The 56,652-nt window shown below is 43.7% G+C and carries 57 protein-coding genes (2 of these 57 running past the window's edge); 22 read left to right on the forward strand and 35 right to left on the reverse strand.

What is annotated here, in order from left to right:
- The 4 genes from B0H50_RS01935 to B0H50_RS01955 form a co-directional block, all read right to left on the reverse strand.
- Window positions 1-1,429, reverse strand: partial view of a VPS10 domain-containing protein gene (locus B0H50_RS01935; RefSeq protein WP_109587163.1) — the 5' portion only. Its footprint begins 1,094 nt before the window's first position; the window shows 1,429 of its 2,523 coding nt (coding positions 1-1,429); the start codon lies at window positions 1,427-1,429; the stop codon falls past the left edge of the window.
- A 185-nt stretch (window positions 1,430-1,614) separates the two neighbouring features.
- Entirely contained in the window at window positions 1,615-3,363 is a 1,749-nt protein-coding gene (locus B0H50_RS01945; RefSeq protein ID WP_106197599.1) for a 30S ribosomal protein S1, read from the reverse strand.
- A 32-nt stretch (window positions 3,364-3,395) separates the two neighbouring features.
- Window positions 3,396-4,067, reverse strand: a complete 672-nt coding sequence (cmk, locus tag B0H50_RS01950; protein WP_199219600.1) for a (d)CMP kinase — start codon at window positions 4,065-4,067, stop codon at window positions 3,396-3,398.
- A gap of 39 nt (window positions 4,068-4,106) precedes the next feature.
- Entirely contained in the window at window positions 4,107-4,841 is a 735-nt protein-coding gene (locus tag B0H50_RS01955; RefSeq protein WP_173314950.1) for a hypothetical protein, read from the reverse strand.
- An 85-nt stretch (window positions 4,842-4,926) separates the two neighbouring features.
- Between B0H50_RS01955 and B0H50_RS01960 the strand changes: the two genes are divergently transcribed.
- Complete coding sequence (locus tag B0H50_RS01960) at window positions 4,927-6,096, forward strand: TraB/GumN family protein (RefSeq protein ID WP_106197598.1); 1,170 nt, start codon at window positions 4,927-4,929, stop codon at window positions 6,094-6,096.
- A gap of 19 nt (window positions 6,097-6,115) precedes the next feature.
- Here B0H50_RS01960 and B0H50_RS01965 read toward each other — a convergent pair whose 3' ends face one another.
- The 8 genes from B0H50_RS01965 to B0H50_RS02000 form a co-directional block, all read right to left on the reverse strand.
- A complete protein-coding gene (locus B0H50_RS01965; RefSeq protein ID WP_106197597.1) occupies window positions 6,116-6,400 on the reverse strand; it encodes a GIY-YIG nuclease family protein in 285 nt (94 codons plus the stop codon).
- Between the two features lie 9 nt (window positions 6,401-6,409).
- Window positions 6,410-7,075 carry a DUF975 family protein gene (locus B0H50_RS01970; RefSeq protein ID WP_106197596.1) on the reverse strand — a complete coding sequence of 222 codons (666 nt, stop codon included), beginning with the start codon at window positions 7,073-7,075 and terminating at the stop codon, window positions 6,410-6,412.
- 4 nt (window positions 7,076-7,079) lie between these two features.
- Window positions 7,080-8,354, reverse strand: a complete 1,275-nt coding sequence (locus B0H50_RS01975) for a chloride channel protein (RefSeq protein WP_407717308.1) — start codon at window positions 8,352-8,354, stop codon at window positions 7,080-7,082.
- Between the two features lie 128 nt (window positions 8,355-8,482).
- The gene (locus tag B0H50_RS01980) at window positions 8,483-8,992 is read right to left on the reverse strand and encodes a low molecular weight protein-tyrosine-phosphatase (protein ID WP_106197594.1); all 510 of its coding nucleotides are present in this window, start codon (window positions 8,990-8,992) and stop codon (window positions 8,483-8,485) included.
- Window positions 8,989-9,900 carry a DNA-methyltransferase gene (locus B0H50_RS01985; RefSeq protein WP_106197662.1) on the reverse strand — a complete coding sequence of 304 codons (912 nt, stop codon included), beginning with the start codon at window positions 9,898-9,900 and terminating at the stop codon, window positions 8,989-8,991. The genes B0H50_RS01980 and B0H50_RS01985 overlap by 4 nt, the downstream gene beginning before the upstream one ends.
- A gap of 65 nt (window positions 9,901-9,965) precedes the next feature.
- A complete protein-coding gene (locus tag B0H50_RS01990) occupies window positions 9,966-10,742 on the reverse strand; it encodes an ABC transporter ATP-binding protein (RefSeq protein WP_158256416.1) in 777 nt (258 codons plus the stop codon).
- Entirely contained in the window at window positions 10,735-11,751 is a 1,017-nt protein-coding gene (locus B0H50_RS01995; protein ID WP_233244460.1) for an ABC transporter permease subunit, read from the reverse strand. The genes B0H50_RS01990 and B0H50_RS01995 overlap by 8 nt, the downstream gene beginning before the upstream one ends.
- A 17-nt stretch (window positions 11,752-11,768) precedes the next feature.
- On the reverse strand, window positions 11,769-12,785 hold the full coding sequence (locus B0H50_RS02000) for an ABC transporter permease subunit (RefSeq protein WP_109587165.1): 1,017 nt from the start codon (window positions 12,783-12,785) through the stop codon (window positions 11,769-11,771).
- Between the two features lie 571 nt (window positions 12,786-13,356).
- Between B0H50_RS02000 and recD2 the strand changes: the two genes are divergently transcribed.
- Window positions 13,357-15,585 (forward strand): SF1B family DNA helicase RecD2, encoded by a 2,229-nt coding sequence (recD2, locus tag B0H50_RS02005; protein ID WP_233244462.1) that lies wholly within the window; start codon window positions 13,357-13,359, stop codon window positions 15,583-15,585.
- Between the two features lie 27 nt (window positions 15,586-15,612).
- On the opposite strand, the gene B0H50_RS02010 is transcribed toward recD2, so the two are convergent.
- Complete coding sequence (locus tag B0H50_RS02010; RefSeq protein WP_106197591.1) at window positions 15,613-16,050, reverse strand: dUTP diphosphatase; 438 nt, start codon at window positions 16,048-16,050, stop codon at window positions 15,613-15,615.
- The gene (locus B0H50_RS02015) at window positions 16,050-17,033 is read right to left on the reverse strand and encodes a diaminopimelate dehydrogenase (protein ID WP_106197590.1); all 984 of its coding nucleotides are present in this window, start codon (window positions 17,031-17,033) and stop codon (window positions 16,050-16,052) included. The genes B0H50_RS02010 and B0H50_RS02015 overlap by 1 nt, the downstream gene beginning before the upstream one ends.
- A 143-nt stretch (window positions 17,034-17,176) precedes the next feature.
- Between B0H50_RS02015 and B0H50_RS02020 the strand changes: the two genes are divergently transcribed.
- The 7 genes from B0H50_RS02020 to B0H50_RS02050 are packed head-to-tail and all read left to right on the forward strand — an operon-like array spanning window position 17,177 to window position 25,358.
- Complete coding sequence (locus B0H50_RS02020) at window positions 17,177-18,205, forward strand: hypothetical protein (protein WP_146129110.1); 1,029 nt, start codon at window positions 17,177-17,179, stop codon at window positions 18,203-18,205.
- 37 nt (window positions 18,206-18,242) lie between these two features.
- On the forward strand, window positions 18,243-19,010 hold the full coding sequence (gene hisA, locus B0H50_RS02025; RefSeq protein ID WP_106197588.1) for a phosphoribosylformimino-5-aminoimidazole carboxamide ribotide isomerase: 768 nt from the start codon (window positions 18,243-18,245) through the stop codon (window positions 19,008-19,010).
- Window positions 18,970-20,403, forward strand: a complete 1,434-nt coding sequence (locus tag B0H50_RS02030) for a glycosyltransferase (RefSeq protein WP_106197587.1) — start codon at window positions 18,970-18,972, stop codon at window positions 20,401-20,403. The genes hisA and B0H50_RS02030 overlap by 41 nt, the downstream gene beginning before the upstream one ends.
- A gap of 58 nt (window positions 20,404-20,461) precedes the next feature.
- Window positions 20,462-21,451 (forward strand): A/G-specific adenine glycosylase, encoded by a 990-nt coding sequence (locus B0H50_RS02035; RefSeq protein ID WP_109587166.1) that lies wholly within the window; start codon window positions 20,462-20,464, stop codon window positions 21,449-21,451.
- Between the two features lie 18 nt (window positions 21,452-21,469).
- Window positions 21,470-22,954, forward strand: coding sequence for a succinate CoA transferase (locus tag B0H50_RS02040; protein ID WP_106197585.1), 1,485 nt, complete (start codon window positions 21,470-21,472; stop codon window positions 22,952-22,954).
- A gap of 59 nt (window positions 22,955-23,013) precedes the next feature.
- Window positions 23,014-24,567 (forward strand): acyl-CoA carboxylase subunit beta, encoded by a 1,554-nt coding sequence (locus tag B0H50_RS02045; protein WP_109587167.1) that lies wholly within the window; start codon window positions 23,014-23,016, stop codon window positions 24,565-24,567.
- Complete coding sequence (locus B0H50_RS02050; protein ID WP_106197583.1) at window positions 24,564-25,358, forward strand: hypothetical protein; 795 nt, start codon at window positions 24,564-24,566, stop codon at window positions 25,356-25,358. Before B0H50_RS02045 ends, B0H50_RS02050 begins: the two co-directional genes overlap by 4 nt.
- Before the next feature lie 89 nt (window positions 25,359-25,447).
- Here the strand turns inward: B0H50_RS02050 and B0H50_RS13555 are convergent, their stop codons facing one another.
- Complete coding sequence (locus tag B0H50_RS13555; RefSeq protein WP_233244463.1) at window positions 25,448-25,600, reverse strand: hypothetical protein; 153 nt, start codon at window positions 25,598-25,600, stop codon at window positions 25,448-25,450.
- Here B0H50_RS13555 and B0H50_RS13560 point away from each other — a divergent pair.
- Together B0H50_RS13560 and B0H50_RS02060 are read left to right on the forward strand one after the other, a co-directional pair.
- Complete coding sequence (locus tag B0H50_RS13560; protein ID WP_233244465.1) at window positions 25,593-25,772, forward strand: acetyl-CoA carboxylase biotin carboxyl carrier protein subunit; 180 nt, start codon at window positions 25,593-25,595, stop codon at window positions 25,770-25,772. The two genes, B0H50_RS13555 and B0H50_RS13560, sit on opposite strands and share 8 nt — an antisense overlap.
- 12 nt (window positions 25,773-25,784) lie before the next feature.
- Window positions 25,785-26,948 (forward strand): sodium ion-translocating decarboxylase subunit beta, encoded by a 1,164-nt coding sequence (locus tag B0H50_RS02060; protein WP_106197581.1) that lies wholly within the window; start codon window positions 25,785-25,787, stop codon window positions 26,946-26,948.
- A gap of 191 nt (window positions 26,949-27,139) precedes the next feature.
- On the opposite strand, the gene B0H50_RS02065 is transcribed toward B0H50_RS02060, so the two are convergent.
- From B0H50_RS02065 to B0H50_RS02080, 4 genes are all read right to left on the reverse strand, one after another.
- Window positions 27,140-28,390, reverse strand: a complete 1,251-nt coding sequence (locus B0H50_RS02065) for a carbohydrate binding domain-containing protein (RefSeq protein ID WP_106197580.1) — start codon at window positions 28,388-28,390, stop codon at window positions 27,140-27,142.
- Window positions 28,390-29,238 (reverse strand): TIGR02147 family protein, encoded by an 849-nt coding sequence (locus B0H50_RS02070; protein ID WP_106197579.1) that lies wholly within the window; start codon window positions 29,236-29,238, stop codon window positions 28,390-28,392. Before B0H50_RS02070 ends, B0H50_RS02065 begins: the two co-directional genes overlap by 1 nt.
- Before the next feature lie 80 nt (window positions 29,239-29,318).
- Entirely contained in the window at window positions 29,319-29,876 is a 558-nt protein-coding gene (locus B0H50_RS02075; protein ID WP_158256415.1) for a GNAT family N-acetyltransferase, read from the reverse strand.
- Window positions 29,866-30,282 (reverse strand): hypothetical protein, encoded by a 417-nt coding sequence (locus B0H50_RS02080; protein ID WP_106197577.1) that lies wholly within the window; start codon window positions 30,280-30,282, stop codon window positions 29,866-29,868. The genes B0H50_RS02075 and B0H50_RS02080 overlap by 11 nt, the downstream gene beginning before the upstream one ends.
- 115 nt (window positions 30,283-30,397) lie before the next feature.
- Between B0H50_RS02080 and B0H50_RS02085 the strand changes: the two genes are divergently transcribed.
- The 3 genes from B0H50_RS02085 to B0H50_RS02095 are packed head-to-tail and all read left to right on the forward strand — an operon-like array spanning window position 30,398 to window position 32,244.
- Window positions 30,398-31,099 carry an AzlC family ABC transporter permease gene (locus B0H50_RS02085; protein WP_109587169.1) on the forward strand — a complete coding sequence of 234 codons (702 nt, stop codon included), beginning with the start codon at window positions 30,398-30,400 and terminating at the stop codon, window positions 31,097-31,099.
- Between the two features lie 14 nt (window positions 31,100-31,113).
- Window positions 31,114-31,449 (forward strand): branched-chain amino acid transporter permease, encoded by a 336-nt coding sequence (locus B0H50_RS02090; protein WP_106197575.1) that lies wholly within the window; start codon window positions 31,114-31,116, stop codon window positions 31,447-31,449.
- Window positions 31,450-31,497: 48 nt separating this feature from the next.
- Window positions 31,498-32,244: an exodeoxyribonuclease III gene (locus B0H50_RS02095; protein ID WP_106197574.1), complete on the forward strand. Its 747-nt coding sequence runs from the start codon at window positions 31,498-31,500 to the stop codon at window positions 32,242-32,244.
- A gap of 107 nt (window positions 32,245-32,351) precedes the next feature.
- Here B0H50_RS02095 and B0H50_RS02100 read toward each other — a convergent pair whose 3' ends face one another.
- Window positions 32,352-34,016 carry a putative transporter gene (locus tag B0H50_RS02100; RefSeq protein ID WP_106197573.1) on the reverse strand — a complete coding sequence of 555 codons (1,665 nt, stop codon included), beginning with the start codon at window positions 34,014-34,016 and terminating at the stop codon, window positions 32,352-32,354.
- 154 nt (window positions 34,017-34,170) lie between these two features.
- On the opposite strand from B0H50_RS02100, the gene B0H50_RS02105 reads away from it, so the two are divergent.
- On the forward strand, window positions 34,171-35,088 hold the full coding sequence (locus tag B0H50_RS02105) for a LysR family transcriptional regulator (protein ID WP_106197572.1): 918 nt from the start codon (window positions 34,171-34,173) through the stop codon (window positions 35,086-35,088).
- A 41-nt stretch (window positions 35,089-35,129) separates the two neighbouring features.
- Here the strand turns inward: B0H50_RS02105 and ppk1 are convergent, their stop codons facing one another.
- Genes ppk1 through B0H50_RS02140 form a run of 7 tightly spaced genes read right to left on the reverse strand, consistent with a single transcriptional unit; the run spans window position 35,130 to window position 42,169 of the window.
- Window positions 35,130-37,163, reverse strand: coding sequence for a polyphosphate kinase 1 (gene ppk1 / locus B0H50_RS02110; RefSeq protein WP_106197571.1), 2,034 nt, complete (start codon window positions 37,161-37,163; stop codon window positions 35,130-35,132).
- A gap of 2 nt (window positions 37,164-37,165) precedes the next feature.
- Window positions 37,166-38,062 (reverse strand): Ppx/GppA phosphatase family protein, encoded by an 897-nt coding sequence (locus tag B0H50_RS02115; protein WP_158256414.1) that lies wholly within the window; start codon window positions 38,060-38,062, stop codon window positions 37,166-37,168.
- A 1-nt stretch (window position 38,063) separates the two neighbouring features.
- Window positions 38,064-38,723, reverse strand: coding sequence for a phosphate signaling complex protein PhoU (gene phoU, locus B0H50_RS02120; protein WP_106197569.1), 660 nt, complete (start codon window positions 38,721-38,723; stop codon window positions 38,064-38,066).
- Complete coding sequence (pstB, locus tag B0H50_RS02125; protein WP_106197568.1) at window positions 38,723-39,478, reverse strand: phosphate ABC transporter ATP-binding protein PstB; 756 nt, start codon at window positions 39,476-39,478, stop codon at window positions 38,723-38,725. Before pstB ends, phoU begins: the two co-directional genes overlap by 1 nt.
- A gap of 1 nt (window position 39,479) precedes the next feature.
- The gene (gene pstA, locus B0H50_RS02130; protein ID WP_106197567.1) at window positions 39,480-40,289 is read right to left on the reverse strand and encodes a phosphate ABC transporter permease PstA; all 810 of its coding nucleotides are present in this window, start codon (window positions 40,287-40,289) and stop codon (window positions 39,480-39,482) included.
- Window positions 40,286-41,119 carry a phosphate ABC transporter permease subunit PstC gene (gene pstC, locus B0H50_RS02135; protein WP_233244466.1) on the reverse strand — a complete coding sequence of 278 codons (834 nt, stop codon included), beginning with the start codon at window positions 41,117-41,119 and terminating at the stop codon, window positions 40,286-40,288. The genes pstA and pstC overlap by 4 nt, the downstream gene beginning before the upstream one ends.
- A 42-nt stretch (window positions 41,120-41,161) precedes the next feature.
- Complete coding sequence (locus tag B0H50_RS02140) at window positions 41,162-42,169, reverse strand: hypothetical protein (protein ID WP_106197565.1); 1,008 nt, start codon at window positions 42,167-42,169, stop codon at window positions 41,162-41,164.
- Between the two features lie 219 nt (window positions 42,170-42,388).
- Between B0H50_RS02140 and B0H50_RS02145 the strand changes: the two genes are divergently transcribed.
- Together B0H50_RS02145 and B0H50_RS02150 are read left to right on the forward strand one after the other, a co-directional pair.
- Complete coding sequence (locus B0H50_RS02145; RefSeq protein ID WP_109587189.1) at window positions 42,389-43,255, forward strand: substrate-binding domain-containing protein; 867 nt, start codon at window positions 42,389-42,391, stop codon at window positions 43,253-43,255.
- 97 nt (window positions 43,256-43,352) lie between these two features.
- On the forward strand, window positions 43,353-44,150 hold the full coding sequence (locus tag B0H50_RS02150; protein WP_106197564.1) for an alpha/beta fold hydrolase: 798 nt from the start codon (window positions 43,353-43,355) through the stop codon (window positions 44,148-44,150).
- Window positions 44,151-44,223: 73 nt separating this feature from the next.
- On the opposite strand, the gene B0H50_RS02155 is transcribed toward B0H50_RS02150, so the two are convergent.
- Window positions 44,224-44,745, reverse strand: coding sequence for an FISUMP domain-containing protein (locus B0H50_RS02155; RefSeq protein WP_233244467.1), 522 nt, complete (start codon window positions 44,743-44,745; stop codon window positions 44,224-44,226).
- 206 nt (window positions 44,746-44,951) lie between these two features.
- Between B0H50_RS02155 and B0H50_RS02160 the strand changes: the two genes are divergently transcribed.
- Complete coding sequence (locus B0H50_RS02160; RefSeq protein ID WP_109587170.1) at window positions 44,952-46,208, forward strand: CotH kinase family protein; 1,257 nt, start codon at window positions 44,952-44,954, stop codon at window positions 46,206-46,208.
- Window positions 46,209-46,260: 52 nt separating this feature from the next.
- Here B0H50_RS02160 and B0H50_RS02165 read toward each other — a convergent pair whose 3' ends face one another.
- A complete protein-coding gene (locus B0H50_RS02165) occupies window positions 46,261-47,010 on the reverse strand; it encodes a flavodoxin family protein (protein WP_106197561.1) in 750 nt (249 codons plus the stop codon).
- A 4-nt stretch (window positions 47,011-47,014) separates the two neighbouring features.
- Window positions 47,015-48,406 (reverse strand): DEAD/DEAH box helicase, encoded by a 1,392-nt coding sequence (locus tag B0H50_RS02170; RefSeq protein ID WP_106197560.1) that lies wholly within the window; start codon window positions 48,404-48,406, stop codon window positions 47,015-47,017.
- 54 nt (window positions 48,407-48,460) lie between these two features.
- Here B0H50_RS02170 and tsaA point away from each other — a divergent pair, with 54 nt between their 5' ends.
- The gene (tsaA, locus tag B0H50_RS02175; protein WP_106197559.1) at window positions 48,461-49,147 is read left to right on the forward strand and encodes a tRNA (N6-threonylcarbamoyladenosine(37)-N6)-methyltransferase TrmO; all 687 of its coding nucleotides are present in this window, start codon (window positions 48,461-48,463) and stop codon (window positions 49,145-49,147) included.
- A gap of 49 nt (window positions 49,148-49,196) precedes the next feature.
- Here tsaA and B0H50_RS02180 read toward each other — a convergent pair whose 3' ends face one another.
- Both B0H50_RS02180 and B0H50_RS02185 read right to left on the reverse strand, forming a co-directional pair.
- Window positions 49,197-50,702, reverse strand: a complete 1,506-nt coding sequence (locus B0H50_RS02180) for a LamG-like jellyroll fold domain-containing protein (RefSeq protein WP_106197558.1) — start codon at window positions 50,700-50,702, stop codon at window positions 49,197-49,199.
- The gene (locus B0H50_RS02185) at window positions 50,699-51,535 is read right to left on the reverse strand and encodes a TIGR02147 family protein (RefSeq protein WP_106197557.1); all 837 of its coding nucleotides are present in this window, start codon (window positions 51,533-51,535) and stop codon (window positions 50,699-50,701) included. The genes B0H50_RS02180 and B0H50_RS02185 overlap by 4 nt, the downstream gene beginning before the upstream one ends.
- Window positions 51,536-51,669: 134 nt before the next feature.
- On the opposite strand from B0H50_RS02185, the gene B0H50_RS02190 reads away from it, so the two are divergent.
- Entirely contained in the window at window positions 51,670-53,055 is a 1,386-nt protein-coding gene (locus B0H50_RS02190; RefSeq protein ID WP_106197556.1) for a TrpB-like pyridoxal phosphate-dependent enzyme, read from the forward strand.
- A 59-nt stretch (window positions 53,056-53,114) separates the two neighbouring features.
- Here B0H50_RS02190 and B0H50_RS02195 read toward each other — a convergent pair whose 3' ends face one another.
- Window positions 53,115-54,143, reverse strand: a complete 1,029-nt coding sequence (locus B0H50_RS02195) for a serine hydrolase domain-containing protein (RefSeq protein ID WP_109587171.1) — start codon at window positions 54,141-54,143, stop codon at window positions 53,115-53,117.
- 96 nt (window positions 54,144-54,239) lie between these two features.
- Here B0H50_RS02195 and B0H50_RS02200 point away from each other — a divergent pair, with 96 nt between their 5' ends.
- Together B0H50_RS02200 and B0H50_RS02205 are read left to right on the forward strand one after the other, a co-directional pair.
- On the forward strand, window positions 54,240-54,773 hold the full coding sequence (locus B0H50_RS02200; protein WP_109587172.1) for an NUDIX hydrolase: 534 nt from the start codon (window positions 54,240-54,242) through the stop codon (window positions 54,771-54,773).
- Window positions 54,774-54,786: 13 nt separating this feature from the next.
- On the forward strand, window positions 54,787-55,710 hold the full coding sequence (locus B0H50_RS02205) for a LysR family transcriptional regulator (protein ID WP_109587173.1): 924 nt from the start codon (window positions 54,787-54,789) through the stop codon (window positions 55,708-55,710).
- Window positions 55,711-55,712: 2 nt separating this feature from the next.
- Here B0H50_RS02205 and B0H50_RS02210 read toward each other — a convergent pair whose 3' ends face one another.
- Complete coding sequence (locus tag B0H50_RS02210) at window positions 55,713-56,372, reverse strand: metallophosphoesterase (protein WP_106197552.1); 660 nt, start codon at window positions 56,370-56,372, stop codon at window positions 55,713-55,715.
- Window positions 56,373-56,374: 2 nt separating this feature from the next.
- On the reverse strand, window positions 56,375-56,652 hold the final stretch of the coding sequence (locus tag B0H50_RS02215; protein WP_106197551.1) for a pseudouridine synthase. It continues 454 nt past the right edge of the window; 278 of the gene's 732 nt are visible here — the last part of the coding sequence; its start codon lies off the right edge, out of view; it ends in the stop codon at window positions 56,375-56,377.

Genomic DNA, 56,652 nt, shown 5'->3' on the forward strand with positions numbered 1-56,652 from the left:
CTGCATAGCCCATGCTTTCGGTCGTGCCAACCGTCGGAGAATGGCGAATAACCGGCGAATTGATGTCTGTGTAAACGCCGCCGTCGTAGTCGCCAATTGCAGTCACAAGCGGACCATCCGGAATGCTTACGATATCCAAAGGCACCGTTTCTTCAATTCCTCTGGATTGGAATTTCCAAAGAGGAACTTTTTTCGTGATGTCGTCGGTTTGGAAAATTCCGTTACCCGATGTGACCCAAACTTCTTTTGGATTTTGTGGGTTAAATTCCAAGGAACCTGCCCAGTGAATAGCGTTTCCTGGAATCCACAAGGTTCCGTTTTCATCGATATTTGTGCCGTCGTCGTAATGCTGCCCGTGAATCCAAGACTTACCGCCATCGGTTGAAACATAAATGCGATCGCCGTAATTGTCTTTGCCATTTGCCGCTAAATGACGCCCAGTGTATTTTCCAAGAGTTGAAACGACGAGATGCTTTTCGTCGGTAGGGTCAATTGCAATGCCGCCATAAGAACTGTTGTCTTTTTCTGAGCCATCGCTTGGAGTAATATCTGTCCAAGTGTTGCTCGCTAAATTGAGCTTGTAAACGGCACCTTTTGTAATGCTATGAGGACCTGGGCCATCAGCAAATGTAATGTACATATTGCCATTTACAATTTTTGCGCGGTGCGGCATTAAGCCTGCGGGGCCGCCTTTAATTGTATTCCAAGTTTTTCCGCCGTCTTGGCTGACTTGTAAATTATCCGCCGTTTCGGATAAGCCTAAATAAATTGTTTTCGTTGAACCGTCCGCAAGTTTCCCTTGCGATGCGTCAAAAATCACAAAGCTTACGCCGTTTACATTTGTTAACGAATTTCCCGTTGCATCGGATAACGCAACTTTGTAAAGGCTTGTCCAAGTTTTGCCGTAGTCCGTGCTTTTGTAAACGCCTTTGGTCCGCGAACCGCAAAGGATAATGTTTGGCATGTTCGGGTCAACGGCTAACTTTTCGCCGGTTTGACGTCCCATACCGTTTCCGTGCGCAAGCATTTCGACATAAGTCGTGTCCCAGTTGGCACCTTGATCGGTGGAGCGAAAAATCGCCGTGCGTCCATCGCTAAAATATCCCGTGCCCGCGAGCACATAAATGCGGGTCGGATCTGTGGGGTCAAGCGCAAACGATTCCGTTCCATATAAACCTTTATCGTTTTCGCTGATGAAATCCATCAACGGAATCCAATGCTGCGTTGAAAAATCATAGCGATAAATTCCGCCCACATCAGTGCGCGCATAAAGCAAATTTTTTGCAGTCGGATGAAAAATCACCGAGGACACAAATCCGCCGCCATCAAAGCGAACATTTCCCCATTCGTAACTTTCCACAGCAAACGCATCGGCACAAAATACGCCTAAGCCCAATGCAATCGGAACAAAAATTTTTGAAAAATGCATAAAAGACTCCTTTTTCTAGAAAAGTATATTCTGATTTTTCGAAACGCCGAGAATCCGCCAAGCGAAATTTTAAAACGCAAAAAAGTTTTGCAAAATAATTTGCAAAACGCAACATTTCATGAAAACTTTTTTTCAAAAAAATTCCCCCGTTTGCACGAGGGAATTTTTGAAATCCATTCAAAGAATTACTTGGATTCTTCTTCAGACTTCTTGGACTTTTTCACGGATTCACCGATAGTGGTTCCGTTTTCGCCCGGCTTGTGAGATTCCATCCAAGCCTTGAGTTCTGCCGATTCACGGTTCTTGAAGTAGTCCACCACAGAGAGGTAAATCTTGCGGTTGGTCTGATCAATTTCAGTGACAGCAGCCGGAACTTCGTCGCCGACCTTGAAAGCATCTGCCGGAACCTTGATGTATTCCGCAGTAAGCTTCGAAACCGGAATGAAGCCTTCGAGACCATTCGGGAGTTCCACGACAACGCCGCGGTCGAGCAAGCGAACAATCTTACCAGTCACTTCAGAGTTCACCGGATAAGTCGTTTCAACGCTATCCCACGGATCTTCGGTGAGGTGCTTCATGGAGAGAGAAATGCGACGCTTTTCTTTATCGACAGCGAGCACGACGCATTCGACCTTGTCACCCTTCTTCACCATTTCAGACGGGTGATTGATCTTCTTCGTCCAAGACATATCCGAAACGTGGATGAGGCCGTCAACGCCGTCCTTGATTTCCACGAATGCACCGAAGGATGCGAGGTTGCGGATTTCACCGACAACGCGTGCGCCCGGCGGAAGTTCCTTATCAATCTGTTCCCACGGATCTTCTTCGAGCTGCTTCAAGCCGAGAGAAATGCGTTCTTGTTCTTCTTCGACCTTGAGAACAACCGCTTCCACTTCCTGGCCAACGGCGAGGATTTTGGACGGGTGCTTCACATGCTGAGTCCAAGACATTTCGGAAACGTGAATGAGGCCTTCGATACCGTCTTCGAGTTCCACAAATGCACCGTAATCGGTGATGGAAACAACTTTACCCTTGACGACCATGCCTTCCGGATAACGGGCAGCGATGTCTTTCCAAGGATGCGGACGGAGCTGCTTCATGCCAAGAGAAATACGTTCCTTCTTGTCGTTGAAGTCGAGAACCATGACTTCCACTTCGTCGCCGAGCTTCACCACTTCAGACGGATGGCTGATGCGCTTGTAGCTCATATCGGTGATGTGGAGGAGGCCATCTACGCCGCCGAGGTCAATGAATGCACCGAAGTCGGTGATGTTCTTAACGATACCCTTGCGGACTTGACCCTTTTCGAGGTTTTCGAGAACCTTATCGCGTTGGCTGTTGCGTTGTTCTTCGAGGACGACGCGACGAGACACGACGATGTTACGACGAGCCTTGTTAACCTTGATAACCTTGAGTTCGAATTCTTGACCGATGAGGGCGTTGATATCCGGAATTTGACGGAGATCAATTTGAGAACCCGGGAGGAACGCATCGATACCGAAGAGATCGACGACCACGCCGCCCTTAATGCGCTTCGTGAGTGTGCCCTTAACGATTTCGTTGTTTTCAAATGCTTGATGAATACGTTCCCAAACGCGGACAAAGTCAGCCTTCTGCTTCGAGAGAACGAGACGGCCGTCTTCGTCTTCGAGCTTTTCAATGTAAACTTCGATTTCGGAACCAACTTCCGGAACTTCGTCGTCTTTAAATTCATTGCGGGAAATGACGCCTTCGGACTTGAAGTTCACATCGACGAGAACTTCTTGATCGTTGACCTGGCTAATCTTACCGGTGACGACCTTGCCTGCTTCGAGGCCTTCCATGCCAGCATAAGCTTCTGCACCAGCGTCAGTGTTAATTGCACCGAGTTCCTGTTCTGCAGCGAGGATTTCTTGGAGGTCTGCGTCAGTACCGAATTTGAGTTTTTGAGACATAATAATTTGGGGTTGCGGAAAAGTCATCGAGGCTACGCCACTACACCTACGCGGTCTTCGATGATCTTTACCTGTTGTTGTATTGAGAGTTGTGTAGTGTCAATTTCAAATGCATCATCCGCTTTTTTGAGCGGAGCCGTTGCGCGACACGAATCGATTCGGTCACGTTCGGCGAGATTCTTTTCGATTTCTTCTAAAGTCATCGCAATGCCTTTTTCTTGGCATTCCAAAAAGCGGCGTTGCGCGCGGACTTTGAGATCGGTCACGAGGAAGAATTTAAAATCGGCGTGCGGAAATACGACTGTTCCAATATCGCGGCCATCGAGAATGCAACTGCGTTCGCTTGCGATTTCGCGCTGCCATTCTGTCAAAGTTTTACGCACGGCGGGAATTGCGCTATAAGGGCTAACCGCTTCCGAGACTTGCTTGCCGCGGATTTCTTTTTCACGGTTAATGCCGTTTATCACAATTTGATTTTGATCATCAAAACGGATGCGAGTTGACCGAAGAAGCTGGTCAATTCCCGAAGAATTTTCGGGAGCAATTCCTTTTTCCAAAGCCGCAAATGTAATTGCGCGATACATCGCCCCGGTATCGAGATAAGTGAGACCGAGATCTTTGGCGACGATCTTTGCGGTGGTGCTTTTACCCGTTCCGCTCGGACCGTCAATCGCAACAATGATATGGGATTTTTTCGTATTCAAAGTTTTGCAAAGATAGTTTAATTCGAAGCGATTCGTTTTTTAGAAATCCGAAGTTGCTCCGTTCGAACCGTCATCCGGTCCGTAGTAACCATCTTCTTCGACTCCCGAATTTTCCGGTTCAAAAACTTGAGAGCCTTCGTCGGGGCTAGAGCTTTCATACGAAGATTCGCTGTCCGAAGTAGAATACGGATCCGAAGATTCTTCGCTCGAAGTAGAAGACGATTCGCCGTCAAATTCTTCATCAGGGCGACGCAATTCACCGGTACTTCCGTATTTGCGCTTTTCATCTTCGGTAAGCTTATTCGTGTAAACCTCGACTTCAGGTTCTTTCTGCGCTTCTTCGTCTTCGCCCGCCATAATGCGCTTACCCTTTTCGAGGGTGCGGTTAATACGATCTTGGCGCATCTGTTCCAAATTCGAACCGACATGTTTTTCGGCATCCGAGACGACATACTTTTTATTAAAGTCATCGAGAACCGGCTTAATGCCAATCAAACGTCCGCGACTATCGACCTTCCACGGCATCCGCTTCAAAGCCGAAATGCGAAGACGACTTGCCGCCAAGCGGTATTCTTCTTTCATTAAACCCGCTTCGTCGGTAATTTCGTCCGCTTCATCTGGCGTTACAAAACGCAAAGCTTCGGGCCAGTGTTCTGCTTGAGAATTCACTGTAAAACCGACCAATGCATCGTTAATCGCAGTGGGATCGTCAGGCTGCACACTGGCGCAGCCGACAAAGCATGCGAATATCAAACCCAAGACCACCTTTTTCATCTCTATATCCTCCGAGATATATTTCGTCAAAAATATAAACAAATTTTTGTTTAACAGATTTTGGAAAAATTCTATCATTACTTCTATGAGTGAAAATACAGACATTTGCCGAATTCAACGCGGAGATCAAGAATTTATTTTAGTGGGCACTGCTCACATTTCGAAGGAATCGCGGGATTTAGTCGCCCAAGCGATTGAAGAAGAACATCCCGATACCGTCTGCGTCGAATTGGACGATGGTCGTCTGAAATCGTTAGAAGATCCCGATCGTTGGAAGAAAACCGACCTCAAAAAAATTATCCGCGAACATCAACTCGGAACACTCATCGCCAATCTCGTTTTGGGCTCTTATCAAAAGCGAATGGGCCTTTCGACCGGTGTGCGTCCCGGCGCAGAACTTTACGGCGCAGTTCTTGCAGCGCGCTCTGCGTCAATTCCCGTCGTCCTCGCCGACCGCGACATCAAAGTCACTCTAAAACGGACTTGGAGTTGCACGCCTTGGTTCCGAAAATTTTCTCTCATCGCATCGCTTTTTTCGAGCCTTTTTGACAAGACCGAAGTCAGCGAAGAAGAATTGAAACGCATCCGCGAACAAGATTCATTGTCATCGATGATGCAAGAATTTGGGAAAACTTTCCCCGAAGTCAAATCGGTTTTAATTGACGAGCGCGATCAATATCTCGCCAGTCGAATTCGCAATGCTCCGGGCAAAAAAATTCTCGCCGTCGTCGGCGCAGGTCATGTCGCAGGCATCAAAAAAATTATTGAAGAAAATTTACCGCTTCCCGCCGAAGAAAAATTGTGCGAAATCAAACCGTCTTCGCCGATTTTTAAAATCCTCGGTTGGACAATTACCGCAGCGATTATCGCTTCGATTATCGGCGTCGGCATCCATTCGGGTTTGGATAAAGCGGGCGAAGTCACTCTCAACTGGTTTTTATATACAGGCGGCGGAGCAATGCTCGGAGCCATTATCGCAGGCGCACATCCGTTCGCAATTTTAACCGCACTTGTCGCCGCTCCATTTACAGGGCTTACGCCTCTCATCGGCGTTGGATTTTTCGTCGCCCTTGTGCAAGCGTATATGCGACCGCCACGCGTTTCGGAATTTGAAACCGTGACCGAAGATATTTGGAAAGTTTCTCGTTGGTGGAAAAATCGCGTCACACGAATCATTCTCTGCTTTTTACTTCCCGGCTTCCCCGCTATCATCGGCAAAATCATCGCCCTCGTGGGAATTTATAAAGCATTCTAAATTCCCTGCACGGAGTGCGCTAAATTTCTCTTTGCAAATTATCTGTTAATGAAAAATCGTCTTTGCCTTCGACGATTTTTCTTTTTTCAGCGGGGCTTTTTTGTTTGATGAGCGCTTCTAAACGCAAAGCATCGTGCTTGGTTTTAAGTTCAAAAACTTTGAGAATTTTTTCTGGAGGAAAAGCGCGTGTAAATTTTGCGCCTTTGCCCGCGCAATGCGTTTCAAAACGTTTTTGCACATCCGTTGCGTAGCCGGTATAAATTCGCCCGCCTTTGCATTCTAACATATAAACGTAATGTGGCATTTTAAAATTTTAATTTTCGGAATTTACTGATTTCGCATTTGCCGAAACTTTTTGAATTTCTTTCAGCTGCAAATAAAATTCTGCAATCGCAGTAATCATATAAGGCGCGACCCAAAGATAAGCGATTCCCAATGTGAAAAATCCCAAAAGAATCCACGGCCAAAAATGCAACATCAATTTAAATAATTCCATGCGGTGTCCCGCCATCCATTTTTGACTTTCACAAATCGCTTGAAGCGGTGAATATTCCGGATGATCCATTAAAACAAACGGCGTCATCGCATACGAAAACCATTTGATAATTCCTGGAATAATGAGAAGGCAAGTCCACAGCGTCGTAAAAATTCCCACGAGAAACGTCGTCAAAAAGACTTTGAAAAAATAAGAAAAGCCGTTGCTAAATCCAACAAAAAGTAACTTCAACAATTTTTTGCGGCTGCGGGCAATTTCATAAAAACAAGCGATAAATCCAAATTGCAAAACCGGAGTCAGGCACAGATAAATAAAAGTCAATAAAAGCTGTAAGCGAGAATTCGGCGGAGCACTTCCTTGTGGAATGCAAGCGATCATCGAAACAACCCAATACACAATACAAGCGAGCGCGCCAAAGCCCCACGCTTCTGCTAGTTTATCGCAAGCCGTTTCTTTAATTTTTCTCGGATTTAATTTTTGCATTATTTTAATTTAAAATAATTTTTCGTTGGTTATAAACGGACTGTCCGCCGTTACAAACGCGAGCCATTACACAAGCGATGAAAAATGCCGGAAGTGCATCAAAGCCAAAAACTTCGCAGCCGATTAAAATCGGAGCGAGAAGAGTTTTCGTTGCACTGCCAAAAACTGCAGCGTATCCAAGCGATGCAGCGAGCGGAATCGGAATTCCAAATGCAGCCGCAGCGACGACTCCAAAAGTTGAGCCAATGCTAAAAAGCGGAGTCACTTCGCCGCCTAAAAATCCCGCAGAAAGAGTGAGAATCGTTAGCAAAAATTTGAGAATCCAATCGTAATTTTGAATGCCCGAAGCCACGCCATTTTCTGCAAAAGCGATGTCGATTAAATTCGTGCCAAGTCCAGAATAACGCCCTTGCCAAAGCAAAAGGAAAAGTGCGCTAAGAACAATTCCCATCATCAAAATGCGGCGCATTGAATCCGGAAATTTTTTTGCAAAAAAATCTTTTGAAAGTTGCAGCACTTTGGCGAAGCAACCACCGACAATGCCAAATAAAATGCCAAGTCCCGCGATTTTTAAAATCAATGAAATGTCAAGTCCATCGTGAAAAAGCATCGCGTTTACGCTGGTTCCAAAATGCGTTTGCAATAATTCATTTAAATCGACGGAAAATTTTTCGAGCCCGAGAAGATTTGAAACTTTGCATGCGGTAAACGCTGCCGCAGCAGTCGGGAGAAGCGATTTGAAATCGAGATAACCGATGACTAAAACTTCGAGCGCAAATGCCGTCGCGGCAAAAGGAATTTGAAATAATCCCGAAAAGCCTGCGGCCATTCCTGCGACAAGTAAAATATGCGATGCACCTTCAATCGGTAATTTTCGGCTGATGAAATTTCCCACGGTTCCGCCGATTTGAACAGCAACTCCTTCGCGCCCAGCGCTTCCGCCAAAGAGATGAGTCGCCCATGTTCCAATCATCACCAAAGGAATGAGTTGCAAAGGAATTTTTGATTCCTTTCCTTGTCCAACTGCAAAAACCAAACTCATTCCGCGTGAAGAATCCTTTCCCCATTTTCGATAAGCGAAGACAATTCCCGCCCCGACAAGAGCGAGCGCCGGAATAAAATAAAGCGGATAAGTAGAACGCAAATCGCCCGCAGCCAAAAGGACGCGTCCAAAGAGCGCCATCAATGCGCCCACAAAAGCGCCGAGCAAAATCGCAATTCCTGTGAGCGCCGGAAGCGAAAACCACTTTTTAAAAAATTCGCGGACTTTTGCTTGCATCCGTTCCTTCGCCATTTTCATCATCTGCTCTTTCAATTCAGGTGGCATATTGGCGAATTGTTCTTTGAACTGATTGTACTTTCCAAAATCTTTAAAATTCATACGGCAAAATTAGAAACTCTTCCGAGTCATTTTAATGTGTAATTTTTTGTAATCGCATGAAGAAGTGCGCGGCAACCTTCTTCAACATCGTCCCATGTCGCTTGAAAATCGCCCGTGTACCAAGGATCTGCGACATCGCGATTTTCCCCCGCCCATCGCAAAAGCAAAGAAATTTTTCCTTTGCCTTCACTTTGCATTTCGCGTTCGTAAATTGTTTGCGGTAAAATCCAACGTAAATTTCGCAGATTATTTTTATCCATGACGATAATGTAATCGTAATCCGCATAATCTTTCGCAGTCATTTGCCGCGCTGTTTTTCCGCTGCAATCAATGCCGTGCAAAGCAAGCATTCTTTTGGCGGGCGGATAAACCGCATTTCCAATTTCTTCGGTACTCGTCGCCGCCGAAGCGATTTTAAAATCCTCTGCTGAAAAATTTTGCGGAAGCTTTTCTGTTTTCACCAAATTTTTCATCACAAATTCCGCCATCGGACTGCGACAAATATTGCCATGACAAACGAATAAAATGCGAATCATTTTTTCTGCGCCCTTTGCTGAAGTGCTGTCGTATTGCGTTCCCAAAATACACCGTCAGCGTAGCCTTGAATCGTCACATCCTTTTCTGCCATTTCAAGGCGTTTTTCTGTCCAGCAACAATACTGTTCATTTTGCTCGATGCCGACATAATGTCTGCCCAATTTTTTTGCCGTTACCGAAGTGGAACCCGAACCTAAAAAAGGATCCAAAATAACATCGCCGGGATTTGAACTTGCGAGAATCAATTTGGCGAGAAGCTTCTCGGGCTTTTGCGTCGGATGCGCTGTGTTTTCGGGCATTGACCAATACGGAATGGAAATATCGTCCCAAAAATTCGACGGATAAGTATTGCGAAAATTTCCGTCTTCGGTTTCTTCCCAATCTTTCGGCGCGCCATCTACTTTATACGGCGCCACGACTTTTCTTCGAATTTTTACCGCATCGACATGAAATGTATAATCCGCAGAATTGGTTGCAAACCAAATATCTTCCATTCCATTTTTCCAATTTGAAAGGGCGCCGCGACCTTTTTCACGTTGCCACGTAATGCGATTTTGAATATGAAAATGCGACTTCAAAACTTTCTCAATCGGAAGGCTCGATTTCCAATCGCAGCAAACATAAATCGTAGCGTTTTCTTTTAAAAGGGGCTTCACCCGTTGAATCCAACTTTCCGTATATTCTTCGTAGAGTTCATCCGAAGTTTTCTTGAATTGATTGCCGTGATAATTTTTCGCCAAATTATACGGCGGATCCACAATCAATAAGTCCACAAAATTTTCGGGAAGAAGCGTCAAATTTTGAAAGGTATCGCCGACAATTGTTTTATCTAGAATGTTTTCAAGTTTTGCTTTTTCAAACAAACGAACACAACGGTCCAAATAAATTTTTCCTTCTTCTACCGTCATATCAATCGTTTTATTTCTTTCGGCTTTCACAATTTTCCTCTCAATTTTTTAACGGCAAATTTCAATTACCGCGGAATGGCGGCGATGAGTTTTTGCGTATAAGCTTCTTGCGGCTGCAAAATGACATCGCGACTTTTTCCCGTTTCGACGATACGACCCAAATGCATTACGGCGACGCGTTCCGTATATTGCGCAACAAGTCCCATGTTATGCGTAATCAAAAGCACTGCCGTTTTTGATTCTTGCGCCATTCTCTTGAGCACTGCAAGAACAGCCGCTTGCACCGTTACATCTAAAGCCGTCGTCGGTTCGTCAGCGATAATGAGTTCTGGTTCTGGAATAAGCGCCATCACAATGCAAATGCGTTGCAACATGCCGCCGCTCATTTCGCACGGATAACCGTTTAAGACGCGTTCCGGATCGGCAAATCCCGCTGACTTTAAAAAACTTCGAATTTTTTCGAGCGCTTCTTTTGGGGGAATTTTCGGAATCGCTTCGAGCAGTTGACTTTTTATCGTCCGCACCGGATCGAGCGCTTGCATCGGTTCTTGAAAAATGACCGCGATTTTTTTTCCGCGAATTTGCTGCAATTCTTTTGTAGACATTTTGAGCAAATCCATTCCGTGAAATTTTGCAGAACCCGAAATGACTTTTGCAGAAGGCCGCGGCAATAGCCCGAGAAGACTCATCGAGGTGACGCTTTTTCCGCTGCCCGATTCTCCCACGAGCGCAAAAAATTCGCCCGGAAAAATTTCAAACGAAACATCAAAAGTCACTTGCTTCGGTGGCGAAACGCCGAATGCAACAGAAACATTTTCAACGGAAAGAATCGGCTCATTCATAGCGGTCTCCTGATTTCGGATCCATCGCATCGCGGATTCCTTCGCCGACAAAAGTCGTGAGCAGAAGAGTTACAAAAAGCGCAGCGACCGTGCAAATCGAAATCCACGGCGCATATAAATTATTCAAGCCTTCGCTCATGAGTTCGCCCCAACTCGGCGTAGGCGGTTCTAAACCAAAGCCCAAAAAATCAAGAGAAGTTAAACTGCCGATGCCGCCGATGAGAGTAAACGGAAAAAGAGAAATCACCGGCGTAAGCGCATTCGGTAAAATTTCGCGGAAGAAAATATGCAACCTTCCCATGCCGAGCATTTTCGCCGCTTTCACATACGCCATCGATCGCAATTTTAAATATTCTGCCCGCATATAATAACTGAGAGAAATCCAATTAAAAATCGCCATCACCGCAATTAAAAGCAAAAAACTTCGCCCATAAATAGAGCCGATTAAAATCACCACATACAAGAACGGAAGCGATGACCAAATTTCAATTCCGCGCTGCATAAAAATATCCCATTTCCCGCCGAGATATCCTTGAATGCCGCCGATAACGATGCCGAGAAATGTCCCAAGAAATGTGAGAAGCAAACTAAAACTCATGCAAATGCGAAAGCCGTGAATCAAACGTGAAAGCACATCGCGTCCGTGCGCATCGGTTCCCAAAAGATGATTTTTTCCCGGCGCAAATGGAGGCGTTCCTTCCAAAGAAAGATCTGCTTTTAACGGATCTTGTGCAATAAGAGGCATTAGCGCCCACACATTTTTTCCTGCCGTTTTTGCATCGGCAATCAACTGCGGATAATCCGGTTCCGTTTGAAATTCTCCGCCGAATTCTGTTTCGGCATAAGTCACAAATGCTGGAAAATACGTTTTTCCTTCGAAGCGTAAAATCAGCGGTTCATCGTTTACAAGCCACGGCGATGTGAGCGAAAACGCATACAAAATAACGAGCGCCCAAAACGAATAAAAGGCAAGCTTGTTCTTTTTGAACAACGCAAATTTTTTCTTCATTTCTGGTGAAATCTGCATCAGCTAAACCGAATCCGTGGATCGACAAGTGTATAAAGAATATCGCTAAAAAGGCGACCAAACATCGTGAGAATACTCGAAAGTAAAATCACTCCCATGACGACATTATAATCGCGATTCACCATCGAATTATAATAGAGAAGTCCCATGCCATCGATGTCAAAAACTTTTTCGACAAGAAGTGCGCCCGCAAAAAGAAGAGTGAAAATTTCGGAAAGTCGCGTCACAATCGGAATCAGCGCATTGCGCAATGCGTGCTGCACAAGAGCCCGCCGAAAACTCATTCCCTTCGCCATCGCCGTCCGCATATAATCGCGTCCGAGTTCTTCGAGAACGCTATTTTTCATGAGGAAAGTTAAAAACGCAAATTCGCTAATCATATAGCAAATCATCGGGAGCGTCCAATGCAAAAGAATGTCGCCGATTTTTCCCATAAAAGAAAGATCTTCAAAATCTTCGGAAACGATCCCGCCGAGCGGAAAAATATTGAAAAAAGATCCGCCTGCAAAAAAGATAATGAGAAGAATTCCCAGCGCATAACCCGGCATCACGTAGCCCGAAAAAATGGCGACCGAAGAAATTTTATCCACCGCAGAATGATTCTTCACCGCTTTCAAAAGACCGAGCGGAATGCAAACCAAATAACTTAAAAAGAATGAAGTAAAACCAAACGCTAACGAAATCGGGAATCGCGAAGAAATCACATCCCAAACGGGAAGCCCGTAAGTATAAGAAGTGCCGAGATCTAAATGAAGCACATTCCAAAGCCAATTTAAGTAACGTTCCCAAGCGGGTTTGTCAAATCCAAAATAACTTTGAATTTGCGCAATTTGTTCGGGAGAAATCGCCTTTGAAGCCGAGACGCCACCGTGCGATGCCGCAGCCGATTGCACTTTCGCAATCATTTCTTCAACAGGTCCGCCCGGGATGAGCTGCACCAGCGCAAAGCACACAATCGTAATTCCCAAAATCGTGGGAATCATTAAAAGGAGTCTGCGGATAATGTAAGCCTTCATCGCGTCAAAGTTAAAAAATTCCCTTCGCCATTTTTCGTTTTCGCATTTTGCATTTCCATTTTTAGAATCTTCGCCGTTTCATTTTTCCCGATTTCGCAAAAATTTTTTCCGAACAATTTTCCTTTTTCCGATTTTTCATCGCTTTTTTAATGAAAATTTTTGATTACAATTTTCAAAAAATGCCCAAAATTCTCATAAAAACGCCAAAATTTCGCCATTTTCTGCAGGATGCACTTTTACCCTTGACAAAAAGCAAAAAAATTACTCTCTTTGGTGAGCAAAAACTGAAGTTTAACCCTTTTTGGAGATAAGCACATGCCTTGCGGAAAGAAAAGAAAGCGTAAGAAGATTGCGACCCACAAACGTAAAAAACGTCGTCGTCGTGATCGTCAGAAGAAGAAAATTCGCTAGTATTAGCTAATTCTTTCCGAAGACATACGGAACGAAAAGGAATGCCCCAAAGCATTCCTTTTGTGTTTTAAATGCAAATGCGCAGCCATTTTCGTTCGCAGCATTTTTGTTAGCGCAATTCTCATTTTAAATTTGAATTCCACTTTACCCGAAAATTTTTGTGTTAGAATCGATCGAAGGCACTCTGAAGAACATTACATTTCGAAATCCCGAAAATGGTTTTTCGGTGTTGCGTTTTACGGTCGAAGGCGAAGTGAAACCGGTCACAGTCACGGGAAATTTTCCGGATCTTTCCGTCGGCGAATCTTTCCGTATGGAAGGCGAATGGAAAACGCATCCTAAATATGGAAAGCAATTTGCTTGCATTAAAAGCGAACCGTTTTTTCCGGAATCGGGCGCAGGACTTGTCGCTTATTTAGGCGGCGGACTTTTCAAAGGAATCGGTGAAGCGACTGCAAAACGTTTAGTCGATACTTTTGGAAACGATCTCGTTCACATTTTGGACGGCGGCGGCGACGAAATTGCGAAGAAAAAAATCAAAGGATTTTCGGGGAAAAAAGTCGCCCAATTTTTAGAAGATTGGAAGAAGCTCCGCGAAAGCCGCGAGACGATGCTTTTCCTTTACGGACACGGAATTTTTGGAAGCGTTGCGCTTCGACTTTGGCGACAATACGGGCAAAATACAATTGAAATTATTTCGCAAAATCCTTACATTCTCTGCGAAGAAGTTTGGGGAATCGGATTTGTCAAAGCCGATGAAATTGCGCGCAAAGTCGGCTTTCCCGAATGGGATGAATCGCGTTTGGAAGCGGGAATTTGTTACAGCATTTTTAAAGCGTCTTCGAGCGAAGGGCACACGTATTTGCCCCGTGAAAATTTGCTTTTAAATGCCGCGAAAGAATTACGTTTAACGATGGATTCGCAAGAAGCATTTGAAGATTTATCGTTTGCGCTCGATTCCCTTTTAAAATCTCAAAAGCTCGAAGAAGACAACGGAAAAATTGCAATTCCAAATCTCGCCCGCGCCGAAAATTTTATTGCGGAATTTATCAGCAGCCGCATTCAAAACAAAAGCAAAGACGACCCGAAAGAATTGGAAGCTTTCCTTTCGGCTTTTGAAAAAGAGCAAGGTTTTACATACGATCCCGTTCAAAAAGCGGGAATTATTCAAGCGTATCAAAGTCGCATTTTCATTATCACCGGCGGACCGGGAACTGGAAAAACGACTTTGCTCAAAGGCATTTTAGCGCTCGCCGAAGCAAACGAAGTCGATGTCACTCTTGCTGCTCCCACAGGGCGCGCAGCGAAGCGAATGCAAGAAGTCACCGGCCACGATGCGCGCACATTGCACCGTCTTCTCGAAATCAATCCCGAATCTAGGCGCTTTATGCGCGACGAAAATTTTCCACTCGAAACAGGAATCGTTATCGTCGATGAATTTAGTATGGTCGATTCTTGGCTTTGCGCGGGACTGATGAAAGCGATTTCGGAGCGAACACATTTGGTTTTAATCGGCGATAAAGATCAGCTGCCGAGCATTGGACCGGGAAATGTTTTGCGCGATTTATTGAGCATCGCAGAAATTCCAAGCATTCGATTGGAACGTATTTTTCGTCAAGCAGGCGGAAACGATATTGCCGAAAAAGCAACGCAGATTAATCAAGGTTTTAAACCGTCGCCATTAAGCGGAAATAATTTTCATTTTACTCCTTTTGATTCGCCCGAAGAAGCGCAGACGATTTTATCTGAGCTCATTTTAAAAACCATTCCGCAGACGATGAAAGCGTCGCCAAAAGATTTGCAAATTTTGGTTCCGATGCACAAAGGTCCGCTCGGCACTATTGAATTAAATTCTTTCTTGCAAAAGTTGCTAAATCATTCTCGCAAAGAATTTATTTCTCAAGGCATTCATTGGAAAAGCGGCGACCGCGTAATGCAACTGCGGAATAATTACGAGAAAAATGTTTTCAACGGCGACATCGGAAAAATTATCGCAGTCGAAAAAGAAGACAAAAAAATCACCGTCGATTTTGATGGACATTTAGTCGGTTACGAAGGCGATGAACTTTTGGAACTTTCTCTCGCGTATGCGTGCACGATTCACAAAAGTCAAGGCAGCGAATATTCTGCGGTCATTCTCGTTCTCGATTCTTCGCATTATCGGATGCTGCAACGCAATTTACTTTACACCGGAATTACGCGAGCAAAAGGACATGTTTGGATTCTTTCGCGCGGTGGAGCTTTTGACGAAGCGGTTCGCAATAATCGGATGCAGCAACGCTTTACGCGCCTTCCCGAATTTATTACAAACAAATTAAAAAGCGAAGGAATTTCCGTTTCAAAAAATCCTTCGCCTTTTGAAAAATTCTTAAAATTTTTGAATGAATAAAGCGCCGTTTTCACGACGCTTTTGATTTTACTTTTTCCCGGTACTTCCAAAGCCGCCGCGACTTTTATCTTCTAAAACCGTTTCGACAAAATGAAGTTTCGGTTGATTTTCTAGAATGCGGAATTGTGCGATGCGACTTCCTTTTTCGATTGTCACATCTTCGGTTGCATACACAGGCATTTTCCACCAGTCATCTTTACCGCAATAACTGCCGTCTACAACGCCGACAGAATTGACTTGTAAAATTTTCCAGTTTTTAAATGTTGAACTCCGCGGTGCGATATGCGCTTCGTAGCCAGCGGGAAGCTTCATCGCGACACCCAAATGGATGAGTTTAAACTCTCCTTTTTTCAGAGTGACCGTTTCCGCTGCGCTCAAATCAATCCAATCCGATTTTCCGCCGATATATTCCAAACGAGGAATCGAATCGTCTAAGTATTGAATTTGAATTGTCTCTTCAGCCATTAGAGTAATTCCTTGCGCAATTCTTCAGCCGATTTCGTAGAAAGATATGCGGGCGGCACATCCAAAACCGTTGTGCAGCCGCGAACGCCAGCGTGATACATCCGCATCATCGCACGGGCATAAGCCACAAGAACGCTCGATGTAAATGCCGGATTCGAATCCAATTTCAAACTGTATTCGATGATATTTTTGTATTCGCCGTCCCAACCGGTTTTTCCCGAACGGATGACGAAACCGCCGTGAGCCATTCCCGAATGATTTTTTGCAAATTCTTCTTCGTCGATAAAATGCACCGTCGTATCGTATTCATCAAAATAATTCGGCATCGTTTTGATTTGCTTTTCAACAGAAGCGGCATCGGCGCCCGCTTCCAAGACGACGAAAACTTCGCGCGTATGCTTTTGACGCGTTGAAAGTTCTGGATTCGATCCGCTGCGAACTGTTTCAAGCGCGCTCTCTACAGGAATCGTATATTGCTTAGCATTTTTCACGCCCGCAATGCGGCGCACTGCATCGGAGTGACCTTGCGAAACGCCTTTGCCCCAGAATGTATAAGTTTTTCCATCGGACAAAAACGATGTAGCAAAAACGCGATTGAGCGAAAACAGACCCGGATCCCAACCGACAGAAATCATCGCAATTTTTCCTGCGGCTTTTGCTGCTGCATCGACATTTGCAAAATGCTGCGGAATTTTTGCATGCGTGTCAAAGCTATCGACGACATTAAAAAGCTTCGCAAATTCCGGAGTTTGCTTCGGCAAATCGGTTGCGCTTCCACCGCAAAGAATCATCACATCGATTTTATCTTTCCAATTTGCAGCGTCTTCAATTTTTACCACCGGAACGCCTGCAGTCAAAAGTTTAACCGAAGACGGATCGCGCCGCGTAAAGACTGCGGCAAGTTCCATATCGGGAGAATTTTTTACAGCGCATTCCACGCCGCGACCTAAGTTTCCATAACCGAGAATGCCAATTTTAAGCATAGAGATTCCTCTTGATTTGTTGCGGAATAAATTTAGAAACATTCTTTTTTTCTCCAAATCTTTTTTTTGATTTTTTCTATCAAAGAATCCGCGATTTTCCTTTTTCGGTTTCATTCTCTTTTTTATTTTTCTACCTTTTCTATATGAAACTTTTTCATTTTTCATTTTTGACTTTGTTGATTTTCACGGTTTCTGCGGCAGCAGAAATTGTTCCGCCGCAAGGTTCTTCGCATTGGGCAAATCGTTCGGATTTTTTTGCAAAAAATTTGCAATCCGAAAAAGCGACAGAAGCGTGGACTTATCAATTTATTTTTGATAACGGAACGCGGGCATACGTCAATTATGCGACGATTATCATCCCGACATCGGGGAAAAAAATCGGCTGCGATATTGCAATCACCGGACTCAAAGGGAAAAATTCCAATATCGGTCGGCAATATCCGCTAGAACGTTTGAAAGAATTGAAAGATCAAAATAAAATTTCCATCAAAGACGAATATATCATGGAAGGCATTCCCGGAAAAAATCATCGGGTACTCTTCACCGCAAACAAAGATGGCTTCGGAAAATTTTTGTTGGATGTGACTTTTACAAGCGCACAAAAAGGAAAAGTTCCGGGAAACGGAAATTGGAAAATTAACGGGCAAACTTATGGCGCAGCCGTTCTCATTCCTTACGGACGCGTGAGCGGAAAAATTGCACACGACGGCGACACTCTCGAAGTCAAAGGCTACGGCTATTTAGAACACACTTGGCAAACCGGAAACGCAACCGATCTCGCAGTCCGCGCGTTTAATGTGAGCGAAGCTTCGAAAGGCGCATACGCCGGAAGAATCGCCATCGACAAAGACGGAAATCCGTTCGGCTATTTCATGCAAAAAAATGCAGAAGGCACGACGATACTTTTCCCGAAGAACATTCTTGCGGGCGAAAAAAATTACGACGGCGAAGACTTTCCAAAATCAGCGTTCAAAATCATTTGGCAAAATTCTCCGGACACTTTGACTTTGGATATGACCAAGCCCAAACAAAAATTTTCGATGCTCGAAAATTTTGACGGTTGGTTTGCGAAGAAAGCGACAAAGCTAATGCTCGGCGGCGAAATTTTCTTTTGGCGCGGACGCACAAAATCAAACGGAAACATCTTCGATTGGAATTTAACCGGAATGTAATTGCAAAAATTTTTTGCGCTTTCACAAACACAAAATTATGACAAAATTTCGTCCCTGCATCGACATTCATCAAGGCAAAGTAAAACAAATTGTCGGCGGCACGCTTTCGGATTCGGAAACTCCGCTGACGCATTTTACAAGCGAACATTCTCCGGCGTATTACGCAGAACTTTATCAAAAAGACGGACTCCGCGGCGGCCACGTCATTATGCTCGGCAAAGGCTGCGAAGCCGCTGCGAAAGAAGCGCTTGCCGCTTATCCAAATGGTCTCCAAGTCGGCGGCGGAATTAACCCGACGAATGCGCAAACTTTTTTAGACGCGGGCGCAAGTCATGTTATCGTCACCAGTTGGATTTTTGACGGCGCTATTTTGAATTTTGAAAAAGTGAAAATTCTTTCTGAAGCCGTTGGAAAAAATCATTTGGTTTTGGATTTGAGTTGTCGCAGAACTCATTCGGGTTGGAATGTGGCGACGAATCGTTGGCAAACGATTACCGATGCCGTTGTCGATGAAAATCTTTTGCAAAAACTCGCCGCTTTTTGCGATGAATTTTTGGTGCACGCAGCCGATGTCGAAGGACTTGAGCGCGGCATGGACGAAGAATTAGTTCGCTTCTTGGCCGAAAAATCTCCGATTCCCGTTACATACGCAGGCGGAGCAAAAAGCATTGACGATTTAATTCACTGCAATGCGATTTCAAATGGAAAAGTCGATTTGACAATCGGCAGTTCTTTGGATATCTTTGGCGGAACAGGTACACGTTATGCAGAATGCGTTGAATTCAACAAACGACAAAACGGTTAATTTGCAAGCGACCGATTCTCGCCCGCCGATTTTTGGAAGAATCGTCACCAGCGTTTTCCCAAAACTTTTTGCGTTTAAACATCAGCCACCCGGAAACATTCGCACCTGTATGATTCCGCCGGTTGTCTTTTGGGAAGTACTTCACAATTTGCCGAAGCTTCTCAAGCTGCGTTATTATTTAAAGAAAAAACGCCAAGCGCATTCTCCCGATGACATCGCCGTCGCCTTTTATTCGGATAATTTAGACGAAGTCAACGGGATTGCAAATAATTTGCGCCACGTCATTTCTTTTATGCGGAGTCACGGCTACAAAGCAGCTCTTGCGGGGAACGCTTTTAATACGCGTTCTCGCGGCGTCATCGAAAATGGCTACGTCATTCTTTTGCCGCGCATTTTCAGTATGGAGCAACTCGGCTACGCCAATAGCGAACTCGCCATTCCGCATATCAGTCCTATTTTGCGTTTGATCAAACGTTACCCGATTGATATTATCGAACTCGAAACGCCGAGTCCTGGCGCTTGGGCAGTTGCATTCTGCGCAAAAATTGCAGGCATTAAAGTCATCAGCCATTACCGCACCGATGTTCCCACTTACACAAAAACTTTGGTCAAAGCCAAATGGATGCATCGTTATGTGTTAATGTTAATGCAAATTTTCTACGGATTTTCGCGTCCAGTCGTAAGTCCTTGCAAAGATTACAAAGAAATTTTGCACAACGATATTAAGGTGCCATTAAAAGACATCGAAATTATTCGACGTGGAATTCCGCTCGAAAGTTACAGTCCCAATTTCCGCGGAAAAGGAACATGGGAAAAATTTTCAAACGAAAAAGGCAAAATGCGATTTGTTTGCGTCGGGCGAATTTCCAAAGAAAAAAATCTTCCGCTGCTCAAAAATTTATGGATGGAATTTCGCAAAACGCATGACGATGCAGAGCTTATGTTCGTCGGCGACGGTTGGTATTTAGACGAACTCAAAAAAGATTTTGCCTCGGCACCCGAAGTTCATTTTGCAGGAGTTCAAGGCGGAGAAACTCTCGCCGGGCTTTACGCCGATGCTGACTTTTTACTTTTCCCGAGTACGACAGATACATTTGGCAATGTCGTCGTCGAAGCGCTTGCATCGGGAACTCCCGCAATTGTCAGCGATAAAGGTGGCCCGCAAGACATCGTTTTCGAAAAAGGCTGCGGATACATTCTCCCGGGCGATGATCCGCACGCGTGGATGCAAAAACTCGAAGAATGCGTTGCTCTCAAAAAAGACGAAACCGCTTATCAAAAAATCCGCGAAAATGCCTACGAACGCAGCAAAGATTTCACCTTAGAAAAAGCAGCTGCAGCCCAGTGGGAATTTTACAAAAAGGTTTACCACAACGCTTACCTCGGCAAATAAAAATCTCTGCGAATGGTTTTTAGAAAACCGCGAATCGTTTCCATGGCGGCCAAAAAATTTGCGCATAAAACGCGACCCGTATGCGGTTTGGATTAGCGAAACGATGTTGCAGCAGACGCAAGTTTCTGCTGTAAAAGAAGCTTTTGAAAAATGGATGCACGACTTTCCGACCGTAAAAATTTTAGCGGAAGCGAGCGAAGAAAATGTACTCATTCATTGGCAAGGTTTAGGCTATTATAGCCGCGCCAAAAATATTCACAAGACCGCAAAAATCATCGCACAAAACGGCGAAAATTTTCCAGAAACCCGCAAAGAATTGGAAGCGTTACCGGGCATCGGCGCCTATACGGCGGGCGCGATTTTAAGCCTCGCCTTTCATCAAAACGAATCCATTCTCGACGGCAATTTAGTTCGCATTTTCGCCCGTTTAAATTTGTTTTCTTTTTTGCCCGATGCGGGGAAAACCGAAAAAAAATCTTTCTGGGATGAAGCGAGAAAATGGGCGACGATTCAAAATGCTTTTCTTACAAACGAAGCATTGATGGAACTCGGCCGGAAAATTTGCAAAAAGTCAAATCCCGATTGCAAAAATTGTCCGCTGCAAAAAATTTGTCGCGCAGCGATTGAAAATCGCCAAGAAGAATTTCCTGTGAAGAAAAAAATGCAATATGAATCGTGGCTTGGATTTGCGCTTGTCGTAAGCGATTCTCATGAAAATTTTTTGCTTCAAAATTCTCCCGATTCGCCGTTTTTCAAAAATCAATGGACATTTCCGCTTTTTGAAAATGCCGATATTTTCCGCGAGAATTTTCCGGGAATCATCGAAAATATCATCCCGCCCGAAACGATTCAGCACATCGCTTGGGGAAAATCTTTTGAGCATTCCATTACCCGTTACAAAATTCGCTGCCGCATTTTACAAGTCCAAGTGAAAAGCCGAAAAGATTTATCGGGCGAGTGGATTTCGAAAAAAGACATTTCCAAAAAAATCGTTTCTAGCTTCGGAAAAAAAATTCTTTCTTCTCTCGAATTTTCATCGCGAATTTAATTTCTTATTTTTGATTTTATGTTTCCCTTTCCCCAACTTTCCGCAGCCGAAGCCGCAGAACTTATCCGCCCAAACGAAATCGTCGGAGTTTCCGGTTTTACTCTTGCCGGTTATCCGAAAGCAGTTCCGCAAGCTCTTGCAGAACGCACCGAACGTTTGCACGCAAATGGCGAAGAATTTCAAATCACTCTTTTTTCGGGAGCGTCAACGGGAGATGAATGCGACGGCGCACTCGCCCGCGCCCATGCGATTCACTGGCGTGCGCCTTATCAATCCAATAAAAATTTGCGAAGCGCAATTAACTGCGGCGAAGTCCATTATACCGATGCGCATTTGGGAATGATGGGAAGACTCGTGCGAACGGGAGCGCTTCCCACGCCGACGACTGCGATTATTGAAGTCACCGATGTGACCGCTGACGGGAAAATCCGTCTTTCGATGTCTTGCGGAAATTCCGTTGAATTTTTGCAACGAGCGGACCGCGTCATTTTAGAACTCAATTCTCTTTATGGCGATGCACTTTTCGGAATGCACGATTGTTATTTGCCCGAACTTCCGCCGCATGCGTCACCAATTCCTGTTTCCCAAGTTTTGGACCGCGCTGGAAACGATTTTGTTCAAATCGATCCGAAGAAAATTGTCGGCGTTGTCCGCACAAATGTCGGCGATTCCATTCGTCCATTTACAGAACCCGATGCAATTTCCCAAACGATTGCGGGACACATTTTAGAATTCCTCGCCCACGAACGAAAAAAAGGAAGACTTCCCGCAAATTTACCGTATCAAAGCGGCGTCGGAAATGTGGCAAATGCCGTGCTCACCGCGATGGCTCGCGATTCAAAACAAGAACCGGTCAGCCTCTTTACCGAAGTCATTCAAGAAGCGGTTTTTGAGCTCATTCAAAACGATAAACTCGTCGGCGCAAGCGGTACAGCACTTACATGTTCATCGAACGCCCGCGAATATTTAAAAGCGGATGCGAATGCTCTCAAAAAGAAATTTATTTTGCGCGCACAAGAAGTTTCGAATCATCCCGAAGTCATCCGAAGACTCGGTGTGATTTCGATGAACACTGCCCTCGAATTGGATATTTTCGGCAACGTCAATTCGTCACACGTTTGCGGTTCTTCGATTATGAACGGCATCGGCGGCGCCGCGGACTTTTCTCGCAATGCGCTTCTCGGATTTTTCATGACGCCTTCAACGGCAAAAGACGGCACCATTAGCGCAGTCGTCCCTTACGTTTCTCATGTGGATCACACCGATCACGAAACAAACATTTTTGTCACAGAGCAAGGTCTCGCCGACCTTCGCGGACTTGATCCCGTTTCACGCGCCCGCTTAATTATCGACCGTTGCGCGCATCCCGCTTATCGTCCACAATTAAATGTTTTTTTAAATTACAGTTTAAATTCGGCAAAAGGAAAACACATTCCGATTGCTCTTGACCGAGCATTCAATATGCACTTGCGTTTTCTTTCTACCGGAACGATGGCAGAATAACTTTCCACTTTGAAATTCTATTTTTGCAAATGCAACTATAGTCTTTCAAAGGAACTCAAATGGCAATTAGACAAGAACTCCTTGATCAACTTGAAGAACGCAGAAAGTTTGCGCTTTCCTCAGGCTGCGGTCCGGAAAAGGCCGAAGCCCGTCACGCAAAAGGTCTTTTAACCGCCCGCGAACGCATTAGCGATTTAGTCGATGATGGTTCATTCCAAGAAGCGGGAATGTTCGTGGATCACGATGTCCGCGGTTTTGGTTTTGAAAAGAAGCATCTCGCTGGCGACGGCGTCGTCACCGGAATCGGCAATATCGATGGTCGTCCAGTTACCGTCATTTCGCAAGACTTTTTAGTCAGCGGCGGATCTCTCGGCAGCCGTCATGCGCAGAAAATGTCCGAAGCGATGCAGCGTGCCATTGAACTTGGCACTCCGATTATTTCTGTGAACGATTCGGGTGGAGCTCGCATTCAAGAAGGTGTGAAAAGTCTCGCTGGCTACGGAAAAGTTTTCCGCGCGAATGTTCTCGCATCGGGAGTCGTTCCGCAGATTGCAGTGATCGCAGGTCCTTGCGCCGGCGGTGCTTCTTATAGTCCCGCACTCATGGACTTCTGCATTCAGCTCAAAGACAATTCGAATATGTTCATCTGCGGTCCGCAGGTGATTAAAGCTTCGACCGGTGAAGAAGCTCCTCTCGAAAAATTTGCATCGGCAAATGCACACGCAACAGTTTCGGGAAATATTCACTTCGTCGCAAACGATGACAAGCATGCATCGCAAATCATCAAGAAGCTTTTGAGCTTCCTCCCGTCGAACAACGCAGAACAACCTCCGCACAAACTCACCGACATTACCCTCGAAGACGATAACGGCATGAACGAACTCATCCCATCCGATTCGAATCGTCCGCTCGATGCATACAAAGTAATCGAACGCCTCGTCGATGCCGGAGAATGGCTCGAAGTCAAACGCGACTTTGCAAAAAATATCATCACCGGTTTCGGTCGTATTAACGGCATGGTCGTCGGTATCGTCGCCAATCAGCCGACTTATAAAGCGGGCTGCTTAGACATTGATTCTTCGGACAAGGGCGCCGAATTCGTCATGTTCTGCGATGCGTTTAACATTCCAATCGTCACCTTGACCGATGTGCCGGGCTTTATGCCGGGTCTTGCTCAAGAACGCGGAGGCATTATCCGTCACGGCGCAAAGATGCTTTACGCTTATGCGTCTTGCACAGTTCCTCTCGTTACAGTCATTATGCGCAAGGCTTACGGCGGCGCATACATCGCAATGGCTTCGAAGGATCTCGGTGGCGATGTCGTCTTCGCGTGGCCGACTGCAGAAATCGCAGTGATGGGCGCCGAAGGCGCTGCAAAAATCATTTACAAGAAAGAACTTGCCGCAGCAGAAAACAAGGATGAACTCTATAAGTCCCTCGTTGCCGACTACCGCGAAAAGTTCTCGAAGCCTTATCAAGCTGCAGAATCGGGCATCATTACCGATGTCATCAATCCTGCAGAAACCAAGGCGAAAGTCTCTCTTGCTTTGAGAGCTCTGCTTTCAAAGCGGGTCAAACGTCCCAATAAAAAACACGGATTGAGTCCCCTATGACAACAACAGAACAACAAACAGGCGTCGTCAAGGCGACTGGTCCCTATCCCGTTCCCGAACGGTTTAAGGAACAGCTGGCCATTATGCCGGACTCGATTAGCGCTCCGATTAAAGAACAGTTGACTTTAATGCCCGATTCAACGGTCCTCGAGATCTACGAAGGCGGTCACAAGACTTCTGTCCTCTACAAGACGAACGCTCAATCGCGCGAAGCTAATGCCCGTCAAGACAGCGTACGAAAAGAAAACGGAGCAAATAATGCGCTCCCGATCGCCAAAGCAAAACTCGGTTCCAACTATGTAACGGAACAGGGCGAAGTTCAGCAATTCACGCTGGGCAAGTTGGCAGAATTCCAAGCGACGGGTCTTATCATCGTGATGATTGTGATCGTTTGCATCATGATTCTCACGTATTTGATGGGCTACGTGGTCAATAAGTTCATCGTTCCGCTGACAACGAAGAAGGCGCCGGAAGCTGCTCCTAAAGCTCCCGCTCCCGCAGTCGCTCCGGTGAAAATTGCCCCCGCACACTGCACCTTGGATCCGAATGCACCGAGCGTTCATCCGGGCTTTACCAACAAGCAGTTGCAAGCGTTCTTAAGCATCGCTGCCATTTCGGCTTTGGATATTCATCCGGGCCTTACGAACGAACAGTTGGCGATGATTTTTGCTGTTGCCGCAGCCGAAGTTCTCGGCGGTCCAGTGAAAGTCGTCAAATTCAAATCACAAAATTCGACCGAATGGGCTTGGACTGCTCAAGGTCGCGCAGAATTACAATACAACGGGCTCTAAGCTCAAGAGGATAACACTATGAAGAAAACCCTCCGCATCAGTTTTGAAGGTAAGAGCTACGACGTCGAAGTCGAAGTTCTCGACAACAATCAGGTCGCTCCGGTTGCAGTTGCTCCCGCCGCAGCCGCTCCAGTCGCCGCAGCACCCGTTGCTGCAGCAGCCCCCGCACCTGCACCTGCTCCCGCTGCCCCTGCCGCAGCCGGCACGCCGGTTCCGAGCCCGATGATGGGTATCGTGTTCAAGCTCAAGGTGAAAGTGGGCGATAAGGTAACGAAGAACCAAGAAATCGCCGTTCTCGAAGCGATGAAAATGGAAAACTCCATCATCAGCCCGTGCGACGGTACCGTTGCTTCCATCGATGTTAAGGAACAGGACTCGGTCTCGGAAGGTCAAGTCCTGATGACCATCGCCTAAAGGATTTCACCTATGAGCGGAATCATTAACTCAGTCACAGAGATGTTCACATCCGGAACCGGATTCTCGATGATCACGGGTCCGATGGTTGTGATGTGGATTGTCTGCTTTGTGCTGATGTACTTAGCCATCGTCAAGAAGTACGAACCGTTACTTCTTTTGCCGATTGCGCTCGGTGCACTTGCTGTGAATATTCCTACCCGCGGCTTTTACGAAGGCGGCTGGGGCATTGAAGGAATGTTTACTCCGACAGCAGGCTTGTACTATTACATTAGCCAAGGCATCCACCTGGAACTCTTCCCACCCATTATCTTCCTCGGCGTCGGTGCGATGACCGACTTCGGCCCTCTTATTGCAAACCCGCGGACTTTGATCCTCGGCGGCGGTGCACAATTCGGCGTGTTCATCACGATGTTCTGCGCAGTTGCCTTCGGCGGATTCTCTCTCGGTGAAGCAGCCTCGATCGGTATCATCGGTGGCGCAGACGGTCCGACTTCCATCTTTACGGCGAACAAACTTGCGCCGCATTTGATTGGACCGATTGCCGTTGCCGCTTATACTTATATGGCACTCGTGCCTTTGATTCAGCCGCCTATTATGCGCGTCATGACAACTCCGAAAGAACGCGTCATCCGCATGAAGAGCCTTCGCAAAGTTTCAAAGCTCGAACGCATTGTCTTCGCAGTGATGGTAATGATTGTTTGCGTGCTCGTCGTCCCCGATGCTTCGGCATTGATTATTATGCTGATGCTCGGAAATATCTTCAAGGAATCTGGCGTTGTCGAACGTTTGGTGAAGACTTCGCAGAATGAATTGATGAATATCGTCACGATTTTCCTCGGCACTTCCGTGGGGCTCACGATGTCTGCAGACATCTTCCTCCAACCGAAGACTTTGATGATTATCGCGATGGGCGTTGTCGCATTCGGCTTCTCCACTTTCGGCGGACTTTTGCTCGCCAAAATCATGAACAAGTGCTCGCCCAATAACCCGGTGAACCCGCTGATCGGTTCCGCAGGCGTTTCTGCAGTCCCGATGGCAGCACGCGTTTCTCAGGTCGAAGGCGCCAAATACGATCCGCAAAACTTCCTGCTCATGCACGCCATGGGTCCGAACGTTTCCGGTGTGATCGGCACTGCGATTTGCGCAGGCTACATGATTTCTCGCCTCGCTTAAGTTTTAGCGATTCACAAAAAAGTCCGAAGCAATTCGGACTTTTTATTTTTCCTTGAAAATTTCACGCAGCATTTTTCAAAAAAATTTTTCATTCCACTTTTTCTGCATTCGCAAAATTTTCATTTTTATCCAAATAAAAAAGCAGAACTATTTCTGTTCTGCCTTTCCGTTTTTAACATTCATTTTTCTCGCTAATCGATGCGGAAAATTTTCACATCCTTAATTTGGTAACGATTTCTATGCTTGCCTAAATTAAATTCTAAGCGGGCAAAAAGATCATCAACATAAGCGATATATTCAAATTCATACGATTTCCAAATCGTTTCCATTTGCACATGCCTCTGCAGCGCTTCAGTATGATAAGTATTATAGGAACCTAAACGCACGGTAATCTGCGTTGCGGAATCCGCAAATGCGGTAAAAATGAGTTTATAACGGCGCCCTTGAATTAGCGGAATATCTTCGTGAATTAGCTGCACACTATAACTATTCGTCCCCGCTTGCGTCACATTCACCGTCATGCTGTTATCCGCCAAACTCGTATCTGCAAAGCCGCCGAGTTGATTGACCAAAATCCAATTGCGATTGTCCGCAAAATTTCCATTTGAAACCCAGTTGGAATCGATAATATCATATCGCGAAAGCACAGAGTCATCAAAATCATCTTCCGTATTTCCATTCGAAAAATACGCAAGATGATGCGCTGCCGAGAAAGCCCGCGCAAAGCGCACCGTCAATGAATCCCAAAGAATGGAATTATGCAAAGCATCAAAACGAATCGTATCGCCGTCCATCGCTGCAGCAGTCATCGGGAGATCATTCACCCATTCTGCGACGCAGAAACGCACAGTAAGCGAAAGCGCTCCATTATCCGCAACATCCAACTGATTTTGTAAATAGCGAACTTCTAAAGAATCCAATCCCGCAAACGAGAATGTAAACGGCACATACGAACCCGCAATTTTTAACGAGCCCGTCATCTGCGGCTGTTCCGCTACCGGAGAAAAATGCGCACCGATTTCTTTTAAATAACCTGAGCCGTCAATTTCAATATCGCCAAATGCCGCTTTCCAATCATCGCGTCCATTTTCGTCTTCGGCGAATGCGATTTTCATCGGCGCTTCTACCGCATATTCCGGCCAAAGAGTTAAGCCTTCGGCAAGGTCAAATCCCACGTAGATGTAATAGCTCGAATACGCAGAAAGCCGCCACAAAGAAAGGCTTAAATCATCCACGAGAACCGAATCCGATTCCGAAGCCATTTTCGCAAAGCCATTTTTCGGCTTCGCACCGTAATCCACCACAAAATGCGCTTCAAAAGAATGTGCTTGAATTTCGGGATTTCCAATTTCAATTCCCGCTTGATCCGACGAATTGCTACACGCCAAAAAAATGAAGGCGTATAAACCTAAACCAAATATGCCGAATCGTTTTGCGCGCATTACATTCCTCGCGTTAAAGGAAACAGCTGGATGTTCACTTGAACAACCTCATCGCCTGTTCCCGCTTCACTAGAGAAATCTAATAGTTCTTTGCGCATAAGTTGCAAATGTTTTTTTAAAACTGGAAAATCTTTGGCTTGAATCGCAAATGTCACCGCAGAAATATCGCGTTTTTCCGCGGGAACCGTTTCCATCGACTCTTTCGCTAGATCGAGCATTTGCCGATGATAATTGCGAACAAGCATTCCTTTCGCTTCGTCATCGGTCGTAAGCAACGAATCCGCTTGACGATAACCGTTCGCCGTTTTCCGAATTAAACCCAACGAGGTCAATAATTTCAACGATTCCGCAGCCTGAGCCGGAGTAATCGTCCCGCCGAGATGACGCGAAATCCATTCGGGCGCAGGATTAAAATTTTTGAGCTCCACCAATTCGCGGATAACGGAATGATACCATTCTGTAAAAATGCGAAATTGCGCTTCGTCCAATTTATGAAGCCTTGAACCCGGAGTTGCCTTCACCAAATTCGCGTAATAGAAAGATTTTTCGGAATCGGTTTGCGCTTGATTAAAGAAGACCAAATTTTCAAAATAAACCGCACGTTCGTCCGTTAAATTCAAACCTTGGACGATTTTTATCACCGTCGTCTTCGTGATATTGCGCTTTCCATCCATCACCAATTTCAAATGCGCATGACTCGAAAGCCCCGCTTTGGCGGCAAAAGACCGCAAACTAAAACTCGGCTCCGTCGCCTTTTTAAAAGCGTAATAATCGTGCAGAAATACGCGGTAGTTCGTGTATTGCAAAACATCCGGCAGAGTCATATTTTTCTTTTCTGCACTTTCCATAATCTTAAAATAGCAGAATTTACTTTCAAAATAAAGAGTGAATTGTGTAATTCTGTTTACATTTGAAACCAACGAAAAATTTACTCATTTCCCGCAAAAATAAAACTATAACGATTGTGATTTAAAAATTTTCCGTGTAAAAATTCTGCATCTTTCGCCATTCCTTCGAATGCAAAACCCAAACGCTTCGCGAGCGCATTGCTTTTTTCATTTTTTTCTGCCGCCGAAATTTCGATCCGATGCATTCCCCATTTTTGCAAATAATGCAACACCAAAGTTAACGCTTCGGTCGCATAACCTTCGCCTTCAAATTCACTGCCCAAAAAGTAGCCGAGCGATGCCGCAAAATTTTTTTTATCCATCCATTGAATAATCACTTCGCCGATTAAAGCGCCATCGTCCAATCGCCGAATGCCGAGCGCACCGCCGTTTCCCATTTCCCGCTGAACTTGATACGATTCAATGCGAGCGTAGGCGTCCGCCATCGTCGAAAATTTTTCTATCCAAGGAAACCATTCGCTCAAACTTTCCCGAGATGAATCGACGAGATATAAATATTCCTCGGAATCTTCGGGTTCTAAAAACGCAAGCGCAATGCGTTCGCCTTCTAAAATTTCATCGGGCATTTCATTCCACATCTTGCACATAAAATGCTCGCTGACATTCTACATTCGAAAGATCGTCGCATTCAAATTTTTTGGCGGGATAAAAATCTCCCGTGACCCGCGTAAAATGAACCGCAGAAGTATCGCGCCATTTGCGACTAAACGCTAATGTATCCGAAAGATAAATGCTATCGCCTTTGACTCGCTTTCCATTTTCATCGACATCGTATAAAAAGAAGCAACCTTTTCTCGCGCAGCGTCCGGAAAATTGAAAAGAAACTTCGCCATAAATCGTGCGGCAAAACGAAGAATTTTCCACTTGCGCCGAAAGTTTACGTAAGCCCGCTACCGTCGTTTCTTGACAAGAAGAAAACGAAGAATCATCGCTGCACGCAAGCAAAAATGCCAATAAAATCGCTGTCCAAATTTTCCATTTCATCAAAACAAAATTAAAAAATTTGCCGATTCAAAATATCGTATTCGAAAACATTTTTCTTTTTAAAATCCAAAAAATTTTTCTAGAAACTGCGAAGAAAACTTTGTAAATTTGTGCTGTGAAAAGCAAATCTGTTGTTTTTAGCGCACTCAAAGCCGCGTTTCCTTATACGATACCCATCTTCGCGGGATTTTGGTTTTTAGGACTCACTTACGGCATTTACATGAACTCGGAAAACTTCAACTTTTTATATCCGATGTTCATGAGCTTTTGCATTTTCGCAGGCTCAATGGAATTTGTCACCGTCGGACTTTTGCTCGCCGCCTACAATCCGTTACAAGCGCTTTTGCTCACGCTGATGATCAACGCGCGCCATTTATTTTACGGCATTTCCATGCTCAATCGTTTTCGTCAAGTCGGATTCAAAAAATTGTATTTGATTTACGGCATGTGCGATGAAACTTTTTCCATCAATTACACCGCAAAAATTCCTGCGGAGATTGATCGCGGATGGTTTATGTTTTGGGTCACCGTTCTCAATCAATTTTATTGGGTTTCGGGCGCAACTCTCGGCGGAATTTTCGGATCGCTTATTCGCTTCAATACAAAAGGAATTGGCTTTGCGATGACCGCAATGTTTGTCGTTATTTTTATGGAGCAATGGCTCAAAGAAAAAAATCATTGGAGTTCTCTTTTGGGATTTGCAATTACCGGCGGCTCGCTCGCTATTTTTGGCCCCGAAAATTTTATCATTCCTTCGATGATTGCAATTCTGATTTTGCTTTCCACTTTACGAAAGCCTTTAGAAAAAAGAATTTAGCGGAGAATTGAACGATGACATTTTCCGAACAAATTATCACCATCGGCGCAGTCGTTTTAGGAACCCTCATTACGCGCTTTTTACCGTTTCTCATTTTCCCTGCAGGTAAGCCGACGCCGAAATATATTCAATATCTCGGAAAAGTTTTAGCGCCTGCGACCTTTGCCCTTTTGGTGATTTATTCGCTCAAAGATGTTTCATTCTCAGCGGGAAATTATGGACTCCCTGAAATCATCGGAATTTTTCTCACCGTCGTTTTGCATTTATGGAAAAGGCAAATGCTCCTTTCCATTGCGGGCGGTACAATTTCTTATATGATTTTAGTGCAATTTATTTTTCCAACGCCCTAAAAATTTTTCGGCAAAAATTATACTTTTTCAAAAAAAGGAATTTGAAAAATGAAACTCGTTTCTTGGAATGTCGCCGGCATTCGCGCTTGCCTTAAAAAAGGTTTGCCCGATTTCTTTCATCAAGTCAACGCAGACGCTTTCTGCTTACAAGAAGTCAAAGCCGAAGCGAGTCAATTTGATTTTCATCCCGAAGGTTATTCGGAATATCTTTTCCCGGCGAAGCGCAAAGGTTATTCGGGCACGATGATTTATAGCCGCACGGAACCGCTCGATATTCAATACGGCTACGGCGAAAGCGAATACGATGATGAAGGTCGCAGCATTACCGCCGAATTTGAAAAATTTTATTTGGTGACAACTTATGTGCCAAACGCAAAACGCGATTTGAGTCGATTGGAATCGCGGATGCATTTTGAAGATTCCTTCCGCGCTTATCTCAAAAAATTAGAAGAAAAAAAGCCGGTCGTTCTCTGCGGCGATTTGAATGTTGCGCACAATGAAATTGACATTTGCAATGCGCGCGCCAATCGCGGACATGCGGGATTTACCGATGAAGAACGTGCAAAATTCAGCGAACTTTTAGACAGCGGATTTGTCGACACTTTCCGCGCCCTTTATCCCGATCGTGTACGTTACACTTGGTGGAGTTATCTCGGACATGCCCGCGAAAATAACGCCGGTTGGCGTTTAGATTATTTTGTCGTCTCGAAAAATTTCTTTTCACAAGTGAAAGATTCCCTCGTTTACGACGATGTCTTAGGAAGCGATCACTGCCCTATCGGATTAGAACTGTAAATTATTCCAACAAGTTTCTGCAGCACGCGCCCTTCGGGCGCGTTTTTTATTGCAAAAAAAGTGGCACCCCGAAACGGAGCGCCACTTTGACCCTGGAAAAAAACTTTTTAAGTGAGCAGGAATATCGCAAGCACTTGCGCGGTTAAAATACGAAGCAACATCGTGAGCGGATAAACCGATGCGTATGCCACATTCGTCGCTTCGGAATTTGAAAGTCCGTTGGCGAACGCAAGAGCCGGAGGATCCGTCATCGAGCCCGCAATCATTCCGCAAAGGCTTAAATAATTGACTTTGAAAACGAGCTTTCCCACGATTCCCGCAATCATCAGCGGGATAAATGTGATGAGAGCAGCAAGTCCCATATAATAGAATCCGTCGCCGTTTAACAAAACATCAAAGAATTTAATTCCTGCATTCAAACCGACACAAGTGAGGAATAATGTAATGCCGAGTTCGCGGAGCATTAAATTTGCACTCGCTGCCATAAAGAAATTTAAAGGTCCGAGTTTACGTTTCCGCGAAAGAAGAATTGCAACGATTAACGGACCGCCAGCAAGTCCGAGCTTCAGCGGCATCGGCATTCCTGGAATTGCAATAGGAATTGAACCCACGATAACGCCGATGAAAATGCCAAGAAATGCGGGAAGAATTTCCGGATGATTTAACGCCTTGAGCGAATCACCTAAATCTTTGGCAACAGCATCAATTCCTTCGGTCGGACCGACGACCAAAAGTTTATCCGCAAATTTAATGCGCAAATCCAAGCGTCCTGTAAATTTGAAATCTCCGCGGACAACACGGCTCACAGTAACGCCGTAACGTTCTGGGAAATTTAACGAGCCAATTGTTTTGCCGAGCATCTTTTTATTCGTCACCAAAATGCTACGGGTTTCTAATTTCGAAGCGACTTTCGTAATCGGCGCATTCAATTTTGAACCGATGACTTTTTCCATGGTGCGCACCGCTTCGGGCATTCCCACAATGTGCACTTTATCGCCTTCTTGAATAATCGTTTTTCCGTTCGGCGTAAAAATGCTATCGCCTCTTAAAAGTCTTGTGATAACAACACCGCTCGAAATCAAATCGGGAATTTCTTTTAAAGGAACTCCGAAGAGATTTTTGTTTTCTACCAAAAGACTTGTCGAAATAATTTCCGAACGCGTTGCTGCAATTTCAGAAGCATAATCTTCTGCCGCTTTCACCGGATTTTGCCGGAAGAAAACGCGAACTAAAATCATCACCAAAATAATGCCGATTACACCAAACGGATACGCAACCGCATAACCGATTCCCGTCAGAGAAGTGTCAACGCCTGCCGCAGCAAATGCCGAATTCGCAGCGCCCAAAGACGGCGTATTCGTCACCGCACCGCAAAGCATCCCGATGAGAACAGGAACATTATTTTTCATATCGGTGAAGAAGTAAAGGCAAAGCGTTACAATCACACCCGAAAGAACAATTCCCGAAGCGAGAATATTTAACCCTAAACCGTGACGGCGAATGGAATCAATAAATCCCGGGCCGACTTGCATTCCAATCGTATAAACAAAAAGAATCAAACCAAATTCTTGAATAAAATGCAAAACATTCGGATCAATGCGAAGTCCTAAATGCCCTAAAAGAATGCCGACGAAAAGAGCGCCCGCACCACCGAGACTGATTCCCTTTACTTTAATTTTTCCAAGCATTAACCCAAGCGCTGCAGTAATCGAAAGAACAACAACTTGTTCCGCAACAGAGGGCTTTGTAAAAAGGTCAATCAGCCATTGCATAATTTTTTCCAGGTTGAAATTTGTGTAAAAGATAAAATGGAAAAATTTATTTGTCTAATAGTTTCCAAGTATTAAATTCATCATTAAAAATGATTGATAAAACTTCCTTGATTATTTGCATTGATATTTGCAGAAATTATCTATAATTGTAATTATGGAACTCACACAGCTGAAATATTTTTTGGAAGTTGCGCGCACCGAACATGTGACGCAAAGTGCGAAAAACCTTTTTATTGTGCAGCCTGCACTCACACAATCAATTCATAAATTAGAAGATGAACTCGGCATTGTGTTATTTAAAAATCAAGGGCGAAATATTAAGCTCACCGATAACGGACGATTTTTTTACGAAAAATTAAAACCACTTTATGAAGAATTGATTGCTCTTCCAACTCTTTTGAAAGAAAGTGCAGACAAGCAAAATAATAGCGTCAAGCTAAATGTTTTAGCTGCATCGACGATGATTACGCAAGCGATTATCGAATACAAACAAAATAATCACGACGTAGATATCGACATCATTCAAAACGAAGAAACAAAAGTTTTTGATATTTGCGTGCGCACTTACGCAACCTATAAACCAGAACTTGACAATACCGCATCAGACGAAACTTTTGTCACATCTGAAAAAATTTATTTGGCAGTTCCCAATAATGCGCAATATAAAAAGCTCGATAAAATTTCACTTTTTGATGTGGGCGATAAATTTATCGGTTTGTATGGTTCGAAACAATACCGCAAAATTTGTAATGAACTTTGCCAAGGAATTGGATTTAAAACGCATATTACTTTTGAAAGCGATAATGTGATGGCGGTGAAAGAAGCGGTTGCCGCAGGAATTGGCGTTGGATTTTGGCCCGAAATTTCGTGGGGCAAAATGGATCACAAAAAAATTCGATTGCTCGAAATTAGCGACGCTGAATTTAAACGCGACATCGTGATTTCGCTTCGCAAAAACAAACAAGACAATTCAAAAATCGAAGCGTTCTTCCAATTTTTATCGCGTTATGTGGAAAAGCGCAGGCACCGCCCAAGAGTCATTAAACCCGCAGAAACAACTGAAACGGTATAAAAATTTTTCTATAGAAAAGCAAGAGAAATTCTCTTGCTTTTCTATTCTTCACATTGCATTTCTTGTGCGTTTACCAGCTTTTCATCTGAAGAAGATTCAATTGGAATTTTGATGTATTTTCCGCTAGGTTGCAAGAGGCGCGCTTTCACATTATCTAAAAGCATAATGTTTAAAATGCTTCGCAAACGATTTTTGATTTCTTTCGATTTAATCGGCGTGATCACTTCAACGCGATTTTCTGTATTGCGAGTCATCATGTCCGCAGAACCGATAAAAATTTGTTCTTTTGCGCCTTTGCCAAATGCATAAATGCGTGAATGTTCCAAGAATTTTCCGACGATACTTCGAATAGTTATGTTATCTGTAATTCCTGGAATGCCTGGGAGCAAGCAACAAATACCGCGAATAATCAAATTGATTTTTACGCCGGCTTGACTTGCTTCGACGAGTTTTTCAATCACATCAACATCGGTCAAAGAATTCATTTTAAATGTTAATGCACCTTCGCTTTTCTTTGCAATTTCAGAATCGATGAGTTGCAAAATTTTTGATTTTAAACCAAGTGGCGACACGAGCAATTTTGAATACTTGCCACCTAAATTTCCGATGCACACATTTTTGAAAAATTCAACAGCATCTTTTCCGATTTGAACATCCGATGTCATGAACGAAATATCGGTATAAAGTTTACATGTTTTTTCGTTGTAATTGCCCGTGCCGATTTGCGTAATGTATTGAATTTGCGAATCATTTCGACGCGTAATCAAACAGATTTTACTATGCACTTTATAGCCTTCGGGGCCATATAAAACATGGCAACCCGCATCTTCTAATCTTTCAGACCAGTCGATATTATTGAGTTCATCAAAGCGTGCGCGCAGTTCAATTAAAGTCGTGACTTCAATTCCGTTTTCTGCAGCACGGCACAAATAATCCACCAATTTTGCGCGATGCGCCAGTCGATAAATCGTAATTTTAATCGAGAGCGTATTCGGATCTTCAGCGGCTTCTTTAATGAGTTTTAAGAACGGATCCATTTTTTCATACGGATACGAAAGCATTAAATCGCGTTCAGAAATTTGCGAAATCATCGAAGTTTTTGCATCCACACTTTTAGAATCAACAGGCGAGAATAGCGGATACGAAAGTTTTCCAGAAAGTTCTACCGGTAAAATTTCAGGCAAACTAAAAGGAAATTTCATTTTTAAAGGAGCAGAAGTGACAAAGATTTGTTTCTTTTGCACTTTCAATGTGCGCAAAATAAATTCTTCTAATTCGGACGATAATGATTTTGCGGCTTCAACGCGCACAATAAAACTCACGCGGCGTTTTTTCAAAATGAGTTTCATTTGATTGCGATAATCTTCGGAGCCGTCAGTTTCTTCGTCCGTTGTCAAATCGCCATTGCGCGTAATGCAAATAATATTTTTATCCGAGATTTTATACATCGAAAAAATTTCATCGATGTGTTCTACAATAAGTTCTTCGGCAAAAATAAATCGTTTTGAATCATCCCCAATTGGAATAATTTCTGGAATCGTCGCTGGGCATTGCACGAGACCTAAAATATTTTTGTTTTTATTTTTTAAGGAGGCGACGATATAAGAAATTTTACTTTGCAAATTAGGAGTCGGATGACGCGCATCCACAATTTGCGGCGAAAGCAATGGCAAAATGTTATCTTGATAATATTCTTTCAAAAATTTCTTTTCTTCTTTGTTGCATTTTTTATAAGCGACAAATTCGATGCCTTGTTCAGAAAGTTCGCTTTTAATTTGCGAATAAGTCGAATCTTTTTTCTTATACAATTTTGATGTTTCCGAAAAAATCGCATCGAGCTGTTCGCTAGCAGTCATTTGGCATTTATTATCTTTCCAATGTTTTTTAATTTCTGCCATTTTAAAAAGAATGCCTACGCGAATCATAAAAAATTCATCTAAATTCGATGTGAAAATGGAGACGAATTTTAAGCGTTCCAAAAGCGGAACAGTTTTATCATTTGCTTCTTCTAAAACGCGTTCGTTAAAACGCAGCCAAGAAAGTTCTCTATTTTGTTTGTAGATTTCATGTTTCATTTTTAGTTTCCCTTAATTTGTTTCATTAAATAACCTTCGCGAATGCCGAAATTGCTTTTGCAAATATTCGTGCATTCAAAATAGCGCGCAATCGTTTTCAAAATGATCATCCCCGGAATGATTGTGTGAATGCGATGCGGCGCCGTTTGTAAAATCGCGGTCAGATATTCTTTTTTTTCGGCTTTGAAAAGTTTTAAAATGTCTTTGAATTTTTCGTAAGACATTTCATTGGTTTCGTTGTTGCACAAGCGATTATAAATTTTAAATGTATTGCGAACGCTTCCGCCGACTCCATAAATTTTTTTCTGATACGCCGAATCGGGCACATCGATTCCATCTAAAAATTCTAAAACAGCGCCTTTAATTTTTTGCTGTTCCATTTTAGTTGGGATAATGCGGCTTACATATTTTTCGTAACTGTTCAAAGAACCAATCGGAAACGAATACGATTTCACGATTTGATTATTCTTAAAATAAACAAGTTCTGTACTTGCCCCACCGATATCAACTAAAATGCCTTCGTAAACATTTAAGCAAAGCGTTGCGCCTAAAAAACTGTATTCAGCTTCTTCTTTTCCCGAAAGAATTTTCACACGGATAGAAGTGACGAATAAAACTTTTTTCAAAACCGTTTCGCGATTTTTGACAAGGCGCAAACTCGCTGTTGCAAAGGCAAAAATTTGCGTCACTTGATGCGAAAAAATTTTCGTTTTGAAATCATTTAACACGGCGATTAAGCGCTTAATCCCATCGGATTTTAAGTTTCCATTTTCAACGTATGAAGCAAGGCCAGCGACACTTCTTTTTTTGTCAATCAACTTAAAATCATTTCCGATGACTTCGTAAATGCACAAGCGAATCGTATTGGAGCCGATATCGATGATGGCATAATTTTTCATTTTACACCTGCTTTGGAATGATGCGACTGCCGGTTTCTTCAAAGATTGCCCAACGCGCAACATTCACGGCATGGTCGCCAATGCGTTCCAAATATTTTGCAATCATAAACGAATCGATTACATTATCTGCATTTGCAGAACTAGAACGAATGGATTCAATCAATTCTTTTTTCGATTCGGTAAATGCTCGATCGATAATATCATCGACGCAACAAACATCTTTTGCCATCGTGACATCTTTTAAGATGAATGCATCTACCGATTGCGAAATCATTTGTCCGATTTTTTCAATCATCAAAGGAATCGTAGAAAGCTGCACAGGCGATGCATTTTTATTCGAAAGCGTGAGCACAATTTCGGAAATGTCTGCGCATTGATCGCCGATGCGTTCTAAATCGCTCACCATTTTAAGCGATGCCGAAATAAAACGCAAATCGTGTGCAACTGGCTGCTGGCTTAATAAAAGGCGCAAGCAGAGCGTTTCAATATCTTTCATTTGCTGATCGATTTTTTTATCGTCTTCGATATTTTGCTCCGCTAAATTTTTATCGCCATTGAGTAAAACTTTCGTCGCATTCGTAAACGATTCTTCGACTAAGTTTCCCATTTTGATAATCCCTTCGGTAAGAGATTCCAATTCTAAATTGAAGTTTTCTCGCATTATCCAAATCTCCCTGTGATGTAATCTTCTGTTTTTTTATTTTTCGGCATCGAAAAAAGTTGTGTGGTGTCGCCGTATTCAATCACTTCGCCAAGTAAAAAGAATGCGGTTTTATCGGACACGCGAGTCGCTTGCTGCATATTGTGCGTGACCATCACAATCGTGTAATTCTTTTTGAGTTCTAAAACCAAGTCTTCAATTTTCCCAGTCGAAATCGGGTCCAAAGCGCTTGTCGGTTCATCCATTAAAAGAACTTCTGGAGAAATCGCCAAGGCGCGCGCAATGCATAAACGTTGCTGCTGACCGCCCGAAAGTCCAAGCGCACTTTTATTTAAGCGGTCTTTGAGTTCTTCCCAAACGCCTGCATTTTTAAGCGAAGTTTCTACAATTTCATCGAGGACTTTTCGATTTTTAATTCCATGCGTACGCGGACCAAAAGCGATGTTATCATAGACGCTCATCGGAAACGGATTTGGTTTTTGGAAAACCATTCCCACTCTTTTTCGAAGTTCATTCACATCGAAATCTTTGTAAATATTTTTTCCTTCGAGTTTGATATCGCCTTTGATTTTACAACCTTCGACTAAATCGTTCATCCGATTTAACGATTTTAAAAGCGTGCTTTTTCCGCAACCCGAAGGACCGATGAACGCCACAATTTCATTGGTGGGAATATTCAAATTCACATTTTTTAATGCGTGAAAATTCCCGTAATAAAGTTCCATATTCTGAATAGTTAATTTATACGAATTCATATTAAACCTTTTTAATTTTATTGGCTAGTTTATTTGAAAACCAGTTGATGATTAAAACGAGCAAAATCAAAATCACTGCAGTGGCGTAAGCTTCGCCCGTGTGAAATCCTTCGCGCGAAAGTTCATACATGTGAACCGCCAAAGATCTGCCCGAAGAAAATGCGCTCTTTGGAAAATCAGCGACCGTTCCTGCCGTATAAATTAACGCAGCCGTTTCACCGACAACGCGACCAACCGCTAAAATTACACCCGATAAAATTCCAGGAACAGCAGCCGGCAAAACGACAGAACAAACTGTTCTTATTTTTCCAGCGCCAAGTCCGTAAGAACCTTCGCGGTAACTATCGGGAACCGATTTTAAAGCTTCTTCAGTTGTGCGCAAAATGAGAGGCAAAATCATCATCGAAACTGTGCAAATGCCTGCCACCAAAGAATAGCCGCAGCGCAGTGTTGTCACAAAGAAAAGCATTCCAAAAAGTCCATACACAATCGAAGGAATTCCCGAAAGCGTTTCTGCAGTTAAACGCACAAGCGATACGATTTTATTTCCGCGACTTGCGTATTCGACCAAGTAAATGGCTGCAAAAATTCCAAGCGGAGCGGCAACTAAAATAGAGCCCACCACCAAAATGATTGTGTTTATAATCGACGGTAAAAACGAAACGTTTTCCGAATTATATTCTAGCGAAAATAACGATGGTTTTAAATACGGAATGCCGTTGACTAAAACATAGACCACTAAAAATGCCATCGATAAAACGGTAAGCGCCATCGAAAATTTTACAGCGTAACGCAAAATTTTACTGCTCATGCTTTACCTCTTCTTTTAAGAATTGCAAAGGCTGCATTGATGATTAAAATAAAGGTGAAAAGCACAACGCCTGTAGCGATTAAAGCTTCGCGGTGTAAATCGGTAGCGTATCCCATTTCAAGCACAATGTTTGAAGTTAAAGTACGCACGCCGTTTAAGATTCCCGTGGGCATTCTCGCTTGGTTTCCGGCGACTAAAATCACCGCCATCGTTTCACCGATTGCACGACCGAGCCCAAGCACAATCGCAGCGACGATTCCCGATTTTGCAGCCGGAAGCACTGCAAAAAATACGCTTCGTTCATGAGTTGCGCCAAGTGCTAAAGCACCTTCGTAATAACTGTTCGGAACCGCGCGAATGGCAGCTTCGGATACCGAAATGATAGTCGGTAAAATCATCATTCCAAGCAAAAGCGAAGCCGATAAAATGCTTGCGCCACTTCCGCCGAAATGCGTGCGCACAAAAGGCACAATTACGACGAGCCCAAAAAATCCATAAACAACCGACGGAATTCCTGCGAGCAAATCCACCGCCGGCTTTAATTTTTTATGAATTTTTTCCGAGCAAAATTTTGCTAAATAAACGGCGGAAAAAATTCCGACCGTCACTCCAATCACAAGTGCACCAAGCGTTACATACAAACTTCCTAGAATCATCGGAAGGATTCCAAAAAGCGCCGGTTCATCGGTTGGAGCCCAAGTTTTTCCGAAGATAAAATCGGTAAATCCGATTTTATGCATCGCCGGTATTCCGTTTGCAAAAAGGAATACGCAAATCAAAAACACAAAGAAAATGCAAGTCAAAGCCGAAAGTAAAAACACTTTCGACATGACACTTTCTTTGATTTTATTTTTCGTCAGTAAATTCATAACTTACTTGATGGTTGTTGTAATTCTTGCAGCAAGTGCGACATCCGAAACTTCATTTTCGCTATACACCGAAACTTGTGCCTTAGTGCGGCTTCCTAATTTTTTCACAATGCCTACAGCCCAACCGAGTTCATCTGCATCTTTATTTAATTCATCGCGATCTTTTACATATTCAAGTTCTGCAAATGCTTTATCAAAAATTCCTGCGGTCGGAATTTCAATTCCCGCATAGAACGGGAAATATTTGGTGTCTTGAGCGTATTCCGGTTTCACGGCAGTTTTCGCTTCGATATTTGCATCGTTTACATCGTCATCTTTTCCGGTGATAATCATCGCAGCTTCACCATAGACAGAGAAATTTTTCGCCATATTGAATTTTGCGCGGACATTGGCGCGATGCGTTACAATCGCGGTATATTGAATCGGGTCAATAACATTGGCACGGTAGCCTACGCCTAGCGAAAGTGCTTCGCCGATTTTTACATCTTCGGTCACACGAATGTAGCCTTGATTAAAATTTCCATCGCTCGTCGCAAGCATTACATTCAACTGCGAATTACCAAGTTTTAATCCGCCTTCGAATGCGTCATGCGAATAATCTCTCGACAAAAATCCGCGTTTCGAAATATTCTTATCCAAATACGCACCAAAATTTCCGCCGTTTTCGGTATCGGTTTTCCAATGACCGAATTTCAAATTAAGTCCTAAATTATTCCACTTGTAATTGCCGTAATAAGTGTCCGCTTGAAAACGATCAGCGCCATTATTAAAGCTCGGGCCATACATACGAATCGTTACTTTTGCATCGAAATCTTCGGACTTATAATCGCCACCGATATTGGCGCGGAACCAAAATCCGTCGAGGTTATTATCTTTATCGTTGTCGTACATCGCTTTCGATGCTTGGCTTTGAATATTTCCATTCAAAGTAAATTCGCCATCAGCAGCACTTGCAATTCCAACAGCAGCAAGTAAAGCGAGACCGAAACTGGATTTTTTCATCTGTGTCATATTTTATCCTTTGGGCAAAAGCCCTGTTAAATGACACTCCAAAATTAAAAGGTGTATGTAAAGACTGAAGGGGCTCTTTTGTAAAGATTGTGTGAAGTATTTTTCGAAAAATTTTTCTTTACTCGGATTTTACATGAAACGCAATTTGCATTTTACACGCGAGTTTTAACTTATAAGCGTCCAAAACAAAAACACTTAAATCATTTCAAGGAGTTCATCATGAACAAGAAAAAAATTATCGGCGCACTCGCAGGTCTTGCAATTCTTGGAGGAATTGCCGCATGCAAAGATGAATCAAAACCTGTCGGATTTGATTCGTCTCGAGAAATTTCTGTGATTACGCGTGAAGCCGGCTCAGGCACACGCGATGCATTTACAGAACTTGCAGGAGTTTTAGTCAAGCAAGACGGCAAAAAGAAAGACAACACAACTCTTGAAGCGTTGACAATCGACGGCACGCAAGGTGTGATGTCAACCGTCGCCGGAAACGAATACGCCATCGGTTACATTTCTTTGGGCTCGTTAAATAATACGGTAAAAGCTTTGCAAATCGACGGCGTGAGCGCAGACAAATTAAATGTGAAACGCGGAACCTATCCCATTGCGCGTCCGTTCAACATCGCCTTCAAAGGAAAAGTCGATGAAGTCACTCAAGATTTTATTGACTTTATTATGAGCGCCGATGGCCAAGCAATCGTCGATGCAAATGGTTACGTAAGCGTGAACGAAGGCAAGCCCTACGAAAGCAAAAATTTGAAAGGAAAAATTGTAATCGCAGGATCTTCGAGCGTCTCGCCGGTGATGGAAAAATTGAAAGAAGCGTACGAAGCAAAAAATCAAAATGTGCAAATCGAAATTCAAACAAACGATTCTTCTTCGGGAATGCTCGCTGCAAAAGAAGGCACATGCAACATCGGCATGGCTAGCCGCGATTTGAAAGCTTCCGAAAAAGAAGTTCTCACCAGTTTAACAATTGCGCGCGACGGCATCGCTGTTATCGTGAACAATAAAAATCCGCAAACCAATTTGAGCAAAGAAACTCTTCGCCAAATTTACACCGGACTTATCCGCAACTGGAAAATCTAATTTTCTAAAATCAAGAAATACAAAAGATGAACGGTGATGCCGTTCATTTTTTGCTTTTAAAGAGTTGATTTTTGAATGAATTTTGTAGATTAGAAATATGATAGAAACAGTTACTTTAGAAAATTGCGAAATGGAATTTGCCCGCTTTGGAACAGGCGCAAAGGCATTCATTATTATTCCAGGACTCTCCATTAAAAATGTTCTCAAAACCGCAGATGTTGTCGCCGAAGCTTATAAAATTTTTGCCGAAGATTATACCATTTATTTCTTCGATCGCAGAAAAGAAATTCAGCCCGGTTACACGCTTACCGAAATGGCGGACGATATTGCAGGCGCGATGAAAAAATTAAATCTTCCGCGCGCTGATATTTTCGGCTTTTCGCAAGGCGGCATGATTGCGCAAGATATCGCAATTCGTTATCCCGAATTGGTAAACAAATTAGTTCTCGGTTCTTCGAGTTCGTATCCCGAACCGATGCAGAAAACTGTACTCGGCGAATGGCTGCGATTAGCCAAAGCTGGCGAAACTTCTGCGCTAGTCAATCATTTTATCGAGCACGCTTTTTCCAAAAAATTTGTTGAGCGTTATCGCCGCGCGCTTCTCGCACTTTACCGCAAAATTTCTCCCGAAGAATTGGAACGTTTCATTATTTGCACCAATGCTTGCGATGCATTAAACGCTTACGATTCTTTAGAAAAAATTCAATGCCCCGTTTTAGTCCTCGGTTCTGGCGAAGACGGCGTTCTTTCCTTAGACGCTTCTGTCAAAATTGCAGACAAATTAAAATCTCTCAAAAAAAATGTTGAATTTTATATTTACGAAGGTTATGGGCACGCCGCTGTCGATGAACTCCCTGAATATAAAACGCGAATCTTTCAATTTTTGCAGAAATAAATTTTGAATTCATTGCAGAAAAGGCATCCGAAAATCGGATGCCTTTCTCATGGAGTCTATGCGATTGAGGAAATTATTTCTTAATGCAACGAACCGAAGCGGCAATATTTTTGTTGAAATGTTCGTAAGTTACTTTATCTGTAACGCGAACAAGAGTGGCGCGAGAATCATCGAATGCATCGCTTGTCCAGAAACTTGCGCTTTCATCTAAATCGACAAATTTTCCATCGTAATAACGGAAACCGGTTTTGAGCGGATTTAATGTGCTCATATCGATTGCTTCGAAATCAGATTGCTTCGGAAGAGTCCAACCTTCGGGGCAAATTTTCTGTGCGGTTTCAAACGGATAAAGAGTTCCGTAAGCGTGACAATTCTTTGCAGAATCGTTGTAGCAATGGCTAGAACCGGTCAGCGAAAGACGCGCCAAGTTTTCGGTCATCCAAACGGTATTTCCCACTTTTGCGGTTTTATAAACTTTTTCAACGCAGACGAGTTCATTTGCATCTTCGTTGTAAGAACAAGTATTTGCTTTTTGGCAAGCGTTAAAAAGAGTGGCTGCAGCGGCTGCGAATCCGAGGATTACCAATTTATTCATAAAAAATCTCCAATTCATTGATTTTTGTGATAAAATTAAAACGGAAAAGAGAATTTGTCTAATAGAATCCAAGTATCAAATCAATCACTTTTTTTGATTAAAACGGCGAATTCTCTCATTTTCAAGAATAATAATTCAAATTGATAAATCTCGCCTTTTTCATTTTTTTCCCAATTCTGTTTTCAAAAAATCTAAATTGTTAATCCATGCTTTTCAAACGATGGAAAATTTTCGCTGTTTTTGTACTCGCTTTGGCGGGATGCCTTTGGCATGAAAATGAATTTTCTTCCGCGGCAGATGATGAAGCGTACTTGCCTTTAGACGACTCGGAATATCCTTATGCGGGAATTCCGCGTTTAGTTTTAGAAACCGAAAATTTCCGAGAGATTCGAAATCGCTCCACGAAAATTCCTGCGCGATTACAAATTTATGGAAAAGATTCTCCCGAGTCCGAAATTTTTGAACTCACTGTGCGCGGCCGCGGAAACTCTACATATAATGCGCCCAAGTATGGGATGAAAATTAAATTTTCTAAAACGGTAAAATTATTTGACATGCCCGAAGAAAATGAATGGGCTCTGCGTTCTTGCTACGGCGACAAAACTCTTTTGCGGGATTATTTAATGTCGCGTCTCGGCCATTGGCTTGGCGTTAAATTTACTCCCAAAATGCAATTCGTCGAATTGTATTTGAACCGCGAATATAAAGGAGTTTACCTGCTCACCGAATCCATTAAAATCGGAAAAAATCGAGTGAATATTCCGAAAACAGAAAACAGTTTTTTGCTCGAAAAAGAAGATCCTAAAAAAGTGGATGATCCGTATTTTAAAACGCGCGATGGAAATTTAATTCACATTAAATCGCCAAAAAATCCTTCTCGGGAAAATATTTCTGTCGTCAAACAACATTTAAATTTATTCGAAAATTATTTGCATCGCCGCGATTTTTGGGGCGAAGATTCTATTGCTCATTGGCTTGACATCGATGATTTTCTCGCATATTATTGGGTGCAAGAATTTGCAAAAAATGAAGACGGAAAATTTACTCGCAGCGTTTACTTTTATTGGATTCAAGGCGGCACAATTCATTTCGGACCTCTTTGGGATTTTGATTTAGGATTTGGAAATCAATCGCGCAAACAATTTCGTCCCGCCGAAAATTGGTTCATTCGCAATTACCGTTGGAATAAATATATCTTAGCCGATTCCACGATGAATCAACTTGCAGCCGATTATTGGAAAGCGCATCGCGAAACTTTCCGAGCACTCATCGATAGCATTCCGCTTTATAAAAAGCAAATAGAAAAAGCGGCGAAAAATGATTTTAAACGTTGGCCCATTTTAGATAACGCATTCACATGGGCGCTGCGCCATTCTTACAAATCCCACGATGAAGCCGTTGATTCGATGACCGTTTGGACGAAGCGGCGTTTTGATTGGATCGATGAAAATGTTTCTAAATAAAAAACGCACTTGAAATTTTCAAATGCGTTTAATTTTTTGACTTTTCAACGACTTAGAAATTATCATCGCGATCGAACATGTGCGTTACAAATTCGACGACGAGAGTTTCGTAAGCTTCATTGCTAAAGAGCGGTTTTTGCAACAAGTCAATTGTCTTCTGCGAAATGCTTCCTGTTTTCGCCAATTCTTCGCCGCCCAATTTATATTTGTCCCGCAGCATTTTCAAGCGACGCGGACCGCCGCGATGATCGAGAGCGCGCATTTGCGGACACGCGATTAATGTGTAACCTTCATGCCCGAGAATAATGTCAAATTGTTTTCGAATCGGTTCATAGACGACGTCCAAATCCATCCAAGCGCAACTTGAAAGCAAAATAATTTTTTGGCCTTCTTTTTGAAATTGCAATCCGTGCAAATGCGAATTCATCGCACTTTCTCCGTCTTTCAATTTTTGTCCCATATACGGATGCACCATTCCCACGATGCGATCCATGAGAACTTTCATCTGCCCCGGAACGCCGAACAAATACAGCGGAAAACTCCAAATCACAATATCCGAATTGATGAGCTTTTCACGCACTGCGGGCACGTCGTCATCTTTCATAAAGCAGCTGCCGTCAGGGCGTCCCCAACAACTTAAACATCCGCGACAAGGCGTGATATGCAAGCGATCAATAAAAATATATTCCGCTTCGTAATCGCCGCTTTCGAGCATTCCATCGACAAATGCTTTCGTCGGAATCAATGTTCCACTTCTTTCTTTTTTGGGACTTGCCACCATAATCAGAATTTTCTTTTTCATGGAATTACCTTTCGTTGGAAGCGTTAAATTTCTTTTGATTTTGTTCTTCGCGAAGACGACGGCGAGCGCGACTGCCTAAGCGTTTTCCGTTTTGCGTTTTCGGCATCGGCTGCAAATTTTTCTGCACCGGCTGCGGAGCTTCTTGTTTTTTCGGTTTTGCTTGCTGCGGTTTATTCGCATTTTTTTGCGCAAATTTTTTCCCGCGGAAACGAGAATTGCGCGCTTCGCTTTCGGGAGTTTCTGTTTGCGGTGGCGGCAATTTTTCGAAAATCGAAGTATCGCCTTCGGGAATTTGAATTCGCGTCAAGCGTTGAATTGCCTGCAAATCTTGTTCTTCATCGGGAGCGCAAAATGAAATAGCGACGCCATCTTTCCCTGCACGCGCGGTGCGTCCAATGCGATGCACAAATGTTTCGGGAACATCGGGCAAATCATAATTGAAAACATGAGTAACGCCATCAACATCAATTCCGCGGGCAGCGATATCCGTTGCCACCAAAACGCGAATCTGTTCTGTTTTAAAATTGCCGAGTGCTTCTTGTCTACGATTTTGACTTTTATTTCCGTGAATCGCAGCGCATGTAATTTTTGCTTTTTCCAAAACGCGCACAATTTTATCGGCGCCGTGTTTCGTCCGCGAGAAGACGAGAACTTTTTTCATCTCGGGATGTTCCAAAAGCATTTCTTTGAGAAGCGCACCTTTGCGACGTTTATCGATGCGGTAAAGTTCTTGGCGGATGCGTTCAATCGGAGTACTTTGCGGAGTCACTTCAATCCGCACCGGATTTGCTTTTAAAATCGTCGCTGCTAATTTTGTAATCTCGGGCGGCATCGTCGCACTGAAAAAAAGATTTTGACGCTTCGGCGGAAGCAATGCGACCACTTTGCGAATGTCGTGAATGAATCCCATATCCAACATGCGATCCGCTTCATCGAGCACAAAATATTCCAACTTTTTTAAACTCACTACGCGCTGCTGAATTAAATCCAACAAACGTCCCGGCGTCGCAATTAAAATATCTACGCCACGAGAAAGCGCACGTTTCTGCGGTAAATCGCTCACGCCGCCAAAAATACAAGTACTCGAAATACGCGTGTACTTTTCATACATTTCAAAGCAATCCGAAACTTGAATGGCGAGTTCTCGAGTTGGCAAAAGAATTAAAACGCGGACATTTTTTGCGCCGCTGCCAATTCCATCTTGCAATAAATTTTGTAAAATCGGAAGCGCAAATGCTGCGGTTTTTCCCGTTCCCGTTTGAGCAATTCCCATCAAATCTTTGCGTTCTAAAAGCGCAGGAATCGCCTGCTCTTGAATCGGCGTCGGTGTGGTATAATTCGCATCAGCGATTGCGCGCTGCAGCTTTTCGTCCAAAGGTAAATCGGAAAATTTCATACGGCGCAAAGTTAGAAAATCTCATGCGGGATTCTATTTTCTATTATGCGTTCTATGCAGAAATTTTCCATTCAAACGATTGCCCACATCCGTTCTGATTTTTCGGAAAAGTTTGGCATTCCTCGTCAAAGCGGAATTTTGAAAAATTTGCAATCGCAAATCATTTTTGAACCGGAATTTCGTAATGCCGATGCGCTGCGCGGACTTTCTGATTTTTCGCATTTATGGCTCGTTTGGATTTTTTCCGAAAATATTCACGAAGGAAATTTTCATCCGACAGTGCGCCCGCCACGACTCGGCGGCAATACGCGTATGGGAGTTTTTGCAACGCGCTCTTCCTTTCGCCCGAATCCGATTGCACTTTCAGCGGTTAAAATTGAAAAAATTGAAATGACCGCAGAAGGTCCCGTTATTACCGTCAGCGGCGCCGATTTGATGGACGGAACGCCCATCGTCGATATCAAACCGTATTTGCCTTTTGCCGATTCTATTCCCAATGCGAGTGGTGGTTTTACAGATAAATTAACTTTTGAATTTTTGCACGTTCAAATTCCCGAAGAAGAACTCCAAAAAATTCCCGAAGAAAAGCGCGCCATTTTAGAAAAAATTCTCGCCGAAGATCCGCGCCCCGCTTACGTCAACGATTCCGAACGCCTCTTCGGATTTTCTTTCGCCGGTTTTGAAATTCAATTTACCGTGAACGAAAAAAATTTATTCGTTCAAAAAATTCACAAAATTTAAAACAAAAAATGCGCCGTTTTGACGACGCATTTTCTAAAATTTTTTGCTGTTAAATTTCGTTCCACGGATTTTGTTCGGGGCGTTCCATTTCGTAAACCGAGCGCATCCACAATGTATCTTGCGTTCCATCGTAAATTTTTAATTCATCTACAATGCCGTTTAAGCGAGAATCGCCGATGACAAAATTTTCCAATTTTCCAAATCCTTTTGCCAAATTAAAATCCGTATTGTGAATCACTTTTCCGTCGAGCATTACATGAATATGATCGCCGCGGAGAATGACCGCATAATAATGCCAATTTCCATCGAGAATTTTTGCGGAGCCGTAAATTGTCGTATCCGAAATCAACACAGTATCTGCGTTTACAAAAAGTTCAACGCCGATGGATTTATAATTGTTGAAACGATTTTGCCGAATGACAAAGCCGAGAGAATCTTGCATCGCTGTAAAAAGGGCGACCGAAGAATCTTTGCCAAATGCATTTTTGTCTAACTTCATCCAAAAAGAAATCGCAAATTTTCCGTCTTGAAAAATTTCAAAATTCGAAACGGAATCTGGTGTAACATTTCCAAATTCTTTTCCGCCTGCGAAAATTCCTGCGGATGTTAACGAATCCCACGGCGCCGCGTAACGAATGCGATTAAACGAATACGCAGAAATTTCTGCATTCAACTGCGAAATTTTTTGCATCCGATTTTCGGCGTAATTGAACTGCGGAATAATCACGCGATAAAGAGAAGAATCGCCCGCCGCATAAATTTTTTCCGACGGAAGAACATCGCCCATTTCGTTCACCAAAAGCGGATGATTTGCATTCGTCAAAAGCCAAATGGAGAACGGAACCGAATCCAAAGTATTCGGCAATTTTCCAAAATTCAAATCGGCAAGAGTCCGCGAGAATGTATGCGCAGCCGCATTTGCGTCATCCTTGTTCGCAACAAATGTGCTACCGCTTTCGATTTTCCAACTGACAGAAACCGATTCACTTTCTTCGCCAAAAATTTCTAAGCGATTATATTCTGCAGCAGGAATTCCGCTTAAGATGACGACGCCATTTTGCTTATCGCTAGCGGTGATATTTTTGCAGACAAGTGTTCCGGTAAGGCAAAGAGTATCGCCTGCATCAAGAGGCATTTCGCTGAATGGAATCGCTACAGTTGCCGTCGGTAAAATCGTTGCCGAAATATTCAACGTATCGCCGAAATTTTTTGCATTGCCATCGCCCAAAGTAATCGCAGTTTTTGCTGCCAAATTTTCGTCGGCGTTTTCAAAAAGAACGGAATAATTTCCCGCAGAAAGTTTCTGCGTTTCGAGTACAAACGAACCATCTTCTGCTGTTTTCGATTCGGCGAGAATCGTATCGTGCGCCGCATTAAAATCTTCGCGGACAATATAAACCGCAGCCTTTGCCGCAGGCGTTCCCGCTTCGGTAAAAAGCATGCCCGCAATCGATTCGCCGGATTCCGTTTCGCTTAAAACTCCCGCGTGATCGCTGTTGCTGCAAGCAGTAAAAATGCCCGCACAAAAAATACTCAACCACAAAATTTTCATCATTTATCCTCCGCATCCAAATTTGAAAATAGATGAATATTCATGTGATAAACGCCGTCGGCTTTTTCGCTATCGCCCGCAATAATTTCTCGCGCTTTTGATTTAAAATTTTGCAATTCCGCTTCTAATTTTTTATACGCCGATTTAGAAAGGCTAAAAACGAGAGTGCTCATCACCTGCGGATTTTTATTGTGCGAAAGCAGCGCTTGCTTCGAAAGTTCAAAACATTGCAGTTGATATTCGCGGACAAGTTCCTGATTATTATAGGGTCCGCTCGAAATCGAATCTTGCGTCGGTTTCCAAAATCCTTCATCATTTTTCCGCACAAGTCCTAAGCGCGAAAGAAGCTGCACCGATTCACTTAATTTGCCAAGTGTGACTTTGGGAAAAATGCGTTTCGCAATCGGCGATAAATCATCGCCCACATTCATCACATCTAAAATGGCGAAGAGCGCACTGTGATACCACTGCGCATAATATTCATACGAATCCGAATGTAAAAGCATTTGCGGATGCGGATTGATTTTGAGCAAATTTTCCATCGCATCTTTGCGAATAGCGTCGGACTTTGCTTGATCCAATTGCACCATCGCTTCGAAATAGCGCGCTTCTTTGCGGTCGAGTTCCAAAAGTTCAATGAATTTTTGAATCATCCGCGGCGAAACTTTTTTCCCACGCAAAACATCTGCAAAATAACTGCGCGTTTTTGGAAGCCCGAGACGTGCACAAATTTCGGTGCGGCTAAACGCCGGTTCTACTTGAACGCGTGCGCTTTGATATTCCGCAAGATACTTGCGAAAATGAGTAAACTGAAAAATGTCTGCAAATTTTTCCACTCTTCAAATATAAACAAAATTTTTGAGAATGTTCTTAAATTAAAAACAAATTTCCTTCGGCAATTTCCCATTTTTTTATTTTCTTTTTCCAAAACATATATTATTTTTCAATCGCAACTTTAGAGGAGATCGCTATGAGCGTTCAAGAAATTCCGTACAAGATTTATCTTGCCGAAAGTGAAATTCCAGAGGCGTGGTACAATGTCCGCGCCGATATGAAAAATAAGCCCGCACCGCTTTTGAATCCGGGAACGCATCAGCCGCTCCAATTTGAAGAATTGCGTCCTGTTTTTTGCGATGAACTCATCAAGCAAGAATTGAATGATACAGACCCGTGGATTCCTATTCCCGAAGAAATTCGCAAATTTTATAAAATGTTCCGCCCGTCGCCACTCGTTCGCGCATACTGCCTCGAACGCAAACTCGGAACGCCCGCAAAAATTTATTACAAGTTTGAAGGCAACAATACGAGCGGAAGCCACAAATTAAATTCGGCAATTGCTCAAGCTTACTACGCCAAAATGCAAGGCCTCAAAGGCGTCACTACCGAAACGGGCGCAGGGCAATGGGGCACAGCGCTTTCGATGGCTTGCGCTTACTTCGGTTTGGATTGTCGCGTTTATATGGTGAAATGTTCCTACGAACAAAAGCCGTTCCGTCGCGAAGTGATGCGCACTTACGGAGCAAATGTTACTCCGTCGCCATCGATGACAACCGAAGTCGGTAAAAAAATTAACGCCGAATACCCGGGCACCACAGGAAGCCTCGGCTGTGCAATTTCCGAAGCCGTTGAAGCGGCAACGCACATGGAAGGCTACCGCTACGTTCTCGGCTCCGTTCTTTCTCAGGTTCTTTTGCATCAGACCGTTATCGGTCTCGAAGCAAAAGCGGCGTTAGATAAATACGGCGTCACTCCGGACATTATCATCGGCTGCGCAGGTGGCGGATCAAACCTCGGCGGACTCGTTTCTCCGTTCCTCGGCGAAAAGCTCCGCGGCGAAAAAGATTATCGCATTATCGCTGTCGAACCCGCATCTTGCCCGAGTTTAACCCGCGGCGTTTTTGCCTACGACTTCTGCGACACCGGTCACGTTTGCCCGCTCGCGAAAATGTACACTCTCGGTTCCGAATTTATTCCGTCTGCAAACCATGCCGGCGGTCTTCGCTATCACGGAATGAGTTCCATTCTTTCGCAAGCTTATCACGACGGTTTAATGGAAGCGACAAGCGTTGAACAAACTGCGGTCTTTGAAGCAGCCGAAGAATTTGCTCGCGTCGAAGGAATTCTCCCTGCACCAGAATCGAGTCACGCGATCCGCGTTGCAATCGATGAAGCGCTCAAGTGCAAGCAAACCGGTGAATCGAAAACGATTCTTTTCGGCTTAACTGGAACAGGTTACTTTGACTTGAAGGCTTACGAAGCATACAACAACAAATCGATGACCGATTACATCCCGACGGATGAAGATTTGAAAAGAAGCATTGATTTGATTCCGCGCTTCCCCGGCAACTTAATGTAATTTTCACTCCAATACAAAAAACTCCTCGACTTTGTCGAGGAGTTTTTTATTTCTCATTTTCATTTTTTCAAGAAAAATTCTTCGGAAAGTCTTGCGCGAAAATCGTTAATTCTCGCTGCAGAATTTTCGCGTTTCGGATAAGTAAAATTGCTGAGAAGAATGACTGCGCTTTTGCGTTCTGCATCGGCGACAATGCTCGTTCCTGTAAATCCTGTTTTTCCAAATAAACGCGGATGGTGCGCCTTGCCCATAAATTTTTCGGCATCGAGTTCCCAGCCGAGCGCTGTGCATTCTTGCGGGATGCGGTCTTCTAACGCATTCGTCGAAACAAGTTGTAAAATTCCCGCGGGCAAAATTCGTTTGCATTCAAACACACCATCGTTCAAAATCATCCGCACAAATTTGAGCAAATCAGGAACCGTCGAAAACATTCCTGCGCTGCCGACAGGGAAAAGTTTTTTAAGAGAGAATGCACTTTCATCGTGAATTTCTCCCTGTAAAATTCTCCCGCGCCACGGGCAATTTTCCGTTGCTACAATTTCTTCTTTCGAAATGCGCGAAAGCGGATCCCAACCGGAACGCGTCATGCTGAGCGGCGTAAAGAAATTTTCTTCGGCGAGTTCTTGCAACGTTTTTCCCGAAATGCGCATCAAAACAATTCCCAAAAGAATGCTCGCCGGATTTCCATAATTAAAAACTGTTCCCGGTCTTTTTTCAAATTGATACGAGTATAAAAATTGCAAAATTTTTTCGGGAGCTAAATCCTTTAACGAACTCATGCGAACGCGATAATCCAAGCTATGCGTTAGCAAATGTCGAATGAGAATTTCTTCGCGATAATTCGTTTGCATTTCAGGAATGTAATCGATGAGTTTTGCATCGAGATTTAATTTTCCTTCCAAAACAAATTTCAGCGCAAGAGTTGAAGTCGGGCAAACTTTCGTTACCGACGCTAAATCAAAAACAGAATTTTCCGCTGTTCCATAATGACGAATTTCACTTTCGCCATTTTCAAAAAGAAAGCCGACAACCGCTTTCGAAAAAATTCCTGCGTCCATCGCAGAATGAAAAAGAGAATCGATTTGCATAAAACAAAAATAAAATTAAAAATGAATAATTAAAAATTCGCGCTTTCACTAGCAGCATAGCCGCCAAACTTTACACGCCTAATTTAAATTTTCAGTATGGCAGAACAAATCGACATTCTCACTTCCGATGGAAAGAAAACCGGCGAAGTGCGCTCTCGCGACGAAGTGCACAAACTCGGACTTTGGCATCGCACCGTTCACATTTGGCTTTTTGATGCGCAAGGAAATATTCTTTTTCAACTGCGCGCCCACGACAAAGAAAACAATCCGAATCTTTACGACACGAGTTGTGCGGGGCATATTTCTGCGGGCGATGAAAGTCTCGAATCCGCTCTCCGCGAAATCCGCGAAGAACTCGGGCTCAAAAAAAATCCCGAAGATTTAATGTATTTATTTGAATCGACTCACGAAAGCGTTTTGAACGGCGGCAGTTATTTGGACAATGAATTTTACGATGTTTATCGCGGACAAATTTCCGAAGACGAAAAACGCAGGCTCGTTCCGCAGCCACACGAAGTGGATGCGTTTCGCTTTTTTAGCGTAGACGAACTTCGAGAAGCATTAAAAAATCATCCCGAAAAATTCGTGAGCCACCCGAAAGATTTTCAATATTTACTTTCTCAAGCCTAATTATATTTGCGCTATGACATTACAACAACTTCGTTATGCAATCGGCATCGCCGACAATCCTTCTTTCAATAAAGCCGCAGAAAAGCTTTATGTTTCGCAGCCATCGCTCACCGCAGCCATTCACGAATTAGAAGATGAAGTCGGTATCACGATTTTTAATCGCACTAGTCGCGGCGTTTCATTAACCAGCGATGGCGAAGAATTTATCGCTTACGCCCGCGATCTTTACGGCCATTACGAAGCGCTGTTAAATTTATACGGCAAAAACGGAAAGCGTCGTCAACGATTTTCTGTTTCCACGCAACATTATTCTTTCGCTGTCAAAAGTTTCGTTGAAATGGCAAAAAAATTCGGCTCCGATGAATACGATTTAGCGATTAGCGAAACAAAAACGCGCGATGTCATCACCGATGTTAGCAATCTCAAAAGCGAAATCGGCATTCTCTATTTAAGCGATTTTAATCGCAAAGTCATCTCGGATTTGCTCGATGCCAAAGACTGCGAATTTCATAAATTGGTAAACTGCAAAGCCTACGTTTACCTTTGGAAAAAGCATCCGCTCGCCCAAAAGAAATTTATCACATTCAAAGAACTCGAACCTTATCCGTGTTTATCATTTGATCAAGGCGACGGCAGCGCAGAATATTACGCCGAAGAAATTTTGAGCACCAAAGAATATTCGCGGACAATTAAAGCAAACGATCGCGCGACGATGTTGAATTTAATGATCGGCCTCAACGGCTACACGCTTTGCTCGGGAATTATCTGCGAAGAATTAAACGGCAGCGATTTTATCGCAGTGCCTTTCCGCGATCCCGCAGCGAGTAAAGATGTGATGGAAGTCGGATTCATCACCAAGAAAAATATGATGCTCAGCACTCTCGGCGCTTACTACATTCAAGAGCTCAAAAAATATCTCGGCGTCGAAGAAAAATAATTTTACTTCTTAATCGGCGAATAAATTTTTGCTGACGAAACTTGATACAATTTTTTTTCTTCAAGGCAATAAGCCGAAAGCGCTTTTCCGTAAACGCAGCCCGAATCGAGTCCGCGGAAACCGGGAACATCGACAAGGCCTTTCGCTGCCCAATGTCCAAAGATGACAAGCTTCGGCCAAGTCACGCATTCAAACCAAGCAGGATTCGTTTGCGATTTCATGTCTTCGCCAACGCCGTCCCACGTGCGCACCGAAAGTAAAACGCTCGGACGCATTTCTTCGAGTTTTGATTTTCCCGGTTCAAGTCCCGCGTGAACCAGTAACGCATTCGGCGTATCGCGCCACAGCGGCCAATCCTTGACGACATTCGCAATCCAAAACGGATCTTCTAATGTCGCAGCCATGCGTTTTGTTTTTTCGGTCCACTCGGATTCGGGCGCCGAGATGAGTTTTAATAAATGCGCTTCCCAATTTCCTTTCACACAGAGAAATTGATTCTTCACAATTTCTTGAATCACTTGAAATGATTGCGGACCTTTCCCGATTAAATCGCCGGTAAAATAGACCGTATCTTCGCCCGGCGTAAAATGAATGGCGTCGAGCATTTTCATCATTTCGTCATAGCAACCGTGAACATCTCCGATGAAAATTGTGCGCTTCATTTTTACTTCTCCGAATTTTCGTCTTCTACCATTTCGCGGAGAGATTTTTCTTCGGTAGCGCTGAGCTCGCGGAATTCTCCCGTCGGAAGATTTCCCAAAGTCACGCCCGCATAAGTGACGCGCTTCAAATCGCGAATTGTATAACCGACCGCTTCGAGCATACGACGAATTTCGCGGTTCTTGCCTTCGCAAAGAACCATTTCAAAAAATCCTTCGTCAAAGAAAATTTCTTCGGCGTGACCTTCTTCCATTTCGCCGTGTTCATTTTCTCCAATTTCTA

Origin of the sequence: Hallerella porci, from assembly GCF_003148885.1 — a bacterium.
GTDB lineage: Bacteria > Fibrobacterota > Fibrobacteria > Fibrobacterales > Fibrobacteraceae > Hallerella > Hallerella porci.

Bases quoted from the DNA above. Each gene is read 5' to 3' on its own strand.
- B0H50_RS01945 (WP_106197599.1), bottom strand. From the start codon at position 3,363: ATGTCTCAAAAACTCAAATTCGGTACTGACGCAGACCTCCAAGAAATC.
- B0H50_RS01955 (WP_173314950.1), bottom strand. From the start codon at position 4,841: ATGAAAAAGGTGGTCTTGGGTTTGATATTCGCATGCTTTGTCGGCTGC.
- B0H50_RS01960 (WP_106197598.1), top strand. From the start codon at position 4,927: ATGAGTGAAAATACAGACATTTGCCGAATTCAACGCGGAGATCAAGAA.
- B0H50_RS01965 (WP_106197597.1), bottom strand. From the start codon at position 6,400: ATGCCACATTACGTTTATATGTTAGAATGCAAAGGCGGGCGAATTTAT.
- B0H50_RS01970 (WP_106197596.1), bottom strand. From the start codon at position 7,075: ATGCAAAAATTAAATCCGAGAAAAATTAAAGAAACGGCTTGCGATAAA.
- B0H50_RS01975 (WP_407717308.1), bottom strand. From the start codon at position 8,354: ATGCAAGCAAAAGTCCGCGAATTTTTTAAAAAGTGGTTTTCGCTTCCG.
- B0H50_RS01980 (WP_106197594.1), bottom strand. From the start codon at position 8,992: ATGATTCGCATTTTATTCGTTTGTCATGGCAATATTTGTCGCAGTCCG.
- B0H50_RS01985 (WP_106197662.1), bottom strand. From the start codon at position 9,900: ATGACGGTAGAAGAAGGAAAAATTTATTTGGACCGTTGTGTTCGTTTG.
- B0H50_RS01990 (WP_158256416.1), bottom strand. From the start codon at position 10,742: ATGAATGAGCCGATTCTTTCCGTTGAAAATGTTTCTGTTGCATTCGGC.
- B0H50_RS01995 (WP_233244460.1), bottom strand. From the start codon at position 11,751: ATGAAGAAAAAATTTGCGTTGTTCAAAAAGAACAAGCTTGCCTTTTAT.
- B0H50_RS02000 (WP_109587165.1), bottom strand. From the start codon at position 12,785: ATGAAGGCTTACATTATCCGCAGACTCCTTTTAATGATTCCCACGATT.
- B0H50_RS02010 (WP_106197591.1), bottom strand. From the start codon at position 16,050: ATGGCTGAAGAGACAATTCAAATTCAATACTTAGACGATTCGATTCCT.
- B0H50_RS02015 (WP_106197590.1), bottom strand. From the start codon at position 17,033: ATGCTTAAAATTGGCATTCTCGGTTATGGAAACTTAGGTCGCGGCGTG.
- B0H50_RS02020 (WP_146129110.1), top strand. From the start codon at position 17,177: ATGAAACTTTTTCATTTTTCATTTTTGACTTTGTTGATTTTCACGGTT.
- hisA (WP_106197588.1), top strand. From the start codon at position 18,243: ATGACAAAATTTCGTCCCTGCATCGACATTCATCAAGGCAAAGTAAAA.
- B0H50_RS02030 (WP_106197587.1), top strand. From the start codon at position 18,970: ATGCAGAATGCGTTGAATTCAACAAACGACAAAACGGTTAATTTGCAA.
- B0H50_RS02040 (WP_106197585.1), top strand. From the start codon at position 21,470: ATGTTTCCCTTTCCCCAACTTTCCGCAGCCGAAGCCGCAGAACTTATC.
- B0H50_RS02045 (WP_109587167.1), top strand. From the start codon at position 23,014: ATGGCAATTAGACAAGAACTCCTTGATCAACTTGAAGAACGCAGAAAG.
- B0H50_RS02050 (WP_106197583.1), top strand. From the start codon at position 24,564: ATGACAACAACAGAACAACAAACAGGCGTCGTCAAGGCGACTGGTCCC.
- B0H50_RS02060 (WP_106197581.1), top strand. From the start codon at position 25,785: ATGAGCGGAATCATTAACTCAGTCACAGAGATGTTCACATCCGGAACC.
- B0H50_RS02065 (WP_106197580.1), bottom strand. From the start codon at position 28,390: ATGCGCGCAAAACGATTCGGCATATTTGGTTTAGGTTTATACGCCTTC.
- B0H50_RS02070 (WP_106197579.1), bottom strand. From the start codon at position 29,238: ATGGAAAGTGCAGAAAAGAAAAATATGACTCTGCCGGATGTTTTGCAA.
- B0H50_RS02075 (WP_158256415.1), bottom strand. From the start codon at position 29,876: ATGTGGAATGAAATGCCCGATGAAATTTTAGAAGGCGAACGCATTGCG.
- B0H50_RS02080 (WP_106197577.1), bottom strand. From the start codon at position 30,282: ATGAAATGGAAAATTTGGACAGCGATTTTATTGGCATTTTTGCTTGCG.
- B0H50_RS02090 (WP_106197575.1), top strand. From the start codon at position 31,114: ATGACATTTTCCGAACAAATTATCACCATCGGCGCAGTCGTTTTAGGA.
- B0H50_RS02095 (WP_106197574.1), top strand. From the start codon at position 31,498: ATGAAACTCGTTTCTTGGAATGTCGCCGGCATTCGCGCTTGCCTTAAA.
- B0H50_RS02100 (WP_106197573.1), bottom strand. From the start codon at position 34,016: ATGCAATGGCTGATTGACCTTTTTACAAAGCCCTCTGTTGCGGAACAA.
- B0H50_RS02105 (WP_106197572.1), top strand. From the start codon at position 34,171: ATGGAACTCACACAGCTGAAATATTTTTTGGAAGTTGCGCGCACCGAA.
- ppk1 (WP_106197571.1), bottom strand. From the start codon at position 37,163: ATGAAACATGAAATCTACAAACAAAATAGAGAACTTTCTTGGCTGCGT.
- B0H50_RS02115 (WP_158256414.1), bottom strand. From the start codon at position 38,062: ATGAAAAATTATGCCATCATCGATATCGGCTCCAATACGATTCGCTTG.
- phoU (WP_106197569.1), bottom strand. From the start codon at position 38,723: ATGCGAGAAAACTTCAATTTAGAATTGGAATCTCTTACCGAAGGGATT.
- pstB (WP_106197568.1), bottom strand. From the start codon at position 39,478: ATGAATTCGTATAAATTAACTATTCAGAATATGGAACTTTATTACGGG.
- pstA (WP_106197567.1), bottom strand. From the start codon at position 40,289: ATGAGCAGTAAAATTTTGCGTTACGCTGTAAAATTTTCGATGGCGCTT.
- pstC (WP_233244466.1), bottom strand. From the start codon at position 41,119: ATGTCGAAAGTGTTTTTACTTTCGGCTTTGACTTGCATTTTCTTTGTG.
- B0H50_RS02140 (WP_106197565.1), bottom strand. From the start codon at position 42,169: ATGACACAGATGAAAAAATCCAGTTTCGGTCTCGCTTTACTTGCTGCT.
- B0H50_RS02145 (WP_109587189.1), top strand. From the start codon at position 42,389: ATGAACAAGAAAAAAATTATCGGCGCACTCGCAGGTCTTGCAATTCTT.
- B0H50_RS02150 (WP_106197564.1), top strand. From the start codon at position 43,353: ATGATAGAAACAGTTACTTTAGAAAATTGCGAAATGGAATTTGCCCGC.
- B0H50_RS02155 (WP_233244467.1), bottom strand. From the start codon at position 44,745: ATGAATAAATTGGTAATCCTCGGATTCGCAGCCGCTGCAGCCACTCTT.
- B0H50_RS02160 (WP_109587170.1), top strand. From the start codon at position 44,952: ATGCTTTTCAAACGATGGAAAATTTTCGCTGTTTTTGTACTCGCTTTG.
- B0H50_RS02165 (WP_106197561.1), bottom strand. From the start codon at position 47,010: ATGAAAAAGAAAATTCTGATTATGGTGGCAAGTCCCAAAAAAGAAAGA.
- B0H50_RS02170 (WP_106197560.1), bottom strand. From the start codon at position 48,406: ATGAAATTTTCCGATTTACCTTTGGACGAAAAGCTGCAGCGCGCAATC.
- tsaA (WP_106197559.1), top strand. From the start codon at position 48,461: ATGCAGAAATTTTCCATTCAAACGATTGCCCACATCCGTTCTGATTTT.
- B0H50_RS02180 (WP_106197558.1), bottom strand. From the start codon at position 50,702: ATGATGAAAATTTTGTGGTTGAGTATTTTTTGTGCGGGCATTTTTACT.
- B0H50_RS02190 (WP_106197556.1), top strand. From the start codon at position 51,670: ATGAGCGTTCAAGAAATTCCGTACAAGATTTATCTTGCCGAAAGTGAA.
- B0H50_RS02195 (WP_109587171.1), bottom strand. From the start codon at position 54,143: ATGCAAATCGATTCTCTTTTTCATTCTGCGATGGACGCAGGAATTTTT.
- B0H50_RS02200 (WP_109587172.1), top strand. From the start codon at position 54,240: ATGGCAGAACAAATCGACATTCTCACTTCCGATGGAAAGAAAACCGGC.
- B0H50_RS02205 (WP_109587173.1), top strand. From the start codon at position 54,787: ATGACATTACAACAACTTCGTTATGCAATCGGCATCGCCGACAATCCT.
- B0H50_RS02210 (WP_106197552.1), bottom strand. From the start codon at position 56,372: ATGAAGCGCACAATTTTCATCGGAGATGTTCACGGTTGCTATGACGAA.